A 46,563-nucleotide genomic window follows, 5' to 3' on the forward strand; every position below is an offset into this window, starting at 1 on the left:
GTGGCCGCCAGCGGGGACAAATGCCGGCCGCCTACGGGGAGATCAGAAAGACCGTTGACAGAGGTCTCCGGACCCTCGAAGAACGGTGTCAGCTCCGCGTGAAAACTGACCACTGGTTCCGGCTGAATCGGGACCACCTCCTGAAGCATCGGGAGGTGCTGAACGTGGAGGACTGGGCGGAGATCCGGCGGCTGCGGCGGTCGGAGGGTATGGCGATTCAGGCCATCGCACGGCGGTTGGGGATGTCTCGCAACACCGTGAAGAAGGCGTTGCCAGCAACAGGTGAACGCGTCGGCCCACGGCCCGGTGTCGGAGATGGGCGGCACACGCTGGCGGGGATGAGTGGCCAGTTTCGCGGGCACGTGCAGCAGCCGGTAGCGCAGGGTGCCGGGCTCGGCGTGGGCGAGGTCGGGTTGGTTGTGCAGGCCAAGCAGTCTGGTCCAGGCGGCGAGGTTGCAGGCCAGGACCCAGCCGCGGTTGACGGTCCAGGTTTTCGAGGGCAGGTTGCGCAGGCCCATCGCCTTTCCCGCTCGCACCTGATCTTCCACGCCGGCGTGCGCCCGATGCAGGCCCTCGAGCCATCGCGGCTGACGCGAGCCGGGCACACCCGCGATGCGGGTGATGTCGGTCGCGACGATCTGATACCGCCAGCCGGTCCGCCTCTCCAGATCGGTAAGTTTTTTCAGGTGCCGGGCCGACGGCTTCGTACGCCGCACGAGCCGCCGCAGCGTGCCGCTCCAGCCAGCAGGCCGGGTGTTGAGGCCGGTCAGCTCCGCGACATGCGCGGTACTGGTGGCGGTGCCGTCCTGGCACAGGCTGTCGCTCCACGCGCCGGCGGGCAACCGCGCGATCGCGGTCTCGTCGTCGGCGGTGATTGGTGATCGTCCAGCCGACGGTGAGACGCACGCTGCGCCACACCCGGTTCATCCGCTCCAGATGTTCGAGCAGTTCGTGGGTGGCGCCGGCCCCATCGGCGCGAACAAGGATCTTGCGCCGGTACGCGACCGGAAGCCGGGCGATCGCGTCACCGAGGACCCGCACGTGATCAGCGACCGTGTTCGATCCGGCGTTCCCGGATCTGAGCAACATGGCCAGACATTCGGCGGTGTTGGAGCACCAGGCGCCGAGCGGATGGAACCCGAACCCCCGTTTTTAAGGTGGCCGCCACGCCCTGCCTGTCGCTGTGAGCGGTGATCAGGGTGGCGTCCAGGTCGATGATTACCCACCTGGTCAACAGCTTGCCCGCCACACTCAGCCACGGGAGCCCCTGCGGTCGGCGGGCAAGCAACACCCACACATGAGCGCGGACCTTCGCCCGAGCCCTACCGATCCACTTCAGTGTCTTCTCGTCCAGGCCAGCCAACGCCCGCCGGACGGTCGACTCCGACGGCGGCTCACCGAAGAGCAGGCTTTGATGGGCGAGCACCGCGATGTCGGACATGCTCGTAGCGTCGAGCGCGATCGCGACCGCGAGTGACACCGGGACCATGCCCCGCTCCCACCGAGCCGGGCCCTTCCTTCGCGGCAGGATCTTGTTCAACCCGCTCGTCAGACCGGTTCGGTCCGCGCACTTGCGCAGCAGGACCGCACCCGCGTGAGCGACCAGACCCTTCCCGCCCGAGCCGACGACCAGCCGCTGATCCCACCCGCTACTCTTGCTCACCAGAAGGGTGCACCTTGCTCTGCTATGGAGATGGCGTAGACACCCATATCCTTGCGGGTCATGTGCATCTTTCGTTTACCGCTCTCGACCGGCTAAACCCCCGCTGAATGAGGGAGGCTGAGCCGGGCTGGGCGGCTCCGGCAACGGCCAGGCTGGAATTCCTGACTGTCGCCGGAGCCGTTTGCTTCCTGAACCACCGTGCGGCCGCCAGCGCGAGTGCGGCACTGGCGCGGCACCGGTGCTGGCGTCGTGGCCGCCGCTATCCTCCGGCATGGCACCGCCACGGCCGACCATGCAGGTACAGGCCGCCGCGGGGTGGTGCGGCGATACTGTCGGCTCTTTCCTGGGTCGATCAGGCAGGGCGGGCAACCGGGTACGGGCGGGCCGGGATGCGGCGGGTGCTGTTGCTGGTCTGCGGTGCCGTTCCGCCTTCGGCCGGCTGTAGCGGGGCCAACGCCCGTCCCGCCGCCAGGATCGGTTGTTGGAACCAGTAGCTGAACTCGGCTTCCGTCGGGTCGCCTTCGGGCACGGCGACCTCGGCAAGCCGGAACTCAACCAACTGCTCCAGGACTGCCTCTGCGTGTCCGTGGTCGATGTCGAGGATCCGGGCCGATTCGGCGACGGTTGTCGTGCCGCAGGTATTGGCGGCCAGACAGCGGAATGCCAGTCGGAGGTGTCGTGGCATGGCCTGGTCGCGAGCTGCGACGCTGAGTCTGATGTCAAATCTGCCGGTCGCCAGCTCGGCAAGCCACCGATCGGGAGTGAGCCGCTGGATCAGCCGGTGCAGAGACCAGTGCGGACGCAGTGCCAACAGGCCGGCGACCGCTCGCAGCGGTACCGGAAAGCCGGCACAGATCTCGGCTAGCGCCCGCGCCACCCCCGCATCGCGCTGCAACCGGTGCCGTCCAGCGGCATCGATCAGAAGCTCTATCGACTGATCGACGGTCAGTTGCCGTAAGTCCACCGTCGCCTGGATCTGCCGGCCGAACAGCCGGCGATGGGCCCCGATGATGGCCGCGCTGTGCCGTCCTCCCGGCAGCAGCAGGCCCCCGATGTCGGCGTCGCTGACGTCGTCAAGGAGCACCAGTACCTTGCGGTCGATCGTCCAATTGCGGAACATTTGGCTGCGCGTCTCCAGTTCGTCGGGGATCCGACTCGTCGGAATGCCGACAGCTGCAAGGAAATTCGCCAGCAGTTCGGCGGCGCGTGATCTGCCGCGGAGTGATCCGTAGAACTGACCGTCGGGAAACTCCGCCCGTACCTGGTGGGCTGCCCGGGCACAGAAGGCGGAGACACCCACGCCTGGGGGGCCGCTGACCGCCACCACCGCCGGCTCGTTCGCCGACCGCTCGCGCAACACCGCGACGAGCCGTTCCAGCTGATTGTCGCGACCAACGAGCGACACGTTGACCGGCAGTTGCATGGGCGGGTCGGGACGGGCGGAGACCCGAATGGTCTCGGTAGGCTCGGGTCCCAGCTGGGGTCCGGGCTCGGCCGACAGGATCTGACGCTGCAGGTGTTGCAGTTCGGGCCCCGGCTCCAGGCCGAGTTCGTCGGCGAGGACCGAGCGAATCCGTTGAAACAGCCGGAGCGCCTCGGACCGTCGGCCGGCGCGGTACAGCGCCAGCATCAGTCGCGCGTGTAGGCCTTCATGAGTGGGGTGTTGCGCGGTGTAGCCGGTGAGTTCGCTGATCAGCTCGTGGTGCCGGTTGAGCGCCAAATCAGCGTCGATCCGTAGCTCATGGATGCTGTACCGGCTCTCGTTCAGACGTACCAAGTCGGCCTGGAGCACGGGTCCGACGGACACGTCGGCGAGCGCGCTGCCGCGCCACAGCCCGAGAGCCTGGCGCAGGGTCCCGGCTGCTCGCTCCACTTGGCCTTCCTCGAGCTGCCGCCGTCCAGCGGCGGCGAGCAGTTCGAAGGTGCGGATGTCGATCGACTCTTCGGGTACGCCGAGCAGGTAGCCGCCGAGCCTGGTCTGTAGCGAGATCGGACCGGGCCGAATGCCGGGCCGGGCGTCGCCGACGTTGAGCACCTTGCGGAGCTGATAGATGTACGTCTGTAGAGTGGTGGCGGAACTGGGCGGTGGCTGCTCCTCCCACAGCTCATCGATGAGCTGCCGGGTTGGGACCACTCTGTTGGCCTGGATGGCCAGGAGCGCGAGCACCTGACGGAGCTTCGGCGCCGACGGTGTGATCACCTCTTCGCCGCGTATCACCTCGAACGAGCCTAACATCCGGAAAATCACCTGGTGCCCTCCCCGCCTCGCATCAAGATCGTTGTTGGGATTCCCACCGATCCGCGACCGCTCACTGGCGGTCACGGCCACACCATCGACATCCCTTGATCGCAGCCGAGCCTGCAACGACCGACTCGATTGCACCTAGAGCCTGGGTAGATTCTTACCGTACCGATCCACTTACTTATCGTGAGTGGATCGGGTGCGGCATTCGAGTCTGTCTCCTGTCGAGAGCTGCCCGCCGGTCCCCGATGGCGGTGCCCTTCGCCGGGCAGTCCGGGTCTCCCGGTCACCCCGAGTGAATGGCCGCCCAGTCGGCTACGCCGTCGATCGAACCGTCTGCGATTTCTTGAGCAAGCCTGCGGACGTACTTCAGCTCGGCCTCTCTCAGGGCGAGCTGGTACTCGTCCTCCACCAGGAAGACTCGGGCGACGGTGGGCTTGCTCGACTGGCCACGTATCTTGTGCAGCGCTGCGCGGGCCTGCTCGATGGCCTCCGTGAGCCGTTCGACACGTAGGCGCAGCTGGTGGGCTGCGTCTGTCGGTGGCAGTGCGGTCATGAAGGTCAAGCCGGCACTGAGCAGGTGATACTCCTTGGCTGGCTCGCTCAGTAGCTCCCGCAGCCAATCGTGCAGCTCGGCCGCCCCGGCCTCGGTGATCTCGTAGACTGTCCGTTGTGGTCGACCGCCTTGCCGGGTTTCGGCAATTTGCACGATAAACCCCGCCTTGGCCAGGGCCTCGACAACCGCATACAGCGAGCCGAAGTTGAGCTTCACGGCCGAGTCGTGTTGCTGCTCGCGCATAGTCAGGGACATCTCGTACGGGTGCATAGGCCGCTGGCGAAGACAGGACAGGACGGCCAGAGCCAGTGGGTTGGCCACTTTGCGTCTTGGCATGAGGAACCTCCGGGATCGAGTGTTTCAGTTCGAGCATGCTGGAGCCAGTAGTTGGACGGGTTGCGTCGGCAACCCGTTGCTTGGTCTCGATTATTCGTGTCAGAATAGACGCATGACTCAGAGTGCTCAGGTAGGGTCCAAGCGGGCCCTCATCATCGGATGCGGTATCGCCGGACCCGTGCTGGCCATGTTCCTCAAACGCGCCGGCCTCCTGCCGGAGATCTTCGAGGGCCGGTCGGCCCCGAGCGACGAGGCCGGGGCATTTCTCAACCTGGCGCCCAACGGTGCCGCGATCCTCCGTACGCTCGGCGTAGACGACGACGTCCTGGGCTACGGCACGCCCACCACCAAGATCCTTTTCCAGAACCACCGTGCCAAGCGCCTGGGTCTCAACCCGGAGCAGACCACGCTGATCAAGCGGGGCCTGCTCAACCGGGGCCTACGTGAGGCGGCCGTCAACGCTGGTGTCCCCCTGCACTTCGGTAAGCGCCTTGTCGACATCGAGCAGCGCAACGGCAAGGTCAAGGCGGTCTTCGAGGACGGCAGCTCCGCCGAGGGTGACCTCATCGTTGGATGTGACGGCATCCACTCACGGACCCGCCGGGTGGCCGTTCCCGAGGCTCCCGACCCTAGCTACACCGGAATCATCGACTGCGGGGCCTTCACCCGTACCTCGGCTGCCGGAGCGGCCGACGGCATCATGCGGATGACCTTCGGCCTCAAGGGGTTCTTCGGCTACCAGGTGGTGCCTTCCGGGGAAGTGTACTGGTTCGAGAACTACCCGGAGGACCACGAGCCCGACCGAGACACCCTCGACGCCATCCCGCAACAGCAGTGGCGGGACCGCCTGCTTGCCATGCATGGAGATGATCACCACCCGGTCGCCGAGATCATCCGGTCCACCGAGGGACCGATCGGCCGGTGGCCGATCTATGACATGCAGAGCATTCCGCGTTGGCAGCAAGGGCTGATCTGCCTCATCGGCGACGCAGCACATGCGACCTCACCACACGTGGGGCAGGGGGCGTCGATGGCGATGGAGGACGCGATCGTGCTGGCCAAATGTCTGCGCGACGTGCCAGACACCCGGGCGGCCTTCGCTACCTTCGAGAACCTGCGGCGGGAGCGGGTCGAGCGGGTGGTCAAGGAAGCTCGGCGTACGGGCAACCAGAAGGCCCCGTCCGGCGCGTTCGGCCGGGCGATCCGCGATCTGGTGCTGCCGTTCTTCCTCAAGATGGGAGTGAAGGCCACGGAGCCGGTCTACAGCTACCGGGTTGACTGGACGGAACGGGTGACCGCGGACGCGGGCACCCGTTGATCCGATGGGGAGCGCGTGGTGTCATGCGCTCCCCATCGGATCTTCGGTGCGGCCCGCCAAGGAACCGGTTCGCGGCGGCTACCCGATGTCCGATCCACTTGTCTGCGCTGCGCCGACTGTCGCAGTGGACATCGGCCAGTCTGCTGTGCCCGGGCCCTGGTACGTGCCGGGTCCAGGGCCAGGTCTGTCGTCGTTACTCAGGCGGAGTGTGTGCTGATCTGAACGAGGTTGCCCTCCGGGTCGGTGACGTACGCCTGGCGCTCACCCCAGGGCTGGTCGGTCGGCGCCATCAGCACCTGCACCCCCGTTGCCGCCATCGCGGTGACCATCGCGTCGACCTCCGCCGGTGTCTGTACCAACACCGTGATGTCGAACTGCCGCAGGTATCCGGGGAAGATCCGGTTGATGCCGGTAGATGAGCGAATCTGTTCGTAGGTGACAAAGGTCAGGTAGAAGTCACCCTTCACCACGGTGCCGAAGACCGCCGTGCCGGTCTCGGGGAACCGGTAGACCTCGGTGAACCCAAGGTTGTCGCGGTAGAAGGCGATCATCCGGGCGATATCCCAGGTATAGATATTCGGCTGCCCGTACCGCACCTCGGCCTGGATGGTGGATGTCGCAGTTTGCTCGGTCGGCACCGGCGCCGCCACGCTGGGGGCGGCGCTGCCGCCAGCGAGAATCCCTACGGCCAACAGCGACGCGAGCCCTGCTCGGAAGCGGAATGTCGTCATGGCGTTCCATCTCCTCAACGTCATCAACAGTCCTACATGATCGGGGCCGCAGGGTATGGAGTGATGATCCAGAACCGTTGGGAAATCACTCGATGGTCGCTGGAGGCGCACGCCAAGGGCCGTAGTAAGGATCCAGTGCGACTTGAGGCTGTTGCGACCTGCGGCTGCCAAGCTCCGCTGCATCGAACCATGGCGCCGTCTGGATTGGCGGGCGTACGGGACGGAGGAGCACATGCGTGAGTCGACCCGCGTACTCGTCATCGGTGGTGGCCCTGCCGGGTCCACCGCTGCTGGCTTGCTTGCCCGCTCGGGACTCGATGTGACCTTGCTCGAACGCGAGATCTTCCCCCGGTACCACATCGGAGAGTCGATCTTGCCGTCGTGCCGGCCGATTTTCGAGCTGCTCGGGGTCTGGGACAAGCTCGTCGACTACGGCTTCCGGCGGAAGGCCGGCGCCTACTTCTTCTGGGGTGAGGAGGAGTGGGAAGTCGCGTTCAACCAGCTCGGCGACGACACGCCCAACGCCTGGCAGGTCGTCCGAGCCGACTTCGACAAGCTGCTGCTCGACCACGCCTGCGAGACCGGTGTCACGGTGATCGAGGGCACTGCGGTACGCGAACTGGAGTTCGACGGTGAACGTCCGTGCGCCGCCCACTGGGTGTCGACTGCGGATCCGGCACAGCGCGGACGGATCGAATTCGACTACCTTGTCGACGCCTCGGGGCGTGGTGGCCTGATGGCTACCCGGTATCTGAAGAACCGACGCTTCCACGATGTGTTCCGTAACGTCGCCGCCTGGTCCTACTGGAAGGATGTCAAGCCACTGGCCAAGGGGCCCGACGGGGCGATCGCCGTCTGCTCCGTCGACCGTGGCTGGTTCTGGGTGATCCCGTTGCACGACGGAACCGCCAGCGTTGGCCTGGTGACCGGACGTGATCACTTCAACGAGCGGCGGAACGCGCTCGGCGACATCGGCGAGGTGTACCAGGAGGCGATGCGGGACTGCGCGCCCGTGGTCGACCTGCTCGATGGGGCCACGCAGGTCGCCGACATGAAGGTCGAGCAGGATTATTCCTACGCCTGCGACACCTTCGCCGGCCCGGGCTACTTTCTCGCCGGCGACTCGGCCTGCTTCCTGGATCCGCTGCTCTCCACCGGCGTTCACCTGGCCACGTACAGCGGGATGCTGGCGGCAGCCAGCATCGGAAGCATCGTGCGCGGCGAAGTCGGTGACGACGAGGCGGCCGCCTTCTACGGCACCGTCTACCGGCATGCCTACGAGCGACTGCTCGTCTTGGTCTCCACTTTCTACGAGAGCTACCGAGGCAAGGATTACCACTTCTACAACGCTCAGCGACTCGCTCAGTCCGACATTGATCATCTTCAGCTGCAGGCGGCCTTCGACCGGATCGTCACCGGGCTCGCCGACATCGATGACGCCCGCACTGCCTACTCGCGGGTGCAGCAGCACCTCACCGGGGCGGAGAGCGGCGACCCGAACCCACTGGCCAACCTCAACCGGGTCCACGAGCAGAAGCAAGCTCCCTTCCAGCCCGAGAACGCGGTGCACGGTCTGTACCTGACGTTTCAACCCCAGCTCGGGTTGCGGCGGGTAGCGATTGACACCGGCCCGGCGCCGCTGCCCGGCACTACGGTGTCACGTAAGGAGCTTCGGTGATGTCTGCAGCTACCGCCGCCCGACCGGCACCGTCCGGCCCGGCGCGTGCATCCGGGTATTTCACCCTTTTCATGACTGATTCGTGGGAACGATTTGGTTTCTATGCCCTACAGGCGATTTTGGTACTGTTCGCGGTCGCGCCGCTTGAACGAGGTGGCCTAGGGCTTCCCGTCGGTGACGCCACCGCCATGTTCGGCGCCTGGATGGGCCTCACCTTCATGCTCGCCCTGCCCGGCGGTTGGGTCGGCGACCGAGTCCTTGGCCTACGCCGGGCGATCCTGGCCGGGGGCGTCATCATCGCCCTAGGGCACTTCAGCCTGGCCCTGCCGACGGTGTGGACGGTGCCGCTGGGGCTGGTCCTGCTGTCGGTGGGCACCGGGCTGTTCAAACCCAACCACCAGGCGATGCTCAACACCGTCCTCGGCGGCGATGCGGGGCGGCGCGAGTCTGGAATCTCCCTGATGTACGTCGGCATCCAGATCAGCGCCTTGGTCGCCCCGCTGATCTCCGGCTTCCTCGGTGAACGGGTCAACTGGCGACTCGGGTTCGCCGTCGCCGGACTGGCCATGGCCATCGGTGTCGTTCAGTTCGCTACCGCACGGCCACGGTTCAACGGGCTCGCCGATCGCCCTGGACGTCCGCTCGCGGCGGCCGACCGCCGCCGAGCCCTACGACAGACCAGCGCGACGCTGGGCGTGCTGACTGCGGTCGTGGTCGTCGCGGCCCTGACCGGTGTGCTCACCCCGACCACCGCCATCATCAGCATCGGAATGCTGTCGCTGATCGTGCCGGTGATCGCATTCATCGCGCTGCACCGGCACCCCGCCCTCACCGGCGAGGACCGGGGGCGACTCCGCAGCTTCCTGTGGGTGTTCCTCGGCTCGGCGCTGTTCTGGATGCTGGTCGGCCAGGGCGGATCGGTGCTGAACCTGTTCGCCCGCGACCAGACCAATCGCGACGTCGGCGGCTTCCTCGTGCCGGCCAGCTGGTTACAGTCGGCGACGCCGCTGTTCATTCTCCTGCTCGCGCCGGTCCTGGCCTGGCTACTGCCCCGGGCGGGGATGCTCGTCGGGCTGCCCGGCAAATTCGCGGTGGGACTGCTCATGGCCGGCGCGAGCTTCCTGCTGATGGCGGTCGCCGCGATCCTGGCAGCCGATGGCCGGCTGGTCTCGCCAGGCTGGCTGATGGTGGTCTACCTGATGCATGCCTGCGGCGAGCTGATCGTGGCTGCGGTCGGCATCTCGGCGGCTGCGGACGTGCTGCCGCCAGCGTTCATAGCGCACACCCTTGGCCTGCTGTGGTTGTTCGCCGCGCTCGGCGGAGGCCTCGGCAGCCAGGTCGTCCGGCTCGCCGAGGTAATGCCACTGCCGGCGTACTTCGGGGTGCTCGGTGCCGTGTCGACCATCGCTGGTCTGGCCTTCATGGCCCGCCGACGCTCGATTGGCAACCGGCTCGCGCCGCGAACGGCCCAGTTCGAAGCCGCTCACTGAGTCCTCGACGGGCCAGCCGACCGATCTCGGCCGCGACCAGGGACCGGGCCAGGGTATCCAAACACCCCAGCTCCGGTCACCCCCAACAACGACAGCGCCATTCGTACAGCGACAGGGCGTCTGCGGGCGCCAGAGACGGAGTAACGATGGAGCATGGTCTCGCCGGCAAGCGGGTTCTGATCACCGGTGGCACACGCGGAATCGGGCGAGCGAGCGCCCTCGCCTTTGCCCGGGCCGGGGCCCGTGTCGTCACCTGCCACCGGCCCGGTAGCGACAACGGTGATCATTTGATCCGGGAGTTGAAGGAACTGGGGGAAGGTCATGCCGTCGTGGCCGCCGACGTCACCCAGCCCGACGGCACGGCGTACGTCGCCGAGGTCTGCCGGCAGACGCTCGGTGGCCTTGATGTCCTGGTCAACAATGTCGGAGTCGACGGCCAAGTCGTCTTCGGTGAGCTCGGACCCGGCGAGTGGGAGCGGGTGCTCTCGCACAATGTCACGGCCGCATACCTGGTGTCCCGGGCCGTTCTCGACCTGCTGGTCGACGGTGCGTCCGTGGTCAGCATCGGTTCCTCGGTGGCGATGCGGGGCCGGTTCGCCGGCGTGCACTACACGGCCTCCAAAGCCGCTCTGGTCGGGTTCACCCGGTCACTGTGCAAGGAACTCGGTCCCCGTGGCATCAGGGTCAACCTGGTGGCACCTGGGCTCACCGAGTCCGAGCCGGGCGCGGGCCTGCCGCCGCCGGTGGTCGAGCGGATCGTGGGGCTGACCGCGCTCGGTCGCATCTGCCAGCCCGAGGATGTCGCTGGCGCGGTGCTCTACCTCGCCGGTGACACCTCCCGCTACGTGACGGGAGTCATCCTCAACGTGGACGGAGGTGTGTGATGCCGTACGCCGCCATCACCTACCGGGTGCAGCCCGGGCACGAGGACGAGATCGCCGAGATCTTCGCCTCCTTCGAGCGGGTCGATCGACCCGAGTACGGCAACGAGGACAACGGGTCGATCGGGCGATTGCTCGGCACCGCGGTCTTCATCAAGGACGACGTGATGGTCCGGGTGATCCATTTCGAAGGCGACTTCGCGGCGATCGCCCGTCACATGGCAGGGCAACGTGGCGTGCACCTGATCGAGGAGAAGCTGGCCCCGTACCTGAGCCAACAGCGCGAGACTACGACCTCCGACGGATTCGCCCGCTACTTCCGGGACGCGACGATGCGCTGCATCTCGCAGTTGTCGGTGGACACCCATCCGGCTCGGCGGTGAACCCAGTATGTCTTCCAGAACCATCGGCGTTGTCGGGCTCGGCGGCATGGGCGCGGGAATGGCACACGCGCTGCTTGCCGCCGGGCTCCCGGTGGCCGTGCACAATCGGACCGCCGCCAAGGCTACGGATGTTGTCGCTGCAGGAGCGCAGCAGGCCGATAGCGCTGCCGCACTCGCCGCGCGAAGCGACGTGGTCCTGCTCAGCCTCAGCGACGAATACGCCGTCGAGGAGGTTCTGTTCGGCGAACTGGTGCCTCAGCTAAGGCCAGGAACGCCGGTGGTGGACACCTCCAGCGTGTCCCCGGCGTACGCCCGGCACACCGCCACCCGGCTGGCCGCCTCCGGGGTACGCCGCATCGAGGCGTGTGTGGTCGGCAATCCGGAGATGGCGCGGGCCGGGCAGCTGCGGGTCTTCACGGCGGGCGATCCAGAGCACGTCGGGCAGGTACAAGACGTGCTGACGGCCGTTGGTCAGCAGGTGCGGCACCTGGGCGAGTCCGGCTCGGCGACCGGCCTGAAACTCGCCCTCAACCTGCTACTCGGCGCGCAGACCGTCGCGCTGGCCGAAACCGTCGCGTTCGCCGAGGGTATCGGCGTTCCTCGAGCAGACCTGCTGGAGCTGGTGGCCGCCGGCGGCTGGCACTCTCCGGTGTTGGGTTTCCGGAGCCAGTTCATGCGCCGTGGCGAGTACCAGCCGGCAGGATTTCGCGCCGCACTGATGCTCAAGGACCTCCAGCTCATCGCCGAGGAGGCAGCCGCGCGGGGTGTCGCCGTACCACTGACCGCTACAGCGGCCGAGCGCTTCGCCGATGCGGTGCGGGCTGGCCGCGGCGACGACGACGCCGCTGTCGTGGTGGAGGTATCGGCGTCTGCCTACCCGCCCCCGAGTGTCAAGGAGATGTCGTGACCGTCGCCAACCCCACGCTCATCGGCCCGTCCCCGCTCGACCTGGGCACCGCCTTCTGCTCGGCCAAGGTCCTGCTCAGCGCGCTGGAAGTCGATCTGTTCTCCGAACTCGCCGCCGGGCCGGCCACCGCCGAGGAGGTGCAGGCGAAGGTGGGACTACACCCACGCGGCGCACGGCACTTCCTCGACGCTCTCGTCGTACTCGGGCTGCTGGAGCGCAGCGCCGGCCGGTACCACAACGGCGCGTACGCCGGCCGGTATCTCGTCCGCGGCCCGGAGTACGCCGGGGGGTTCCTCGATGGTGCCAACCACGTGCTCTACCCGGCGTGGGGTGGGCTGACCGCAGCGTTGCGCACGGGTCGGCCCCAGGCAACCGGTGACCTGGAGGAGATGCTGCGCGACCCGGATCGGCGGCGCGGCTATCTGACCATGATGGACTCGCTTAGTGGGCCGCTGGCCGAGCAGATCGCCGACGCCTGCGACTGGCGGAGGTTCGCGACGTTGGCCGACATCGGGGGTGCCCGGGGCAACCTGGCTGGGCTGCTACTCAACCGGTTTCCGCAGCTGACCGCCACCGTGTTCGATCGGCCACAGAACGGGCTGGCGTGTGAGGAACACCGGCGGAACCTTGGTGTCGCCGAGCGGCTCTCGTTTCGGGGTGGAGACTTCTTCGCCGACGCGCTGCCGCAGGCGGACATCCTCGTCATCGGGCACGTGCTGGCGGACTTCTCGCCCGAGCAACGTCGGACCCTGGTCCGTAAGGCCTACCAGGCGGTCCGGCCCGGCGGTGCGTTGCTGATCTACGACCCGATGCCGGACGAGCAGGCCCCGGAGCTGACGAGCCTGGTCGCCTCCCTGCACTTGCTGGTGATGACACCCGCCGGATCCGCCTATCCGGTTGCCGAGTGCCGGAGCTGGCTCACCGACAGCGGATTCGTCGGGGTCACCGCGATCCCGGCCCGGCTGGGCAACACCATTGTGGTCGGCCAGCGGGCCGGGTGACGTGACGCTGACCGGGCGGCAGGCCTGGCTGGAAGGAGCTATCGACATGGACATCGGAATCGGACTGCCGACGACGATCCCCGGTGCGGCCGGGTCTGACCTTGTCCGCTGGGCCCGCCGCGCCGAGTCAACCGGCTTCAGCACCCTCGGGGCGCTCGACCGTTTCGTCTACGACAACTACGAACCGCTGACCGCCTTGTCGGTGGCAGCTGGCGCGACCGAACGGATCCGGCTGGCTACGACGATCCTCATCGCTGCCTACCGGGACAGCGCGGCCCTGCTCGCCAAGCAGACCGCCAGCCTGCAACGGTTGTCCGGCAACCGGCTGGTGCTCGGTGTGGCCGCTGGTGGACGGGCTGACGACTACGAGGCCAACGGCACCTCGTACGAAGACAGGGGCCGACGGCTCGACACGATGCTGGACGAGATTCGGCAGGTGTGGCTCGCGACGGGGCGCTGGGCCGACGTCGGTCCAGCGCCGAATCCCCCGCCGCCGCTGATTGTGGGCGGGCACTCGCCGGCCGCCATGCGGCGGGTCGCCCGGCACGGCGCGGGCTGGATCGCGGGAGGCAGCTCGGCTGCCGGGTTCGCCGTACTGGCAGCCCAAGCTCGGCAGGCATGGACCGACGCCGGACATGGCGGTGCCCCCCGGACATATGCGCTGGCGTACGTCTCCCTCGGCCGGGACGGCCGCTCGGCCGCAGAGCAATACCTGCGCCGCTACTACGCGTTCATTGGAGAGAAGGCGGACCGGGCCGCCGCCGGCGTCATCACCGATGGGAGCCAGCTGCAGGACCTCCGGGCCGCGTACGCGGCAGCCGGCTGCGACGAACTGCTGCTCTTTCCATGCGTGGCGGATCCGGATCAGGTCGACCTGATCGCCAAGGACGCACTGTCGTGATGCTCGAGGTGCTCATGGTGGGGGCGGTGGTAGGTGGTGGGCTGGTGGCGGGTGTGCTGTTCGCGGTGGCGCTCAGCGTGGTTCCTGCGCTGGCAGCGCTACCGGTCGACCGCTACGTGGTGACCCACCGCTTGCTCGGGCGCAACTGGGACCCGACCATGCCGCTGATCGTGCTGACCACCCTGGCGGTGAACGTCGTCCTGGCCTTGCTCGTCGATGGCCGAACATCGGCGGTGCTGTTCGGCCTCGCGGCCGTGTTCCTGCTGGGCGTGTCCGGCGTCTCGCACCTGTGCAACGTGCCGATCAACCGCCGGGTCAAGGCCGTCGACCCGGACCGGATGCCGTCCGACTGGCGTGATCCGCGCATCGTCTGGCGGCGATGGCATCTGCTCCGGACCTGGTTGGCCGGGGTGGCGGCGGCGGCCACTGCTGCCGCCGTCGTCTTGGCGGGGTGACCAGGCAGGGGAGAGAGAACCCGGCTGGCTGGCGCGATGCCGTCGCGACTGCGGCTCAGGCGGCGTCGGGCTGGTCGAGCGCGGCGACCGTCACCTGGTACGACGGGTCGTCGGCGTACTCCTCGCGGTAGCAGATCCGTTGGATCTGCCGGTCGGTGACGAACAGTGCCACGTCGACGAGGACGCCGAGGTGGGCGACGGCACCGGCCGGTTCATGGCGCTTGTCCTGCAGTACGTCGCCGATGCCGCCGAGGAAGTTCGTCGCATGGCCGAACTGGTGCTCGCTGGGGCGGCGTACCACGACCTCCAGCGCAACCGGCTCGGTCAGCGGCGTCCAGCCGCTGCGCTGCGCCGCGTCGCACGCTGCGGTCAGCAGGGTACGGACCCGCGCTGCCTGTCGATTGCCGGCAGTGAAGATGGACAGTGTCTGATTCTTCAGTGGTGGCAGGCCCGGGACATCGAACGCCAACGCGAGCGCCTGACTGTCACGCATCAGGACCTCCTCGAGGATCGACGGCGGGGCGCGCCGGGCTGCCGGCGGGCGTACCGGCGGGAAGAGCGGGTCGGCGGCGACGGCGACCGAGTCGTAACGAAAGCTACCCACCCTGTTCACGCGTCGCCCAGGGTCCGTTCGTTCACAATTCCGGATCCAGCGTTGTGCGCGGACCGGCGGCGCGGGCGCCGTACTCCCGATCTCGGACGGGACCGGCGGGCACCGTCGGGACCGATGCCGGCACCGGTGTTTGCCGACGCAACGAACGGGTAGCGCGGTACCGGGGCAGCCCGAGCCGAACCGAAGGAGCTATCGATGGACGACCCGATCAACCTGTCGGTGATCTACTACAGCGCCACCGGGACCACCTACCAGATGGCGCAGGCCGCCGTGGAGGCAGCGGAGAAGGCCGGCGCGCAGGTGCGGCTGCGCAAGGTCCGCGAACTCGCCCCGGAGGAGGCGATCCGGTCCAACTCCGGCTGGCACGCGCACCGGTTGGAGACCGAGGACGTGATGGAGGCCGAGATCGACGACCTGGCCTGGTCGGACGCGGTCATCTTCGGCACCCCGACCCGGTACGGGGTGATGGCCGCGCAGCTGAAGCAGTTCATCGACGGCAGCGGGCCGCTGTGGGCCAAGGGGGTCCTGGTCAACAAGGTGTTCTCCGGGTTCTGCTCGACCGCCACCGCGCACGGCGGGCAAGAGGCGACGCTGCTGTCGCTGTACAACGTCGTGTACCACTGGGGCGGCATCGTGGTCACCCCCGGCTACGTGGAGCCGAGCCAGTTCGTCGGCGGCAACCCGTACGGTGCCTCGCACACCAGCCGCAACGGCGAGATCCCGCCGGACGAGGCGGCGCTGACCGCGACCGCCCTGACCGCCCGGCGGGTGGTCGACATCGCCGCGGCGGTCAAACGCGGTCTGGCCGTCGGTTGACCGCGACCAGACCGACCAGCAGCTCCCGCAGCACGTCCAGGCCGTCCGGGCTGAGCACCGACTCGGGATGGAACTGCACCCCGGCGAACCGCGGGCCGACCAGCGCGTGCACCGCGCCGTCGGTCCCGTCCCGGCACAGCCGGACCCGCCCGTACGCGGTGGACAGGCTGGCGGTGCCGCAGCTGGCGGTGAAACTTGAGTAGAAGCCGACCCGGCGCGGGACGCCGAAGAAGTCGATTTCCCGCTGCAGTCCCTGACTGGGCAGCGGCCGGCGGGTCACCGCCAGACCAAGCCGGTCGGCCAGCACCTGGTGGCCCAGACAGATGCCGAGCAGCGGCTGCCCACGGTGCAGCGCGACGTCCACGACCCGGCGCAGCACCGCCATCCGGGGCTGCGCCGGGCCGGTCGGGTCACCCGGCCCGGGCCCGGCGACCAGGACGTCCGCCGTGGCCGGGTCGACCGTCGCGATCCGGTCCCAGCGGACCTGCCGGACCGCCGCGCCGAGCGCCCGCAGCAGGTGGGCGAGCATGCCGGTGAAGCTGTCCTCGGCGTCCACCATCAGCACGTCCAGCCCGGTCAACCGGGACTCGGCCACGGCACCGGGAACCCGCTGCTCCAACCAGAAGCGGGCCAGCCGGTCGTTGCGGGCGGCCAACGCGCGTACCACCGCTGGGTGTTCGGGGTGGGCGAGCGCGGCGGCGACGCCGGTGCCGGGCGTCCCGGCCGGCAGCCCGATCCCGCCGCCGGCGGGACCATCGGTCGCCGAGCGGTCCGACGGCATCGCCGGTCCGGAGGCGAGCCCGAGCGACGCGAGGACCGCCGACGCCTTCGCGTGCGTCTCGGCCACCTCACCGGACGGTGTGGAGTGACGCACCAGGGTCGCGCCGACCGGCACCCGGATCTCCCCGGTCAGATCGATCTCGGCGGCCCGGATCAGGATCGGCGCGTCCAGCGTCTGCGCGCCGTCGCTGTCGTGGCCGAGCAGTGCGAGCACCCCGGCGTAGTAGCGGCGTCCGCCGGGGCTGTACCGGGCGATCACCCGGCAGGCGCTCTCGATCGGGCTGCCGGTGACGGTCGGCGCGAACATCGTCTGCCGGAGCACCTCCCGCACGTCGTGGCAGTTGCGTCCGGCGAGCAGGTACTCGGTGTGGCTCAGCCGGGACATCCGCTTCAGGTAGGGGCCGATCACCTGGCCGCCGTGCTCGGCGACCGTCGCCATCATCTTGAGCTCCTCGTCGAGCACCATGTAGAGCTCCTCGACCTCCTTGGGATCGTCGAGGAACGACAGCACGGTGGCGAGATCCGGCTCGCCCTGCGGATGCCGCAGGGTGCCGCTGATCGGGTTCATCATGGCCAATCCGTCACTGACGCTGACGTGCCGTTCCGGTGTCGCGCCGACCAGCACCCGCTCGCCGGTGTAGACCAGGAACGTCCAGTAGGCGCCGCGTTCGTCGCGCAGCAGCCGGCGAAGTGCGCTCAGCCCGGCGACCAGCGCCGCCGAGCGGCCCACCCGGTCGGCGGCGGAACCGTCCGGTGCCACCAGCCGGGCCCGGTAGGTGCGGTGCAGCACGAAGTTGGCACCGGCACCGTTGCCGATCTCGTCCCGCAGCACCTGGGCCACCAGGTCGGCGTACTCGTCGTCGGCGATGTCGAAGCCGCCGCCGTCGGTCGTCACCGGCGTGCCGGGCAGGTCGCGGACCGCCGTCGCGACCGGCACCTGGCGGTAGGTCGACACCCGGATGCACTCCAGCGGAAGCCCGTCGTCGACGTGGGCGAACCTGCGTTCGGCGATCTGCCGGTACGGGACCACCGCCAGCGTCGCCGGCTGGTTCGCCGGTCCGGCCGGCAGCGGGATGTCCGCCAGCCGGTCGGCGCGGTGCGGTGTGCCGCGGAGCAGTTCGACGACGTCGGCGCCGTCGCGACGCAGCAGCGCGAACGGACCTGGGTCGACGCCGTCGTGCACGGCGCGCAGCAGGCTGGACAGGTGGTCGGTCATCGGGTCCCCTCGGGCTTCGGGCGGCCCGGCGAGGAACTGCCCGGGTGGGAACCCGGTGGCCGCCTCGACGGGCGGCCGGATGGTTTCGCGCTAGACGCGTGGCAGGGCCGCCAGGTCGGCGGGCCACCAGCAACGAGTGAGCGCGAGCATGGCGACAGCATACCGGTCCTGGGCCGTGGCTGGGTACGGTGATCGACGATGAGCATCCTCGCCCTCGATCTCGGCACTTCCTCGGTGCGCGGCCTGATCCTCGACAACGCGGCCGCGCCGCAGCAGGACGCGTTGGCCCGCCGCAAGGTGGCGCTGGCGGTCGACCGGGACGGCGCCGCCACCCTCGACCCGGCCGACTACCTGGCCGCTCTCATCGACTGCGTCGACGAGCTCGACTCGGCCGGCCGGCTCGACGGTGTCGAGCTGGTCGCCTCGGCTGCCCAGTGGCACTCGGTGTTGCCGCTGGATCCCGCTGGCGCCCCTATCGGCCCCTTGATGACCTGGTTGGACACCCGGCCGGCCGCATTGCCCGGTGCGGCCGCGCCGGCCGACGAGGCCGACTTCCACCAGCGCACCGGCACCTGGTGGCACCGTTTCTACTGGACGGTGCGGCTGCCGTGGCTGCGCCGCCACTGCGGCGGCCGGCCGGCGCGCTTCGTCGGACTGCCGGAGTACGTGCTGGCCGGTCTGCTCGGGCCTGCGCCGATGTCGGTGTCCCAGGCGTCCGGCACTGGCATGCTCGACCTGGTGACCATGCAGTGGGACCCCGAGGCCGTGCAGTTGGCCGCGGTGCGTCCAGGTGAGCTTCCGGAGCTGGCCCCGGCGGACTGGCGCGGGCAGCTGCGGGCCGAGTTCGGCCGGCGTTGGCCGGCGTTGGCCGGCGTGCCGTGGACCCCGCCGATCGGCGACGGCGCCGCCTCCAACATCGGCTCTGGATGCCTGGACCCCAGCCGGGCCGCGGTCACCGTCGGCACCTCAGCGGCGGTACGGGTGGTCCAGCTGGCCGCGCCGGGCGTCCCGTTGCCGCCGTTGCCGGCGCAGCTGTGGCGCTACCGGGTCGATCACACCCGGATCGTCACCGGCCGGGCCTACTCCGCCGGCGGCAACCTTTACAGCTGGGCGAACCGGGAACTACGCCTGCCGCAGGGGGCCGAGCTGGAACGGGCGCTGGATCTGATCGAGCCGGGTGAGGGCGTACCGGCGGATCCCCGGTTCGGCGGCGACCGCCCGCCGGGCCGGGCCCCGGCCGGCTCCGGCGAGCTGCGTGGACTGGGGTTCGGCACCACAGCGGTCGACATATTCGCCGGGCTGATGGAGGGCGTCTGCCGGCAGGTGGCCGGTGACCTGGACGAGATCGAATCGATGATGGGCGGCCCGGTGACCGAGGTCGTTCTCGGCGGCGGCGCGCTCGCCGCGTCCGGCTGGTGGCGCAGGGCGTTCGGCGCGGTGCTCGCCCCGCGTCAGGTGCGCTACATGGCCGAGCCCGAGGTCGGTGCCGCCGGGGCCGCGCTGGTCGCGCTCGGCCGGCTCGACGGACCGGGGCCGGCACGCGACATCGGCCGGACGGACGATGGCGAGTCGGCGGGTAAGCTACCCGCCAGTCAGCCACTGTATCCTTCGTGAGTCTTCCCGCAGGTCGCCGCGTTGACAGCGGAACGTGGCCTGGTTGGATGGACTCCGCTCCTCGGCTTGGCCGGTGTCGGGGAAACGGCGAGGAGGCGTGGTGGTTGCTCCCGGTGGCCCGAACGACAACGCGGTGCCGTACCCCCGCCGCCGTCTGACCGACGACGACGGGGTGACGCCACACCGTCGTCGGCTGCGGCTGCGTCCCCGGGACTGGCGGATGGGCGCGAAGCTCGCCGCGGTCCTGGTCGTCCCGTCGGTCGCGTTCCTGGTGGTGGCCTCGGTGCAGACCGGCTCACTGGTCGGCCAGGCGACGGCGCTCAACGAGTTCGCCCGGCAGGTCCAGATCGGCGAGCAGGTCACCGCGCTGGTACACGAGCTGCAGCAGGAACGCGACCGATCCGCTGGCGAACTCGCGGTCCGGCAGGTTGGCGTCGGGTTCGACCCGGAGCGCAGCGTCGAGGTGCTGCAGCCGCACTACGACGCGGTCGACCGCCGGATCGCCGACTTCCTGGCCGCCGCCGGCCCGCGGGTCGGCGGCGACGCGGCCTGGCAGACCGCCTACAGCAGGGTGCTCGAATCGCTGGACCAGCTGCCACCGCTGCGTGAGTCCATCTCCGGCGGCGCGGTCGGAGCAGACACCGTGTTCGGCAACTACACCCGGGCCATCGACGCTCTGCTGGAGCTGCTCGCCGAACCGTCGCCGGGTCAGGACCGACCGGAGCTGACCCAGGCGGTGCTGCGTAGCGTCCAGCTGGCCCGGGTCAAGGAGCTCGGTTCCCGGATCCGGGCGCAGCTGTACGCCGCCGCCCGGGCCGGCCGGTACGGCCCTGAGGACCAGGTCAGCCTCAGTGATCTGCGGGCGCAGCAGCTGACCGCGCTCGCCGAGTTCCGGGTGACCGCGACCGGCAACCAGATCGCCCGGTACAGCCAGGCCGCTGCCGACCCCCGGTTCGTCGCCGCGGTGGAGCTGGAGGAAACCACCATCGTCGGTGGCGCCGCCAGCCCGGCGGTGCTGGAACCGGACGCCTGGTGGGCCGTCAGCCAGGACCGGCACCAGCTGCTGCGCCAGGTCGAGTCGAGCGTGCTGGCCAGCGCGGTGAGCCTCGCCGACTCCCGCAGCGACCAGCAGCTGCAACGGACCGTGCTGGTCGCCGGGGCGGTGCTCGGCGTGCTGTTCATCGCGTTGTTCACCTCGATGGCGATTGGGCGGTCGATCGCCCGTTCGCTGCGCGTCCTGCGGAGCCAGGCGTTGCAGGTCGCCCAGCTCGACCTGCCGGACACCCTGCAACGGCTCCGTTCGGTGGAGTCCGGGGTCCCGCAGATCGAGATTCCTCCGGCGGCGGTACGCACCCGCGACGAGGTCGGTGAGGTCGCCGAGGCGTTCGTCGCGGTGCACCGTAGCGCGGTGACCGTCGCGGTGGAACAGGCGGTGATGCGCCGCAACGTCAATGCGATGTTCGTCAACCTGGCCCGCCGCAGCCAGGTGCTGGTCGAACGGCAACTGGAGCTGCTTGACGAGCTGGAACGCGACGAGGGTGACCCGGACCAGCTGGATAACCTGTTCAAGCTCGACCACCTGGCCGCCCGCATGCGCCGCAACGACGAGAGCCTGCTGGTGCTGGCCGGCACCGAGGCGAGCCGCCGGTGGAGTCGCCCGGTGGCGCTGTCGGCGGTGACCCTGGCCGCCGCCGCCGAGATCGAGCAGTACCAGCGGATCCGCCACGACGTCGAGGACAGGCTGCACATCGTCGGGCATGCCGTCGGCGACCTGGTGCACCTGCTCGCCGAGTTGCTGGAGAACGCCACCGCCTTCTCCCCGCCGTACACCAACGTGCACGTCACCGGGCACGAGTATGCGCCCCAGTCGGTTCTCATCGAGGTCACCGACGAGGGGATGGGGATGTCCGCCGAGGCGATCGAGCAGGCCAACGTGACCCTGGCCGAACCGCCCGACGCCGACGTCGCCGCCTCCGAGCGGATGGGGCTGTTCGTGGTCAGCCACCTGGCCGCCCGGCTCGGGGTACGGGTGCAGTTGCGGCCGGCCGAACGTGGGCTGGTGGCCAACGTGTGGCTGCCCGGCACGGTGCTCGCCGCCCCGGACGAGGATTCGCCGTACGTCGCGTCGGCCGGCCGCAGTCCCACCGACTACCCGACCAGGGAGATGCGTGCCGTCGGAGCGGCGTTGCGGGCCAGCGCCGGTGACCCGGTGGCCGGCCAGCCACCGGCCGCGCTGGCTGGTCGTGGGCCGGCGTTCGCCCCGCCGGCCGCTCGTCCGTCGATCCCGGTGGACGAACCGGTTCCGGCTGCGCCGACGCAACCAGTTGTGATCGAACAGCCGCGTGCGGTACCGGCGCTGCGTCCGATGACCGCGCTGCCGGCTGGACCGGCCGCCGGTGACCGGGCCGTGGCGGTTCGGCGCGGCGGCCGCCGACCGACACCGACGCGGGCCGAGGACATCCTTGCCTCGGCCGGTGGCGCTGCGTCCCGTGGCGCCTCGGCCGGTGGCGCCTCGGCCGGTGGCGCCTCGGCCGGTGGCGCTGCGGCCGGGAGCGGCAGCGTCTGGTGGGAACGGCAGCGCGGACCGGTCGCTCCGCTGCCACCGACACCAGCTCCGCCGGTGGTACCGGTGACCGCCGGGACCAGTAGCAAGGGACTACCGGTACGGGTGCCGATGGCTTCGTTGCCCGTTTCCGCCGAATCTCCCGCAGCTCCCGTTCCGGCACCGGTCGACGAGCCGGATCCGGATGCGGTCAGCAGCGTGCTGTCCCGCTTCTACGGCGGTGTGCGGCGGGCTGAGTCCGAGGACACCAGCGAGATGACCCTGGCGCCGGCCGGCCGCCGTGGTGAGGAGGAGCAAGAGTGAAGACCTTGAGCAAGGAGGCCCGCGACCTCAGCTGGTTGGTGAGCGCGTTCGCGGAGCGCGTGCCGGGTGTCGCGCATGCCATCGTGGTGTCGTCGGACGGTCTGCTGGTCGCGGTCTCGGATCATCTGCCCCGGGACCACGCCGACAAGCTGTCGGCGGTGACCTCCGGGCTGATGAGCATTACCAGCGGCGCGGCCCAGATGTTCGACAATGACGTGGTGAAGCAGACCGTGGTCGAGATGGGTCGCGGCTACTTCCTGATCATGAACATCCGGGACGGTTCGATCCTCGCCACGCTTGCCGCAAGCGACGCGGACATCGGTGTCGTCGGCTACGAGATGGCGCGGTTGGCCAAGCAGGCCGGTGAGATGCTGACCCCGGCGCTGCGCGCCGAACTGCAGCAGGCGCTGCCGCGCTGAACTCTCAGTCGGCGACGTCCACCATGAGTGTGGTGAGCATGAGGTCGAGCTGGATGGAAATATTGCTGTCCACTGTGCCCTCTTGTCGGTGTCCGGCGAGTCTCGACCTCAGCTCGCCGGCCCGGTGCCGTAGCTGCTCAGGCGTGGCACCTTCCGCCACCGAGATGCGCAACTGGTCGGCCGCGTCGCGTAGGTCAGCTGCGGCATCCGCACGGATCCGCCCGTCGGTGGAGCCGTCGGTTACGAGCAGATCGAACTGCTCCACCACCCGTGCCGCCGCAGCCAGCAGCTCCGGTGGCGTGTCGTCCGACCCGGTCGGTGGCCCGGTCGTCCCGGCCACCGGCGAGGGCGCCACCGACGAGGGTGCCGTCGCGTGTTCGGCGGCCGGCAGAGGTGCGCCGAGTACTGCCGCTGCCACGACCGCGAAGGCCAGCAGCGCCGCCGCACCGGCCCCGGCAAGACCGACCGTCGTCGGGGACAACCGGGCCCGGTCGGCGGGCGGTCGTGCGTCCGCCGGGACAGCCGGCCGCGCCACCATCCCGGCCCGTCGCGGTGCCAGCTGGTCCGACTGGGCTACCAGCGCGGCCCGCCGCAGCACCGGCCCGGTCGGCCGGGCCGTCGGCACCCGGTCCACCAAGGTGCGGCCGCCGGACGAAGCGCCGACCGGGCGTGGACCGGGCAACGGGAACTCGACCATCACGCCGAGCACCGCGTGCAGGGCGTCGGCGACCTCACCGGCGGCCGGCCGCTGCGCCGGATCCCGGCTCAGGCAGGCGAGGCAGAGGTCGGCGGCCGGGGCGGGCAGTCCGTCGGCGTGGGGTCGCGCCGGCGGGTCCGGCCGCTGCAGTCGGACGGCCGCCTCCCGCCAACTGCCGGCCGGTATGGGCGGTGCCCCGGTCAGCATCTCGTAGCAGAGCGCGCCGAGGGCGTAGACGTCGGCCGCCGGATGGGCCGGCCAGTGGTGCAGCCGTTCCGGTGCGGCGTACGCCGGGGTGCCGAGCAACCAGCCGGCGTCGGGTGCGGGTCGGCCGTCGGCCAACGCGGCGATGCCGAAGTCCAGGATCTTGGCGCCACTGGCGGTGAGCATGACGTTGCCCGGCTTGATGTCCCGGTGCACCACTCCGATCCGGTGGGCGGCGGCCAGGCCGCTGGCCACCTGCGCGGTCAACCAGACCGCGGCCTGCCAGGGCAGCGGCCCGCCGGCCAGTCGGGCGGCGAGGTTCTCCCCGTCGACCAGTTCGAGGACCAGGAACGGCACCATGTCGGTCTCGGTGATCGCCGCCTCGCCGTAGTCGTACACCTGGGTGACGTGCGGATGGGTGATCTGGGCCGCGGCCCGGGCCTCCTGCCGACAGGCGGCCCGGACCGCTGGCGCGATCGGCGGCGTGAGCGCCTTCACCGCGACCGGTCGGCCGAGCAACTCGTCGCTGGCCCGCCACACCTCGGACATCCCACCAAGCCCGATCCGGTCGACCAGTACGTATCTCCGGTCGAGACGCAACCCAGGACCGAACACCATGGTCACAGTCTGTCCCGGTGCGTGTGTGGTGTGGTGCGGTTTTCTGGTTACCGACGGTAGGTTCCACCGGAGGGTGTAATCCCGGTCGTCTCCCGCCCGGCCCGGCCATGGGACGTCATCTTTGTCAGATGGCGTTCTCCGCGATCACCCGCCGGTACCAGTGCGCGCTCCGTTTGAGGATCCGCCGCTGCGTCGGGTAGTCGACGTAGATCAGCCCCCACCGCTGCTGGTATCCCTCGGCCCATTCGAAGTTGTCCAGCAGCGACCAGACGTGGTAGCTCTCCACGTTGACACCGGTGCTGATCGCCCGGTGCACGGCGGCGAGGTGATCCCGGAGGAAGGCAACCCGGCCGGGGTCGTCCACCGAACCGTCCGCCGCCAACCGGTCCGGGGTGGGCAGGCCGTTCTCGGTGATCGTGATCGGCACGGTGCCGTACTCCCGGTGCACCCGGGTGAGGGCATCGAACATGCCGTCCGGGTGGATCTGCTGCCAGTCCGCCTCCGAGGTCGGCCAGCGTCGGACCGTGCTGCCGTCTGCAGCGACGTAGAACGGGGTGTAGTACTGGACGGCCAGCAGGTCGATTGGCTCGGCGATGACATCGAGGTCACCGTCGTGGATCCCACCGGCCAGCCGGCTGGCCGGGCCGAGATCGGCAAGGACGTCCGCCGGGTAGCTGGCGAGAAAAATCGGGTCCAGGTAGAGCCGGTTCTCGTAGCCGTCGTACAGGCGGGCCGCAGCGGCGGCTGCCGGGCTGCCGTCGGCGGGGTAGCAGGGATGCAGGTTGAGCGCCGGTCCGATCCGGCACGCGGCCCGCTCGGCGCGCAGCGCCTGTACGGCCAGGCCGTGCGCGAGTTGGAGGTGGTGGGCTACGAGGTACGCTGCGTCCGCGTCCGGTCGGCCTGGTGCGTGATGCCCGCTGAGGTAGCCGTTCTGTACCACGGTTTTCGGCTCGTTGATCGTCAGCCAGACCGGCACCTCGCTGCCGAGGGCGCGGAACAGGATCTGGGCGTACTCGGCGAAGCGGTACGCCACGTCGCGCTGCTCCCAACCACCGAGGTCCTGCAGCGCCTGGGGCAGGTCCCAGTGGAACAGGGTGGCCATCGGCTCGATTCCCCGCTCGAGGAGCCCGGCGACCAGCCGGCGGTAGAAGTCCAGCCCGCGCCGGTTGGGCTGACCGGTGCCGTCGGGCTGGATCCGTGGCCAGGAGATGGAGAACCGGTAGCTGTGCAGTCCGAGCTCACGCATCAGGTCGAGGTCGTGGCCGTACCGATGGTAGTGGTCGGCCGCGACGTCGCCGGTGTCGCCGCCGCGGGTCCGACCGGGGGTGTGGCTGAAGGTGTCCCACACCGATTCGCCCCGGCCGTCCTCTTTGGCGGCACCTTCGATCTGGTACGCGGAGGTCGCGGCGCCCCAGCGGAAGTTGTTGGGAAAGTGCAGGCCGATCGGACGTTCGGGATCAGGGCGGTGGCGGACGGCCGGGGTCGCGGAACCACCGCCGGCCGGGTCGGTCCCGGTCGCATCGGTCGGCTCGGCCAGGGCTCGGCCGGTGCCGGTGCCGGTGGCGCGGCCTGGATCGCCGCTCGCGGCGCGGACGGCGGAACGCTCGGCACGGCGGTGCAGGTGCCGGCGGGACAGTACGGCCATCGGGCTCTCCTGACAGTGGTGTCCGATCCACTGCGGTGCGGCACGGGCGCGCGGATGCGCCGGTCAGGTGGCGCGGATGGGGGGATCGGCGGTGGTGGAACCGGGTCGCGTCGGCCGGACGGCCGGACGGGGTGCCGGGTCGACCGATTTCCTGCCGAGTGCGGGGAAGTAGTGTGGGGACGGGGAGGGCAACCCCCGTCCCCACCATCAGTTGCTTTCACGCACGAGCGGTTTGGCGTCCAGGTCGTGCGTGACGCGCGGGAGCCGGGCCACGCGAGTGGCTCTGGATCCACCTCCTCTCCCGGGTGGTGTCTGCAGCTGCCGGCGGAGTCCGGGCTGGCCCGCCGCCAGCTGTACGACCGGTAGTGGTGTACTCCACCGGGGCGGCGGAGCACCGCAGGTACGGTGTACTCTCACGTGTTGCCACATCCATCGATGGAAGCGCTCCCATCGACGTTGGTTCTGGACTGTAGTCTCCGTCACGGGTTTGTGAAAGACCCAAAACGAGATCGAAACATGTTGGTGGCGTGAGTGAGTCCGGCCGCGTCCGACCTTCCCCGGTGAATCCCCTGTTCAACGAGGGTTCGTCTGGGTTTCCCGGTGGGTTGTCGAAGGTTGCCACTTGCTGCGGGAGCGCTCCCATGTAACACTGTCGACCATCGCAGGTGGGAGCCAGCAGACCACGCGACAGCGGCAGCCGAGGGCATCCGACTCCGTGTCGGTACGGCGCCACGCAGTGAACCGGAGCCGCCGGTCCGGCGCCCTCCGTCGTATGCAGACCCCGGTCCGGGACGGGTCACACCCATCCGGCGCCTGGCGTCCGACGCGCTGCTCCACGACATCGCCCACCGCGCCCAAGGCGCCAAGCCGAGGTGCACCTCACTGCCTCGGCCTGGTTCGCGAGGAGAACCCCGCACATGAGATTGACCGCGACGAGACAGCGGCTGGCAATGTTCGCCGCTGGCGTGATGGTCGTCGGAGGTGTCGCCGCCGTCCCCGGCGTCGCCAACGCGGCCACCGCCTGCGACGTCGTCTATTCGACCAACGACTGGAACAACGGCTTCACCGCCAACGTGACCATCGAGAACCTCGGTGATCCGCTCACCGGGTGGACCCTGCGCTTCGAGTTCCCGGGCGGCCAGCGGGTCACCCAGGGCTGGTCGGCCAACTGGACCCAGTCCGGCAACGTGGTGACCGCGACCAACGCCGCCTGGAACGGCAACCTGGCCACCGGTCAGTCCACCAACATCGGCTTCAACGGCTCGCACACCGGCTCCAACCCCCGGCCTACCTCGTTCTCCATCAACGGTGTGACCTGCAACGGCGCGGCGGAGAACCAGCCGCCGACGGTCGGTCTGACGGTACCGTCGGGGCCGTTCATCGCCCCGGCCGACGTCCCGCTGACCGCGACCGCCAGCGACGCCGACGGCACCGTCGACCGGGTCGAGTTCTACCGCAACGGGCTGCTGGTCAACACCGACACGACCAGCCCATACCAGTACGTCATGGAGGACCTGCCGGCTGGCGACTACACGGTTCAGGCCCGGGCGTACGACAACGCCGGCGCCAGCGCCACCGCCGAGCGGTCGTTCAGCGTCGACGAGGCCAACCCCGGCCCGGCACTGATCGCCACGCCGTCCTCGGTGAGCGTCGAGGAAGGCGGCAGCAACACCTTCAACCTGCGGTTGAGTGAAGCGCCGACGGGCAACGTGCCGGTCAGCCTGGCGATCTCCGGAGACAACAGCATCACCCGGTCGCCGTCGTCGGTCACCCTGACGCCGAGCAACTGGAACACCGGCGCGACGGTCACCGTCGCCGCCGCCGAGGACAGCGACACGGTCAGCGGTACGGCCACGATCACCGCCACGGCGAGTGGTCTGGCACCACTGGCCATCGTGGTCACCGAGATGGACAACGACTCGCCCGGCGGCGACAACGAGTACATCGAACGCTTCCTGGAGCAGTACGGCAAGATCAAGAACTCGGGCTACTTCAGCCCCGAGGGCGTGCCCTACCACTCCATCGAGACGCTGATCGTCGAGGCTCCGGACCACGGTCACGAAACCACCTCGGAGGCGTTCAGCTTCTGGATCTGGCTGGAGGCCAACTACGGCCGGGTGACCGAGAACTGGGCACCGTTCAACAACGCGTGGACCGTGATGGAGCAGTACATCATCCCGGGCACCGCCGACCAGCCCACGGCCGGCGTCGCCGGCACCCCGCAGTACGCAGCCGAGTACCTGCAACCCAGCCAGTACCCGTCGCGGCTGGACCAGAACGTCCCGGTCGGCACCGACCCGCTGCGCAACGAGCTGCAGTCGGCGTACGGCACCGGCGAGATCTACGGCATGCACTGGCTGCTCGACGTGGACAACGTCTACGGCTACGGCCACTGCGGTGACGGCACCACCCGTCCCGCGTACATCAACACCTTCCAGCGGGGCCCGCAGGAGTCGGTCTGGGAGACGGTCCCGCAGCCGTCCTGCGACACCAAGGCGCACGGCGGCCCGAACGGCTACCTGGACCTGTTCATCGCCGAGGACAACGCCCCGGCGTCGCAGTGGAAGTACACCAACGCGCCGGACGCCGACGCCCGCGCCATCCAGGCTGCCTACTGGGCGCTGGTCTGGGCCGAGGAGCAGGGCAACGAGGACGAGATCGCGCAGACCATCGCCAAGGCCGCCCGGATGGGTGACTACCTGCGCTACGCGATGTTCGACAAGTACTTCAAGCGGATCGGCAACTGCGTCGGCGCGTCCAGCTGCCCGGCCGGTACCGGCAAGGACTCCGCGCACTACCTGATGTCCTGGTACTACGCCTGGGGTGGCGCTACTGACACCTCGGCGGCCTGGTCGTGGCGGATCGGCTCCAGCCACAACCACTTCGGCTACCAGAACCCGTTCGCTGCCTGGGCGCTGACCAACGTGCCCGAGCTGCGGCCGCTCGGCGCCACCGCGGTGCAGGACTGGACCGAGAGCTTCGACCGGCAGATGGAGTTCTACCAGTGGCTGCAGTCCGCTGAGGGCGCCATCGCCGGTGGTGCCACCAACAGCTGGAACGGCTCCTACGCTCAGCCGCCGTCGGGCACCCCGACCTTCTACGGCATGTACTACACGGAGCACCCGGTCTACCACGACCCGGGCAGCAACGAGTGGTTCGGCATGCAGGTCTGGTCGCTGCAGCGGGTGGCCGAGGTCTATTACGTGACCGGTGACGCCCGGGCCAAGCAGATCCTCGACAAGTGGGTGCCGTGGGCCATCTCGCACACCGAGATCGGCACCGGCGGGGACTTCTCGATCCCGTCGACCATGGAGTGGACCGGCGCGCCGGACACCTGGAACCCGAGCAACCCCGGTGCCAACAACAACCTGCACGTCGAGGTCGTCGGCACCGGCCAGGACGTCGGCGTGGCCTCGGCCTACGCCCGGACCCTGATGTGGTACGCGGCCGCCTCCGGCGACACCGAGGCCCGCGACACCGCCAAGGGCCTGCTGGACGCGTTGTACGCCAACGCCGACGCGCAGGGCTCCTCCACGGTGGAGACGCGGGGCGACTACCGTCGCTTCGACGACGTCTACGACGCTTCGACCGGGCAGGGTCTGTACATCCCGGACGGCTGGTCGGGCACCATGCCCAACGGCGACGTGATCGAGCCGGGTGCGAGCTTCCTGGACATCCGGTCGTTCTACCTGGACGACCCGGACTGGCCGAAGGTCGAGGCGTACCTCAACGGTGGGCCGGAGCCGGAGTTCCGCTACCACCGGTTCTGGGCACAGGCTGACCTGGCGATGGCCTACGCCGACTTCGGTCACCTGTTCCCGGACAACTGAGACCGGTGTCCGGGTGGGCGGCCGGCCCCGCCCACCCGGACACCTCCTACCACGCGATCCATCACCTGAACCGACACCGACGTACCACCGTCCCACCAAACGGTCCGGCACCGCCTGACGGTGCCGAACCACCGCAGACGGCCTGATACCCACGGTCAGGCCCGCCCGTGGTGGGTCGGCCGGGATCGGCCAACGCAGCGATCCCGGTCGGCCCACCACACCTTTGTGCTCGTCGGCTGCGTCAGCCCCGGTAGCACCGCCAGCTGTACGCGTCCCGACGGCTGCCGGCCTCGGCAATGACCGGCTCGCCGTACCGACTGGCGCAGGCGCGCCGGACATCGAGATCCCGGTCGTGATGGGTCCACGGCCGGACACATTCCCAGTCGGTGCCGTTGCCCGGCCACTCGCGAGGCCATGCCATCCACTCGCCGCCGTGCTCCTGCTTGCAGTAGCTGTCCAGCATGCCACGGAGATCGTCGCTGTTGTCCGGGCCGAGCAGTACCGGCTCGCCGCCGCCCGGTGGGGCGGCGCTGGACGCCGGTGGGTCCTCCGACGGGGACGGCGGGGGAGGAGCGGGGTCGGACGCGGGCTGCTCGGGGGGCGCGGCCGGCGGGTCGGCCTGACGTATCTCGGGTGATTCCTCGCTGTCGCTGGCGGCCGGCGAGGTATCGGTGACCTCGGGCGTGACCGTAGCGGTCGGCGCGCTGTCGGCTGTCGCGGTGGGGGCGGCCGGCGAGCCGGTCGAACTCGCCGGATTCCACAACAGTCCGTTGCCGGAGACGAACGGCGCCGAGCACAGCAGTGCTACCGCGGCGACCGAACCGGCGGCCACGACCCAGCCGTACCGGCGGGCCAGCGCGATGAACCGGTCCGGCTCGTCCGGTGGCGCGGTCCGGGCCGGCCCCGGCGCGGTCGCTACCGGCTCCGCTGCGGTTCCGCGCGGTCCCGCTGGAGGTTGTGCCGGTCCCGCTGCGGTGCCGGTCGGTCCCGCTGCGGTGCCGGTCGGTCCCGCTGGTGGGCGTGCCGGTCCGGCGGGCAGGTCCGCGTCCGCGTCGGCGGCATCGGCAGCGGGCCGGACGGCCGCAGGGCGGACCACTGGCTGCTCGACCGTCGGTTCGTCGAACACGTCGGCCGGGCGGTTCGCGGCCCGACGGCTCCGGCAGGCCGTGGCGCTCGACGGCTGGACGATTGGCTGTTCGACCGTTGGCTGTTCGACCGTTGGCTGTTCGACCGTCGGTGCGTCCGGAACCCTCGGGCCCGGCGGTCGTCCACCAGGCAGAGCGTTCAGTTCGACGGTCGGCTGCGTGAGGGCACCGTCAGCAGCGGAGTCGCTGCGTCTGGTGTCGCGAGCGGAGTCAGCAGGTTTCTCGGCCACGGGAACGCCTGCCTCCTTGTGCGGATGCGGTCGGGACAGCGTGTCACTCTAGTCACATCCGCATCGGCCCGGGTCGTACGGGAGGCCGATTCGTCACCGCAGGTCGGCCGGCACCGGATGGCGTATCCCCGGGTGTTCGGCCGGAAGCGACCGGCGGAGCACCCACCAGCTCACCGCCAGGCAGGCGGCGACCAGCGGCCAGGTCAGCGCGAAGCGCAGGGCGGCCAGCGCCATCACCTGGTCGGCGAGGTAGAGCGGGACGAACACGGCCAGCCGGGTCACGTACTGCCCCACCCAGACCCAGCTGGCCCGGCCGTACGCCCGCAGCAGCGCCGGGTCCCGGTGCCACCTGGTGCGTTGACCCAGCACCACTCCCACCACCACGCCGAGCAGCGGCCACCGGACGACGATGCTGAGCACCCAGGCCAGTGCGCTCGCCGCGTTGGACAGCAGCTGCAGCAGGAAGAAGTCGGCGGCCCGCCCGGTGCGCAGCGCGATCACCGCGGCGACGCAGACGGCGAGCAGACCGATCAGCACCGACCGGGGCCGATCGCGACGCCACAGGCGTACCCCGGCGATCACCACGCCGACCGCGACCGCGCAGCACACGCCGACCCAGATCGACTCCCCGCCGGCCACCCATCCGACGCCGAACGCCACCGCCGGCAGCGTGGCGTCGATGGCCCCTCGTCGCCCGCCGAGCAGCTGCGCGAGTGACTCCGTCTGGGTGTCGCCCGATGTCCCGGTCACCGTCCACCTCCCGCCGCCGTCCTTAGGTAAGGCTAACCGCTTCCCGTGGTGTCGGCGGTGGCGGCCGTACCCCGGCGGCGACCGGCCCAGCGCAGCGGGCCGGGGTGCAGCGACCAGATCAGCCGCTGCCACCACGGCCGCCGGGCACGTAGCGCCGCCACCCAGACGGTGGCGTAACCACCAGCGCACCGGGCCTGCCCGTCGTCGGCCTGCCCCGGGGCGAAGCTAGCGAGGTTGACCAACTCGGCCAGCGGGTCGAGCCGGGGCAGCGCCGCGCCGTCCGGCAGAGCCCGGCAGTGCCCGGCCACCTCACTGGCGGACAGGTGTGCCCCGGCCGGGTGGCCGGCCAGCCGGAGCGCGTCGACCACCTCGAGCCAGGCCCCGCAGATCCGGTCCGCGGGCGGGCCGGCGTCGAGCCGGCGGTCGCGTAGCCGGCGACGCAGCAGCAGGACTAGGCCGGCCCATCCGGTGGCGCCGGCCCCGGCCACCGTCACCGCGACGACACCGAGCAGCCAGCCGGACGGGCGACCACCCGGCGGTGCGGAGGCCACCGAAGGCGGTGTCGACGGCGGCGGGTCGACCGTCGGCAGCGCGGACGGCTCGACCGGCGGCGTCGGCTCGTCCGGCGCCGGCCGGAACTCCTCCTCGATCGGGCGCGGCGTGCTGTCCGGTCGGGGGAGCGGATCGAACGGCACCCAACCGACACCGGAGAAGAGCACCTCCGGCCAGGCCACCGCGTGCCTGCCGTGCACCGTGACGTCACCGGACGGCACCACGAACCCGACGACCACCCGGGTGGGCAGCCCCATCAGGCGGCCGAGCAGCGCGTAGGCGGCGGCGAACTGCTCGGAGGTGCCCCGCTGGCCGCCGGCCTCGCGCGGCCCGAAGAGGAAGAAACCCAGATTCGGGTACGCGTGGCCGCTCGGCGCGTCGGTGACAAGTTGGTAGTGGTCGGCGAGGAACTGCTCGACGGCCAGCGCCCGCTGGTACGGCGCACCATTGTCCCGGGCGAGTTGCTGGGCGAGCCGACGGATCTCCGCCGGCACCCCGTCGGCCACCCGCAGCGTCCGGGCCACCGACTCCCCGGCCGGTACGTCTGCGGTGGGCAGCGCGTTCAACGGTGGTCGACGCGGAACCGAGTCGACGGCGTACGTGACGCCGGGAGTGAGACCCTCGGGGCGCAGCAAGGTGCTGCTGGCCCGGTCGTACGCCACCCGGACGCCGTCGACCCGTACCGGGGCGGTGATCGTGGGCAGCAGCCGTCCGGACAGCTCGGCCACGGTGATCTCCTGGCGTACGACGTGCGTCGACGACGCGTCGGTCGGGGACGCCGCAGCGTCCTCGGCCGGTGGTAGCACCCGGCCGGCGTTGCGATAGGTCCCGCCGACCCGCCAGGTGACGCCGTCGTAGTCGTGCAGCACGGCCAGGGTCAACCGCAGCGCGCCGTCTCCGGTCGGACGCGGGCCGGCAGCAGCAGCTCGCCGCCCGTCCACCGTCGAGACCGGTGCCGCGCCGACCCGCAGGTCGAACAGGGGCTGGTCGGGATTGAGCGCCCAACCGGAGATCCTGATCAGGGGGTTCTCGTCGAGGATCTCCACCTGCGGCGGCGCGACGTAGCGGCGTGGGTCGACGTCGGTCGTCGCGATCCGGGCCACCACCCACGGCGCGCTCACCGCAACCAGCAGCAGTACGGTGGCCGCGCCGGCCAACGACACCGTCGCCGTCCGCAGCCGTACCGCCGCCAGGGCGCCAGCGCCACCGTCGCCCGGACTGGCCGGTTGGTCGACCGTTGCCGCCGCCTGGCCCCGCCGGGCAGCGGTGGCCGGTGCGGCGGTGGCCAGCAGCCCGACCGCCGCCGCCGCGACGAACAGCAGCGCCGGCCACCCGGCCGGCTCGGCGTTCGGCCCGACCACGAAGGTCGCCGCGCCGAACAGCAGCAACGGCGGTAGGCAGCCGAGCAGCATACGCCGGGCCCGTACCGCTAGCTCGGTCGCGGTGAAGCCGGCGAGCCAGCTGGCGACGACCGGAACCACCACCGTGTCCGGCACCGCCTCCATCGGGATCATCGCGGTCAGCAGCCGGGGAACCCCGTTCGCGGCGGCGTCGGCGAGCAGCCGGGTCACCGGGCCGGCCAGCTCCGCCCGTTCCGCCGCCCACCATCCGGCCGCCAGCAGGTAGCCACCCATCAGCAGGACGGACAGCGGAGCCACCTGCCAGTTCGGCAGCCGCCGGGCGCACGTGCCGACCAGCACCGCCGCCGCGCCGGCACCGGCGGTCAGCCAGCCGGCCGCCGACCCGTCGTAGATCCTGCCGAGCAGGACCGCAGCTGACCCGGTCATGGCGATCAGCGCCGTCGCCACCGCACCGAGACGTGCCAGCTCGGTCGTCCGGTCACTGGTCACTGGTCACCTGCCGCATCCCAGCCAGCGGCGAAGCCGACACCGTCGGCCGCCTCGACGAACAGCACGCCGGCCAGCCCGGTCGGGGCACCCATCGCCGGTGCCCCGCCTGCCGACGAGTCGACGGCGCCGGTGATCCGGCCGACCAGGACGGTCGCGAAGACTGTGCGCAGCGCACCGATGCGGGCGACGGCGTCCGGATCACCGGTGCCGGCCAGATAGACCAGCGTGTCGCCGGGCCGTTGCTGGCGCAGCTGGTCGCAGACCTGTCGGACCGGGTCCCCGCCGGTCAGCCGGTTGATACCGGCCAGCGAGACCTCGGCCAGCCGGTCCAGTGGGTGCCGACTCGGTGTGCCGTCTGGCGATGGCTGGTCGACGACCATCCACAGCAGCACCGGGAGGTCGGCCCGGGTCGCCGCGTCGACCACCGACGCCGCCGCCTCACAGGCCGACTCGAACGTCGCCGACGCCCCGTCGGCGTGGTCGTGGTAGGCGACCGTCCGGTTGTCCAGCAGCACCACCATCCGGGGCAGACTGGTGTCGACGTGTTCCCGCACCATCAGCTGGCCGATCCGGGCGCTGGTACGCCAGTGCACCCGACGCAGTTCGTCGCCGACGACGTACTCCCGCAACGAGTCGAAGGTGATGCTGCCGTGCGGCACCCGGTCGATCTGGCCGTCCAGGCTCCGGGCTATCCCGGCTGGCACCGTGCGCAGCGGATGCACCTGCGGCCGGACCCATACCCGGACCGGTTCGCCGTCCGCGCGTGCGACGGCGACCAGGCCGAACGGGTCGCGGCGGACCACTCGTAACGGGCCGACCGGAAGCACACCCCGGCGATCAGTGGGTACCGGATAGCGAACCGTGGTCGTGGCACCAGAACGCAACCGGGCCAGCGGCACCGGAAGCCGCCGCCGGCCGCACCGTTCCTCGGCGATGACGCTTGCCGCGCCCCAGCGCCGCAGGTTGCCGACCTGCAGAGTCACGGTGCACACGTCGCCGCGATTCACCCGGTCGGGTTCGACGACGCGGTGTACCGACAGCCGGGGCTGCCACAGCGCGTAGCCGGCCGCGTAGCCGACCACCGTCAGACCGGCGGTGCCGAGCAGCGCGAGCTCCGGATAGCCGAGCACGGACCCGACGGCGGTGAGTAGCGCGGCGGTGATGCCAAGGCCGAGACAGCGGGCGGTGACATTCATGGGTCGACGGCTCAGACGCCGGCCGCTGCCGGCTGGCCGGCCGGCAGCGGCACCGGGACCGACCGGACCACGTCGGCGAGCACCTCGGCCGCCGTTACGCCGCGCAGTTGAGCGTCCGCGTTGAGTAGCAGCCGGTGCGCGAAGACCGGCTCCAGCAAAGCCTTCAGGTCCTCGGGCAGCACGAACCCCCGGCCGCCGATCAGCGCGTACGCGCAGGCCGCCCGGGTCAGCGCGATCACCCCGCGTGGACTGACCCCGACCCGGATCTGCGGGTGCGACCTGGTCGCGGCCGCCAGCCGCACCGCGTACGTGTACAACGGGTCGGCGATGTGCACTCGTTGCGCCAGTTGGATGAGCCGGCCGACGGTGGCTGTGTCGGTTGCCGGGTCGAGCGCCTCGGGGGACCGCAGGGTCGCCCCGCGCAGCACCTCGATCTCGGTCTGCTCATCGGGGTAGCCGACCGACAACCGGACCAGGAACCGGTCCAGTTGGGCCTCCGGAAGCCGGTAGGTGCCGTCCATCTCGACCGGGTTCTGGGTGGCCACCACCAGGAACGGCCGGGGCACCGGATGCCGGACACCGTCCACGGTGACCGTGCGTTCCTCCATCACCTCCAGCAGCGCCGACTGGGTCTTGGGCGAGGCGCGGTTGATCTCGTCGGCGATGACGATGTTGGCGAACACCGGGCCGGGATGGAACTCGAACCCCTGGGTGGACTGGTTGAAGATGGTCACCCCGGACACGTCGGCGGGCAACAGGTCGGGGGTGAACTGGATTCGACGCCAGTGGCCGTGCACCGTCGCGGCGACGGCCCGTGCCAGCGTGGTCTTGCCCACCCCCGGCACGTCCTCCAGCAGGACATGGCCCTGGGCGAACAGGGCCGTCAGAGCCAGTCGCACCACCTGCGGCTTGCCCAGCACCACGGTGGAGATCTCCCCGGCCAGTCGGGCGGCGGTCGAGGCGAAGCCGGTCACCTCGTGGGGCGTCAGCGGGGTGGTCGTGGTCACTGCGGCTGGTCTCCTCGCCGGGGTGGATCGGTGGCTGTCCGGGTGAGCGGCGTCAGCAGGTGGGCAGCTGATTCAGGTCGTCGCCGCCGGCCAGGTTCAACCAGGCCCACGGGATGTAGTTCTTCCCGCTGTACTCCACCCGGATCCACCAGGTGCTGGCCTTGCCGCCGTTGTAGATCCAGGCATCGACGTGCCCGCCCTGGCGGCGGCACAGCGCGGTGAGTCGGGTGCCGTCGGGCACCCAGCCGACCTGGCGGCTGTTGTCCTGCTCCGGCACGGAGAAGATCTCGTTGCCGTTCCGACCGGGAACGTCGTCGTCGCAGTAGGTGCGTTGCTCGCCGTCCGGGCCGTTGACGCAGGTGGCGATGCCGTACAGGTCCGCGGTCGCCCGGCTGTGGGTGGCGGTGCCGGTGCCGGCCGCGTTGCTGGCCTGGACGGTGAACCGGTAGGACCGTCCAGGGTAGAGCCCGCCGACCCGGATGCTGTCGCAGCCGCCGGTGACGGCCGCCGCGCCGTCGGCCGCCGCGCTGCAGGTGACGTCTCCGCCGCCGGCGTCCACCGAGAAGCTCAGGGTGACCGCGTTGGTGCCGGCGGTGGCGCCGGTGACGGTGACCTTCGGCTCGGCGACGGTACGGGCCGTGGTGCTCACCGCCGGGCCGTCGCCGGCCTCGTTGACCGCACGCACCGCGACCGTCACGTCGGCTCCGTCGCCCAGCCCGGTCAGGGTGACGGCGGTGCCGTCGGACACCTCGGTGCGCTGGTCGCCGACGGTCACCACGTATCCGGTGACCGGCCGCCCGTTGTCCGGCGCTGGCGACCAGACCACCCGCAGCGCTCCCCGCTGGTCGGCCGCGGTGGTCGCCTCGACCGCCGCCGGCTTGCCCGGGGCCGTGAAGGGCACCACCGAGTTGCTCAACGGCGACGCTGTCGAGTTGGCTCCCTGGTCGCTGACCGCGACGACGGTGAACGCGTACTGCGTGCCGTAGTCGAGCGAGCCGGGCGCGAGGACCAGCTCAGTGCCGGAGACATCGCCGACCGGGGCGGTGGCCTCGGCCGAGACCGCGGTGACCGTGTAGCCGGCGATGACGTTGCCCTGGCCGTCGGCGGCCGGCCAGCTCACCGCGACCGAGCCGTCCGCGCGGGCCTGCGCGGTGACGTTCGCCGGGGCGTCGGGCACCTCGGCGGTGGGAACGACCGGGTTGGACTCCCGCTTCGGCCCCGCACCTTCGGCGTTGACCGCGTGGACCGAGAACCGGTACGTCTCGCCGTTGACGAGCTCGGTGACCTCGAACGACCGTTGGTTGGCTCCCACCTCGAAGCTGCGGCCGTCGCCGGTGACCACGTACCGCTGAATGCTCGCGCCGTTGTCCGCCGCCGCCTGCCAGCTCACCCGCACGGTGGTGTCGCCGGCCGCCGCACTGACCGCGCGTGGCGCGCTCGGCCGGCCGACCGTCGGCTCCGTCGGCTCCGGCGGCGGTGGCGGCGGTGGCGGCTCCGGCGGTGGGTCACCGCCGAGGATGTCGTTGGCGTACTTGTCCACCTGCCGTACCTCGTGGGCGTCGGTGACGACCCGGGCGGTGGCCGCGTCGGGCGCGTTGATGAACAGATGGTTCTCCCGGACCTCCAAATCGAGTGGGCCGGTGGTTTCGGTGACGTCGATCGACGGGAGCAGTGCCCCTGCCCCGTCGAACGCGAAGATCTTGCGGCTGCGTTCGTCGGCGCAGTAGACCCGGCCCGCCCAGCTGACGGCGGGACGTAGCGCGGATCCGCTGCCCGGCACCGAAAGTTGCCGGACCCCGTCGTCGTCGACCAGGACGATGCGTCGCCGTTCGGGAACGGTGACCGCGACCAGGTTGCCGGTCGTGCGGGTCGGCAGGACGCCCGGACCGTCCAGGTCGAGCGGCACCTCGCGGCGGTCCCCGCCGCGCAGCAGGGTCAGCGCGCCGGCTGTCCGGTTGAGCACCGCGACGCCGTCGTCGAGCGCGGAGATGGTCAACTCGTTACTGGGCGGGGCGACCGCCACGGTCCGGACCCGGGTCGGCCCGGTGGTGTCATCGGTGGCGTCCGCATCCGGCTCGGTGGCGTCCGGCTGGGGGATCGACGAGTCGAAGACGGCCTCCGCCGTGCCTTGCGCCGGGTCGCTCGGCAGCGGCGCGGCGGTGATCGCCGAGACGGTGCCCTCACTCGGCACTGCGATCCACAGCCGACCGGCGCCGTCGAAGTGTCCACCGGCGATCCCCGGCGGGTAGCGCACCGGGTCGCCGACGGGCTGCAGCGACCTGGGGTCGATCTGGCGAACCACGCCCTGAACGGCGTCGATGACGAAGGCCGCGTCGCCTTGCATCGCCACGCTCACCCCGAGCCCGGTCGTGCTCCGGACGGTCGCGCCGACCTGCAACGTGGCGAGATCGAGCGAGCTGACCTTGCCGGTGGCCAGCTCGCGCAGGATCAGGAACTGGTCCGTCTGCACCACCTGAGTCTGGCGGCCCTGGGCGTCGGCGACCTCGACCCGGGTGTCGACCCGCCCGGTGAGTCCGTTGACCCTGGCCAGCTCGCTCCGGGCGGAGCTCCACAGCCACGAACTCGCGTCGTAGCCGGCCGCCGCGTGGTCGGCCGCGCCGAGCCCGAGCACGGTCAGCCCCATGCCGACGACGAGCGCGGTGACCGTGCCGACGGTCACCAGCGTGCCGCGGCCGCGTCGTCGCCGGCCGTCGGGGCCGGTGCTCTGCCGGGTGCCGCCGTCGGCTGTGTTGCCGTCGCCCGTGGTGACCACAGTAGGTCGCCTTCCGCCCGTCGGTCGTATGGTGTCCGTCATCCGTATCGTCGGTCGTCGCCGGCCGGGGTCGCCCCCGACGCGCGGCCGGAGGCCATCCTATGGGGCCGTCTCGCTGACGGGAAACTGCTCTGGCCGCCCCTGTGGACAACATCGGACGGGATTACCGAAGAACTGCTCGAGAATTCATGTTTTCGCTGATCAACACGGAGTTCGTCGACTAGTCCGGGTTGACTGTCCGACGGTCGGTGCAGACCTGGTCCGAGGGGACGTACTCGTCGGCGGAGTAGACGGCGAGCACCGCGAAACAGTAGTCGAGTTCGGGATTCAACCCGTTCACCGTGAATACGGTCTGGCCGGGATTGACCGTGGCGAGTGCGCCGAGTTGTTGTCCGCTGCGGCCACTTGCGATGATGAACGGCACCGTTCCCGCGGTCGGGTCGGACCAGGCCAGCGTCACGGCCGTGGTGTCGTCGGTCAGCCGCAGGCCGGTCGGTGGGTCGCCGGCCGTAGTGGAGTCGGACCCCGGACGCCCCGGTCCGGTCGGTGTGGTGGCCCGTCCGTCGAGCAGGACGGTGACGCCCACGATGACCACGACCACGGCGGCGATGACCGCGGCGGCCGCGGCGCCGACCGCGACGACGATCGGTAGGGACCGCGACGGTGCCGCAACGCTGGCGGCCGGTCCGGTCACGGCGGCGGGTGGCGGTGACGGCCGATCGGCGGCGGTCGTTACCTCGCTGCCGGAAACCGGGGCTGCCAGTGCCGGTGGTGTCGGCTGGGCGGATGGTGTCGGCTGAGTCGGTGGTGTCGGCTGGGTGGGTGGTGCCGGCCGGGTCGGCAGGTCCGGCTCGCGCTGTACGGCGGTGGGAGCCGGATCGACCGGGGCGACCGGTGAGCCGGCCAGGTACTCCCGGGCCGCCCGGACCTGCCAGTGGTCATCGCCGAGCTGCGCTGGGCCGGCGGCGGCGACTCGGGCGAAGTTGCGGCGGGCCTCATGTCGGTTGCCCAGTTCTTCGGCGAGCGTCGCGAGCTCGTACGCGATGGCGAGCATGACCGGCTCGCGGTCACCCAACCGCAGCTCGCCTGCGGCCAGCGACTCCTCCAACAACCGCCGGGCGGCTGCCGGGTCGCCGGCCTCGCGTCGGAGCCGGGCCAGCAGGTGCGCGGTCCACAGGACCTCCGGTTCGTCCACACCGAAGGCGCCACGGGCCGAGTCCAGCGCCCGCAGCAGGTATTCGCACGCGCCGGCGAGGTCGCCGCCGGCACGCATGGCGGCCGCGTTGTCGCGGACACCGACGAGGAGGGAAGGCTGGGCCACCTCGCCATGCTGCCGGGTGCCGTCGGTCCACCCGGCCCCGGGGGTACCGAACGGCAACGTCGGGGAGTTCGGATCCAAGCGTACGGATCCAGGGTCTGTCCGTCCGATGTGACCTGAGTCACCAGATTGTTTCGGCGGAACTGGCATTGTTGCCGGTTGCCGTCGGAAGCCGGGCAGCTGCCCTGGTTCTGCCCGTACCGGGTTGGCGTTATTGGTCGGCAGAGTTCACACGGTCGTAACTGGTTGCCGCTAAGTTTCTCCGAAGAGTGACATCGATTGATGCAGAATATTCGCTCTGAGCTGCCGCAACGGTGGATCCTCCGGCGGTCAGCATCGAATCCGGGACCACTGCTCACGAAGCGGGAGTCTGATGAGTACTGCAGTCGACATGCGTGACCTGGTGATTGCCTACACCCCCTGCGGCGAGGTCGAGCCGAGCCCACGCATCGCCAGCGCGGTCCGCCGGGGCGGCGGCACCGGCGTGCTCGACCTGGCCGGAACCCGGCCACAGGTCCTGCGCGCCGTGGAGCAGTTGGCCGCCTGGTCGGACGGGCCGATCGCGGTCCGCGTACCGGCGAGCTGTCCGGCCTCGGTGGACGACCTCGAACGGCTCGCCCCCGGCCGGGTGGAGCTGGTGGTCGTCACCGGCGAGCTGCCGTGGGACCTGTCCGAACTGGTGACCCGCTACCGCGTACTCGCCGAGGTGACCAGCCTCGCCGCGGCCCGGACCGCGGCGGCGGCGGGTGTGCACGGGCTGATCGCCCGCGGCATGGAGGCCGGCGGCGAGGTCGGCGAGCTGAGCACCTTCGTCCTCATCCAGCAGCTCACCGGCGCCGACCTGGGCGTGCCGGTCTGGGCGCTGGGCGGGATCGGGCCGTACACGGCGGCCGCCTGCGTGCTGGGCGGTGCCGCCGGTGTGGTGCTGGACAACCAGCTCGCCCTGATGCCCGAGTCGGACCTGCCGGCCGACGTACTGACCGCGATTCGGCGGATGGACGGCTCGGAGAGCGTCCTGGTCGACAGTTACCGGGGAATCCCACGGGCTCCGCGCCGGCCGGGCGCGGCCGGTGTCCCCGCCCGCGCCGACCTGCTGCCGGTCGGCCAGGACGGCTGGCTGGCCGCCGAGTTCGCCGGCCGCTGGTCCGACGCCGCGGCCGCGGTCCGTGGTATCCGCGAGGCGATCGTCGACGCGGCGACCGACGGCGCTGCCGCCGAGGTACTGCGCCCCGGCGGCCCCTTGGCCCGGGACCTCGGCCTGCGGGTGCCGGTCGCGCAGGGCCCGATGACCCGGGTCAGCGACGAAGCCGGCTTCGCCGCAGCCGTCGCCGCCGACGGGGCGCTGCCGTTCATCGCGCTGGCGCTGGCCACCGCCGAACGCACCGAGGAGATGCTTACCGACACCGCCGCCCGCATCGACGGACGGCCCTGGGGAGTCGGTGTGCTCGGCTTCGCGCCCGAGGAGATCCGCGCCGCCCAGCTCGACGTGATCCGGCGGATCCGTCCGGACTTCGCCATCATCGCCGGCGGCCGCCCACCGCAGGCCAGGGAACTGGAACGGGAGGGGATCCGGACCTTCCTGCACGTACCGTCACCGGGGCTGCTGCGCCAGTTCCTGCGCTCCGGTGCCCGCCGGTTCATCTTCGAAGGCGCCGAGTGCGGCGGCCACATCGGCCCCCGGGCCAGTTTCCCGCTGTGGGAGGCGCAGCTGGCCGTACTGGCCGAGCACCTCGCCGGCGCGACCCCGGAAGAGGCGGCCGAGATCCAGGTCTTCTTCGCCGGCGGTATCCACGACGACCGGTCCGCGGCCATGATCGCCGCGATGGTCGCCCCGCTGACCCGGCGGGGCGTACGGGTAGGGGTGCTGATGGGCACCGCCTACCTGTTCACCGCGGAAGCCGTCGCGCACGGCGCGATCCAACCCACCTTCGCCAGGATGGCCCGGGAAGCGACCCGGACCGCGTTGCTGGAGACCGCACCGGGGCACGTGACCCGGTGCCTGCAGAGCGACTTCGTGGACGACTTCCACGCGCTGCGGGCCGAACTCGAGTCCGCCGGCCTGGAGAACCGCCAGGTGTGGGAGCACCTCGAACTGCTCAACGTGGGCCGGCTGCGGATCGCCAGCAAGGGCAAGCGGCGCGACGGCGACGCGCTGGTGGACGTCGACGAGGCGGCCCAGCTCAGCGAGGGCATGTTCATGGCCGGCCAGGTCGCGGTGCTGCGGGAGCAGGAGACCACCGTCGCGGCGCTGCACGGTACGGTCACCGACCAGGCGGTCGCCTTCCACGCCGCCCGGTCCGAGTGGCTGCGGGCCGAGTGGACCCCGGCCGAGCCGGAGGAGTCGGCGGAGCCGCTGGACATCGCCATCGTCGGCATGGCGTGCATGCTGCCGAACTCGCCGGACCTCGCCGCGTTCTGGCGTACCGTGCTGGACGGCGCCGACGCCGTCACCGAGGTGCCACCGCACCGGTGGAACCCGGACATCTACTACGCGCCGGAGGTCGGTCCCGGGCAGACCGGCCGGTTCAGCGTCTCGAAGTGGGGTGGCTTCCTCGCTGAGGTGCCGTTCGATGCCATCGGGTACGGGATTCCACCGTCCGCCCTGGCCAGCATCGACCCCACCCAGCTGCTGGCCCTGGAGGTCTCCCAGCGGGCCCTCGTCGACGCCGGCTACATCCCCGGACGCGACGGAGTGGACCACTCCCGTACCGGGGTGATCTTCGGGGCCGAGGCCGGCAGCGACATGGGGCACGCGCAGACGCTGCGGACCATGCTGCCGGCCTACCTGCCGGAGGTTCCCGCAGAGCTGGACGAGCAGCTGCCGACCGTCACCGAGGACTCGTTCCCCGGCATCCTGGCCAACGTCATCGCCGGTCGGGTCGCCAACCGGCTCGACCTGGGCGGCCCCAACTACACCGTCGACGCGGCCTGCGCCTCGTCGCTGGCCGCCATGGACGCGGCCTGCAAGGAACTCGCCAGCGGCGGCAGCGACCTGATGATCTGCGGTGGCGCCGACCTGCACAACGGCATCAACGACTACCTCATGTTCACCTCGGCGCACGCACTGTCCCCGACCGGGCGGTGCCGTTCGTTCGACAGCGCCGGTGACGGGATCGCGCTCGGCGAGGGCGTCGCCGCCGTCGTGCTCAAGCGACTGTCCGACGCGCAGCGCGACGGCGACCGCGTCTACGCGGTGATCAAAGGACTCGGCGGCTCCAGTGACGGACGGGCCCTGGGCCTGACCGCACCCCGAGCGGCCGGTCAGCGGCGGGCCCTGGATCGCGCGTACCGGCAGGCCGGGGTGTCGCCGGCGCAGGTCGGCCTGATCGAAGCACACGGCACCGGCACGGTGGTCGGCGACCGTACCGAGCTGGAGACGCTGACCACGGTGTTCGGCGAGGCGGGCGCCACGCCCGGCAGCTGCACCCTCGGGTCGGTCAAGTCGCAGATCGGGCACACCAAGTGCGTGGCCGGTCTGGCCGGTCTGATCAAGGCCACGCTCGCGCTGTACACCGGGGTCCGGCCGCCCACCCTGCATGTGACCCGGCCCAACCCGGCCTGGCATCCCGACCGGAGCCCGTTCGCCTTCGAGACCTCGGCGCGGCCGTGGGCGGCACCGGCCAGCGAACGCGTCGCCGGGGTCAGCGCCTTCGGGTTCGGCGGCACCAACTTCCACGCGGTGCTCAGCGCCTACGCCGACGCACCCGAACCGCGACACGCCCGCGACGAATGGCCGGCCGAGCTGTTCTGCTTCCGGGCCGGTGACCGGGCCGGCACGCACCAGACGATGCGGGCGTTGCTGGACACCATCGGCACCCGCGACGCGCTGGGGCGGCGCTGGCGGTTGCGCGACCTCGCCGCAGCCCAGTCCCGCCAGGCTGAGAACCGATCCGGCCCGGTGCAGGTCGCCATCGTCGCCAGTGACCTCGACGACCTGGCTGGACTGCTGCGCCGGGCGATCGCCGGTGAGCACGATCCGGCGCGCGGGCTGTTCCAGCCGGCTGAGCCGCCGGGCACGGACGGCAAGGTCGCCTTCCTCTTCCCGGGCCAGGGTAGCCAGCGCCCGGGTGCGCTGGCCGAGCTGTTCGTCAGCTTCCCCGAGCTGCGGCGGTTCCTGGACATCGGCCGCGACTACGTCGAACCGCTCTTCCCACCGGCCGCGTTTGACCCCGAGTACGACCGGAGTCAACAGGATCGAATCCGGGACACCCGGATCGCCCAGCCGGTGCTCGGTATCGGTGGGCTCGCCGTGCACCACCTGCTCGGTCGGCTGAACGTCCGGCCGGACCTGGCCGGCGGGCACAGCTACGGCGAGTTGGTGGCACTGTGTGTCGCCGGCGCCTTCGAGGACCGGACACTGCTCGAGCTGAGCCGCCAGCGCGCCGACGCGATCCTGGCGGCCGCCGGCGACGATCCCGGCACGATGGCCGCAGTGGCGGCCACCGCAGAGCAGATCGGTGAGGTGCTGTCTGGGGCAGGGCTGGCCGGTGAGGTGGTGCTCGCCAACCACAACGGCCCGCGGCAGGTGGTGATCTCCGGCCCGACCCCGGCGGTGCGACGCGCAGTGTCCGTACTCAAGGAAAAGGGTCTGTCTGCCCGGCCGATCGCGGTGGCCTGTGCATTCCACAGCCCGGTGGTCGCCGACGGTGTCACCGCCTTCAGATCCACCCTCGACGGCCACTCGGTGGCCGCCCCTAGCGTCCCCGTCTGGTCCAACCGCACCGCCCAGCCCTACCCGGGTGGCGCGGACCAGATCCGCGACGAACTCGCCGCGCAGATCGGCGCCCCGGTGCGGTTCGTCGACCAGATCGAAGCGATGTATGCCGCCGGGGCCCGCGTCTTCGTCGAAGCCGGGCCCGGCCAGGTACTTACCCGGCTGGTCGACGCCGTTCTGGGTGAGCGTCCGCACGTGGCGGTCGCCTGCGACGGTCGGCAGGCGGACGGTCTGCGTGGATTTCTCTCCGCCGTCGCCGAACTGGCCTGCGCCGGGGTTCCGGTGCAGACCGACTGGCTCTACCGCGGCCGGCGAGTCGCCGAGATCGCCCCCGCTCCGCCGTCTTCCCGTCCGGTCTGGACGGTCGACGGTCAGCTGGTACGCGACCAGCATGGCCGGCCGCTGCCCGGCGGCATGACGCCTCCCCGACAAATCAAGGAGCTGTCGATGAGTGCATCCACCGAGGCCGGAAACGGTCATGGTCTCGGCAACGTGTCCGGCAACGGCAACGGGCATGGTCCCGGCAACGGCGCAGCACAGGTGCCCGGCAACGGCAACGGCGTGGCGCACGTGCCCGGCAACGGCCACGGGATCGGCCATCCCCCGGCGGCCGGCAGTGTCCGGCACGTCCCTGCGGCCGGCTATCGGGACGGGCGCGACGAACTGATCAGCGAGTTCCTGCGAACGAGTCGGGAACTGATCGCCTCCCAGCGAGACGTGATGTTGGCGTACTTCGGGGAGCGGCCGCCGGCCGGCAACGAGTGGGTCGGGCCTGCGGCGTACCAGTCCGTGGTGGCCCAGCCGGCGATCACCGGACCGAGCAGCTACCCCGAGGTGGTCATGCCGACCAGCGCACCTCCGGTGACCGACGTTGCGGCAATCCCGGCGTCGCGTGCCGAGACGACGGCTCCGGCGGCGCCCGCCGTACAGGCTGCTCCGACGGCAGCCGCTGTCCGGTCCACCCCAGTCGGGCGTGAGCACGTGCCAGCGGAGCCGACGGTCCACGACGCCCTCGCGTCGACCGTGGCCGCGCCGGTGACGGCCCCAACGGATCCTGCGCCGAAGGCGAAGGTGTCCGCGACGGTCGCGGTGCGGCCGGCAGCCGCGTCGGTGGGGGTGGCGCAGTTCCAGGAGGCGATCCTGGAGGTGTTGAGTGAGCGGACCGGGT

General features: G+C 70.7%; 30 protein-coding genes and 3 pseudogenes. 16 read left to right on the forward strand and 17 right to left on the reverse strand.

Annotated elements, in window-relative coordinates:
- Window positions 1-155 precede the first annotated feature (155 nt).
- A pseudogene (locus ACFHWT_RS25915) lies at window positions 156-272 on the forward strand (helix-turn-helix domain-containing protein); the annotation flags it as partial.
- 51 nt (window positions 273-323) lie between these two features.
- Here the strand turns inward: ACFHWT_RS25915 and ACFHWT_RS25920 are convergent.
- The 5 genes and pseudogenes from ACFHWT_RS25920 to ACFHWT_RS25940 all read right to left on the reverse strand — a co-directional run.
- A pseudogene (locus tag ACFHWT_RS25920) lies at window positions 324-716 on the reverse strand (IS1380 family transposase); the annotation flags it as partial.
- A 157-nt stretch (window positions 717-873) separates the two neighbouring features.
- Window positions 874-1,089, reverse strand: a pseudogene (locus tag ACFHWT_RS25925) (IS1380 family transposase); the annotation flags it as partial.
- A complete protein-coding gene (locus ACFHWT_RS25930; RefSeq protein WP_416597307.1) occupies window positions 1,046-1,441 on the reverse strand; it encodes a hypothetical protein in 396 nt (131 codons plus the stop codon). The gene ACFHWT_RS25930 and the pseudogene ACFHWT_RS25925, both read right to left, overlap by 44 nt.
- Before the next feature lie 574 nt (window positions 1,442-2,015).
- On the reverse strand, window positions 2,016-3,992 hold the full coding sequence (locus ACFHWT_RS25935; RefSeq protein ID WP_416597308.1) for a BTAD domain-containing putative transcriptional regulator: 1,977 nt from the start codon (window positions 3,990-3,992) through the stop codon (window positions 2,016-2,018).
- Between the two features lie 199 nt (window positions 3,993-4,191).
- Window positions 4,192-4,797: a PadR family transcriptional regulator gene (locus ACFHWT_RS25940; RefSeq protein ID WP_416590530.1), complete on the reverse strand. Its 606-nt coding sequence runs from the start codon at window positions 4,795-4,797 to the stop codon at window positions 4,192-4,194.
- A 112-nt stretch (window positions 4,798-4,909) separates the two neighbouring features.
- Here ACFHWT_RS25940 and ACFHWT_RS25945 point away from each other — a divergent pair, with 112 nt between their 5' ends.
- Window positions 4,910-6,115: an FAD-dependent oxidoreductase gene (locus tag ACFHWT_RS25945; protein WP_416597309.1), complete on the forward strand. Its 1,206-nt coding sequence runs from the start codon at window positions 4,910-4,912 to the stop codon at window positions 6,113-6,115.
- Between the two features lie 197 nt (window positions 6,116-6,312).
- Here the strand turns inward: ACFHWT_RS25945 and ACFHWT_RS25950 are convergent, their stop codons facing one another.
- Window positions 6,313-6,846: a VOC family protein gene (locus ACFHWT_RS25950; RefSeq protein ID WP_416597310.1), complete on the reverse strand. Its 534-nt coding sequence runs from the start codon at window positions 6,844-6,846 to the stop codon at window positions 6,313-6,315.
- A gap of 232 nt (window positions 6,847-7,078) precedes the next feature.
- On the opposite strand from ACFHWT_RS25950, the gene ACFHWT_RS25955 reads away from it, so the two are divergent.
- The 8 genes from ACFHWT_RS25955 to ACFHWT_RS25990 all read left to right on the forward strand — a co-directional run bounded on the left by ACFHWT_RS25955 (window position 7,079) and on the right by ACFHWT_RS25990 (window position 14,542).
- Window positions 7,079-8,524, forward strand: a complete 1,446-nt coding sequence (locus tag ACFHWT_RS25955) for an NAD(P)/FAD-dependent oxidoreductase (RefSeq protein ID WP_416597311.1) — start codon at window positions 7,079-7,081, stop codon at window positions 8,522-8,524.
- Window positions 8,524-10,014, forward strand: a complete 1,491-nt coding sequence (locus ACFHWT_RS25960) for a peptide MFS transporter (protein ID WP_416590526.1) — start codon at window positions 8,524-8,526, stop codon at window positions 10,012-10,014. The genes ACFHWT_RS25955 and ACFHWT_RS25960 overlap by 1 nt, the downstream gene beginning before the upstream one ends.
- A gap of 146 nt (window positions 10,015-10,160) precedes the next feature.
- Window positions 10,161-10,898: an SDR family NAD(P)-dependent oxidoreductase gene (locus ACFHWT_RS25965; RefSeq protein ID WP_416597312.1), complete on the forward strand. Its 738-nt coding sequence runs from the start codon at window positions 10,161-10,163 to the stop codon at window positions 10,896-10,898.
- The gene (locus ACFHWT_RS25970) at window positions 10,898-11,278 is read left to right on the forward strand and encodes a TcmI family type II polyketide cyclase (protein ID WP_416590524.1); all 381 of its coding nucleotides are present in this window, start codon (window positions 10,898-10,900) and stop codon (window positions 11,276-11,278) included. The genes ACFHWT_RS25965 and ACFHWT_RS25970 overlap by 1 nt, the downstream gene beginning before the upstream one ends.
- 7 nt (window positions 11,279-11,285) lie before the next feature.
- Window positions 11,286-12,185 (forward strand): NAD(P)-dependent oxidoreductase, encoded by a 900-nt coding sequence (locus ACFHWT_RS25975; protein WP_416597313.1) that lies wholly within the window; start codon window positions 11,286-11,288, stop codon window positions 12,183-12,185.
- Window positions 12,182-13,186 carry a methyltransferase gene (locus ACFHWT_RS25980; RefSeq protein ID WP_416597314.1) on the forward strand — a complete coding sequence of 335 codons (1,005 nt, stop codon included), beginning with the start codon at window positions 12,182-12,184 and terminating at the stop codon, window positions 13,184-13,186. Before ACFHWT_RS25975 ends, ACFHWT_RS25980 begins: the two co-directional genes overlap by 4 nt.
- Window positions 13,187-13,232: 46 nt before the next feature.
- Window positions 13,233-14,087, forward strand: a complete 855-nt coding sequence (locus ACFHWT_RS25985; protein ID WP_416597315.1) for an LLM class flavin-dependent oxidoreductase — start codon at window positions 13,233-13,235, stop codon at window positions 14,085-14,087.
- On the forward strand, window positions 14,087-14,542 hold the full coding sequence (locus ACFHWT_RS25990; protein WP_416597316.1) for an anthrone oxygenase family protein: 456 nt from the start codon (window positions 14,087-14,089) through the stop codon (window positions 14,540-14,542). The genes ACFHWT_RS25985 and ACFHWT_RS25990 overlap by 1 nt, the downstream gene beginning before the upstream one ends.
- A gap of 55 nt (window positions 14,543-14,597) precedes the next feature.
- Here ACFHWT_RS25990 and ACFHWT_RS25995 read toward each other — a convergent pair whose 3' ends face one another.
- Window positions 14,598-15,035 (reverse strand): hypothetical protein, encoded by a 438-nt coding sequence (locus ACFHWT_RS25995; RefSeq protein WP_416597332.1) that lies wholly within the window; start codon window positions 15,033-15,035, stop codon window positions 14,598-14,600.
- Between the two features lie 315 nt (window positions 15,036-15,350).
- Between ACFHWT_RS25995 and wrbA the strand changes: the two genes are divergently transcribed.
- The gene (wrbA, locus tag ACFHWT_RS26000; protein WP_416597317.1) at window positions 15,351-15,971 is read left to right on the forward strand and encodes an NAD(P)H:quinone oxidoreductase; all 621 of its coding nucleotides are present in this window, start codon (window positions 15,351-15,353) and stop codon (window positions 15,969-15,971) included.
- On the opposite strand, the gene ACFHWT_RS26005 is transcribed toward wrbA, so the two are convergent.
- Window positions 15,946-17,967, reverse strand: a complete 2,022-nt coding sequence (locus ACFHWT_RS26005) for an anthranilate synthase family protein (RefSeq protein WP_416597318.1) — start codon at window positions 17,965-17,967, stop codon at window positions 15,946-15,948. The two genes, wrbA and ACFHWT_RS26005, sit on opposite strands and share 26 nt — an antisense overlap.
- Before the next feature lie 198 nt (window positions 17,968-18,165).
- Between ACFHWT_RS26005 and ACFHWT_RS26010 the strand changes: the two genes are divergently transcribed.
- The 3 genes from ACFHWT_RS26010 to ACFHWT_RS26020 all read left to right on the forward strand — a co-directional run bounded on the left by ACFHWT_RS26010 (window position 18,166) and on the right by ACFHWT_RS26020 (window position 22,866).
- The gene (locus ACFHWT_RS26010; RefSeq protein ID WP_416597319.1) at window positions 18,166-19,581 is read left to right on the forward strand and encodes an FGGY family carbohydrate kinase; all 1,416 of its coding nucleotides are present in this window, start codon (window positions 18,166-18,168) and stop codon (window positions 19,579-19,581) included.
- Between the two features lie 100 nt (window positions 19,582-19,681).
- On the forward strand, window positions 19,682-22,447 hold the full coding sequence (locus tag ACFHWT_RS26015) for a nitrate- and nitrite sensing domain-containing protein (protein ID WP_416597320.1): 2,766 nt from the start codon (window positions 19,682-19,684) through the stop codon (window positions 22,445-22,447).
- A gap of 5 nt (window positions 22,448-22,452) precedes the next feature.
- A complete protein-coding gene (locus ACFHWT_RS26020) occupies window positions 22,453-22,866 on the forward strand; it encodes a roadblock/LC7 domain-containing protein (RefSeq protein WP_199757848.1) in 414 nt (137 codons plus the stop codon).
- A 4-nt stretch (window positions 22,867-22,870) separates the two neighbouring features.
- Here ACFHWT_RS26020 and ACFHWT_RS26025 read toward each other — a convergent pair whose 3' ends face one another.
- Together ACFHWT_RS26025 and ACFHWT_RS26030 are read right to left on the reverse strand one after the other, a co-directional pair.
- Window positions 22,871-24,385, reverse strand: coding sequence for a protein kinase domain-containing protein (locus tag ACFHWT_RS26025; protein ID WP_416597321.1), 1,515 nt, complete (start codon window positions 24,383-24,385; stop codon window positions 22,871-22,873).
- 124 nt (window positions 24,386-24,509) lie between these two features.
- A complete protein-coding gene (locus ACFHWT_RS26030; RefSeq protein WP_416597322.1) occupies window positions 24,510-26,030 on the reverse strand; it encodes a GH1 family beta-glucosidase in 1,521 nt (506 codons plus the stop codon).
- A gap of 917 nt (window positions 26,031-26,947) precedes the next feature.
- On the opposite strand from ACFHWT_RS26030, the gene ACFHWT_RS26035 reads away from it, so the two are divergent.
- Window positions 26,948-29,860, forward strand: coding sequence for a glycoside hydrolase family 48 protein (locus ACFHWT_RS26035; RefSeq protein WP_416597323.1), 2,913 nt, complete (start codon window positions 26,948-26,950; stop codon window positions 29,858-29,860).
- A 241-nt stretch (window positions 29,861-30,101) separates the two neighbouring features.
- Here the strand turns inward: ACFHWT_RS26035 and ACFHWT_RS26040 are convergent, their stop codons facing one another.
- The 7 genes from ACFHWT_RS26040 to ACFHWT_RS26070 form a co-directional block, all read right to left on the reverse strand.
- Window positions 30,102-30,986, reverse strand: coding sequence for a hypothetical protein (locus tag ACFHWT_RS26040; RefSeq protein WP_416597324.1), 885 nt, complete (start codon window positions 30,984-30,986; stop codon window positions 30,102-30,104).
- 342 nt (window positions 30,987-31,328) lie between these two features.
- A complete protein-coding gene (locus ACFHWT_RS26045) occupies window positions 31,329-31,985 on the reverse strand; it encodes a DUF3159 domain-containing protein (RefSeq protein ID WP_416597325.1) in 657 nt (218 codons plus the stop codon).
- Window positions 31,986-32,017: 32 nt separating this feature from the next.
- Window positions 32,018-34,387 carry a transglutaminaseTgpA domain-containing protein gene (locus tag ACFHWT_RS26050; RefSeq protein WP_416597326.1) on the reverse strand — a complete coding sequence of 790 codons (2,370 nt, stop codon included), beginning with the start codon at window positions 34,385-34,387 and terminating at the stop codon, window positions 32,018-32,020.
- The gene (locus ACFHWT_RS26055; RefSeq protein ID WP_416597327.1) at window positions 34,384-35,583 is read right to left on the reverse strand and encodes a DUF58 domain-containing protein; all 1,200 of its coding nucleotides are present in this window, start codon (window positions 35,581-35,583) and stop codon (window positions 34,384-34,386) included. Before ACFHWT_RS26055 ends, ACFHWT_RS26050 begins: the two co-directional genes overlap by 4 nt.
- Before the next feature lie 11 nt (window positions 35,584-35,594).
- Window positions 35,595-36,590 carry an AAA family ATPase gene (locus ACFHWT_RS26060; RefSeq protein WP_416597328.1) on the reverse strand — a complete coding sequence of 332 codons (996 nt, stop codon included), beginning with the start codon at window positions 36,588-36,590 and terminating at the stop codon, window positions 35,595-35,597.
- 52 nt (window positions 36,591-36,642) lie between these two features.
- Window positions 36,643-39,405 carry a fibronectin type III domain-containing protein gene (locus ACFHWT_RS26065; RefSeq protein ID WP_416597329.1) on the reverse strand — a complete coding sequence of 921 codons (2,763 nt, stop codon included), beginning with the start codon at window positions 39,403-39,405 and terminating at the stop codon, window positions 36,643-36,645.
- 178 nt (window positions 39,406-39,583) lie between these two features.
- Entirely contained in the window at window positions 39,584-40,684 is a 1,101-nt protein-coding gene (locus ACFHWT_RS26070) for a tetratricopeptide repeat protein (RefSeq protein ID WP_416597330.1), read from the reverse strand.
- Window positions 40,685-41,054: 370 nt separating this feature from the next.
- Here ACFHWT_RS26070 and ACFHWT_RS26075 point away from each other — a divergent pair.
- On the forward strand, window positions 41,055-46,563 hold a 5,509-nt coding region (locus tag ACFHWT_RS26075), incomplete at its 3' end, for a beta-ketoacyl synthase N-terminal-like domain-containing protein (RefSeq protein WP_416597331.1).

Source organism: Micromonospora sp. LOL_021, assembly GCF_048060215.1.
GTDB lineage: Bacteria > Actinomycetota > Actinomycetes > Mycobacteriales > Micromonosporaceae > Micromonospora_E.

Excerpts from the sequence above, each read along its gene's own strand:
- ACFHWT_RS25930 (WP_416597307.1), bottom strand. The coding sequence starts at position 1,441 with ATGTCCGACATCGCGGTGCTCGCCCATCAAAGCCTGCTCTTCGGTGAG.
- ACFHWT_RS25940 (WP_416590530.1), bottom strand. The coding sequence starts at position 4,797 with ATGCCAAGACGCAAAGTGGCCAACCCACTGGCTCTGGCCGTCCTGTCC.
- ACFHWT_RS25945 (WP_416597309.1), top strand. The coding sequence starts at position 4,910 with ATGACTCAGAGTGCTCAGGTAGGGTCCAAGCGGGCCCTCATCATCGGA.
- ACFHWT_RS25950 (WP_416597310.1), bottom strand. The coding sequence starts at position 6,846 with ATGACGACATTCCGCTTCCGAGCAGGGCTCGCGTCGCTGTTGGCCGTA.
- ACFHWT_RS25955 (WP_416597311.1), top strand. The coding sequence starts at position 7,079 with ATGCGTGAGTCGACCCGCGTACTCGTCATCGGTGGTGGCCCTGCCGGG.
- ACFHWT_RS25960 (WP_416590526.1), top strand. The coding sequence starts at position 8,524 with ATGTCTGCAGCTACCGCCGCCCGACCGGCACCGTCCGGCCCGGCGCGT.
- ACFHWT_RS25965 (WP_416597312.1), top strand. The coding sequence starts at position 10,161 with ATGGAGCATGGTCTCGCCGGCAAGCGGGTTCTGATCACCGGTGGCACA.
- ACFHWT_RS25970 (WP_416590524.1), top strand. The coding sequence starts at position 10,898 with ATGCCGTACGCCGCCATCACCTACCGGGTGCAGCCCGGGCACGAGGAC.
- ACFHWT_RS25975 (WP_416597313.1), top strand. The coding sequence starts at position 11,286 with ATGTCTTCCAGAACCATCGGCGTTGTCGGGCTCGGCGGCATGGGCGCG.
- ACFHWT_RS25985 (WP_416597315.1), top strand. The coding sequence starts at position 13,233 with ATGGACATCGGAATCGGACTGCCGACGACGATCCCCGGTGCGGCCGGG.
- ACFHWT_RS25990 (WP_416597316.1), top strand. The coding sequence starts at position 14,087 with ATGCTCGAGGTGCTCATGGTGGGGGCGGTGGTAGGTGGTGGGCTGGTG.
- ACFHWT_RS25995 (WP_416597332.1), bottom strand. The coding sequence starts at position 15,035 with ATGCGTGACAGTCAGGCGCTCGCGTTGGCGTTCGATGTCCCGGGCCTG.
- wrbA (WP_416597317.1), top strand. The coding sequence starts at position 15,351 with ATGGACGACCCGATCAACCTGTCGGTGATCTACTACAGCGCCACCGGG.
- ACFHWT_RS26005 (WP_416597318.1), bottom strand. The coding sequence starts at position 17,967 with ATGACCGACCACCTGTCCAGCCTGCTGCGCGCCGTGCACGACGGCGTC.
- ACFHWT_RS26010 (WP_416597319.1), top strand. The coding sequence starts at position 18,166 with ATGAGCATCCTCGCCCTCGATCTCGGCACTTCCTCGGTGCGCGGCCTG.
- ACFHWT_RS26025 (WP_416597321.1), bottom strand. The coding sequence starts at position 24,385 with ATGGTGTTCGGTCCTGGGTTGCGTCTCGACCGGAGATACGTACTGGTC.
- ACFHWT_RS26030 (WP_416597322.1), bottom strand. The coding sequence starts at position 26,030 with ATGGCCGTACTGTCCCGCCGGCACCTGCACCGCCGTGCCGAGCGTTCC.
- ACFHWT_RS26035 (WP_416597323.1), top strand. The coding sequence starts at position 26,948 with ATGAGATTGACCGCGACGAGACAGCGGCTGGCAATGTTCGCCGCTGGC.
- ACFHWT_RS26055 (WP_416597327.1), bottom strand. The coding sequence starts at position 35,583 with ATGAATGTCACCGCCCGCTGTCTCGGCCTTGGCATCACCGCCGCGCTA.
- ACFHWT_RS26065 (WP_416597329.1), bottom strand. The coding sequence starts at position 39,405 with ATGACGGACACCATACGACCGACGGGCGGAAGGCGACCTACTGTGGTC.